This is a genomic window from Streptomyces sp. NPDC096012, assembly GCF_040426375.1.
In the GTDB taxonomy this organism is placed as follows: Bacteria; Actinomycetota; Actinomycetes; order Streptomycetales; family Streptomycetaceae; genus Streptomyces.
Window position 1 is genome coordinate 1 of record NZ_JBEOTD010000002.1, and the last position, 56,563, is coordinate 56,563.

Annotated in this window: 46 protein-coding genes and 3 pseudogenes; 28 read left to right on the forward strand and 21 right to left on the reverse strand. The window is 73.1% G+C overall.

The window, feature by feature from the left end:
• Positions 1-167 (reverse strand): annotated as a pseudogene (locus ABVB68_RS02390) (RNA polymerase sigma factor SigF); the annotation flags it as partial.
• Positions 168-724: 557 nt separating this feature from the next.
• Here ABVB68_RS02390 and ABVB68_RS02395 point away from each other — a divergent pair.
• The 6 genes from ABVB68_RS02395 to ABVB68_RS02420 all read left to right on the forward strand — a co-directional run bounded on the left by ABVB68_RS02395 (position 725) and on the right by ABVB68_RS02420 (position 5,496).
• Complete coding sequence (locus tag ABVB68_RS02395) at positions 725-928, forward strand: cold-shock protein (RefSeq protein ID WP_004986771.1); 204 nt, start codon at positions 725-727, stop codon at positions 926-928.
• Positions 929-1,159: 231 nt separating this feature from the next.
• Positions 1,160-2,653, forward strand: a complete 1,494-nt coding sequence (locus ABVB68_RS02400) for a DEAD/DEAH box helicase (RefSeq protein WP_353599157.1) — start codon at positions 1,160-1,162, stop codon at positions 2,651-2,653.
• 47 nt (positions 2,654-2,700) lie between these two features.
• Positions 2,701-3,036, forward strand: coding sequence for a CBS domain-containing protein (locus ABVB68_RS02405; RefSeq protein WP_353599158.1), 336 nt, complete (start codon positions 2,701-2,703; stop codon positions 3,034-3,036).
• A gap of 62 nt (positions 3,037-3,098) precedes the next feature.
• Positions 3,099-3,437: an SCO5918 family protein gene (locus ABVB68_RS02410; protein ID WP_353599159.1), complete on the forward strand. Its 339-nt coding sequence runs from the start codon at positions 3,099-3,101 to the stop codon at positions 3,435-3,437.
• A gap of 335 nt (positions 3,438-3,772) precedes the next feature.
• Positions 3,773-4,123 (forward strand): helix-turn-helix domain-containing protein, encoded by a 351-nt coding sequence (locus tag ABVB68_RS02415; RefSeq protein ID WP_353599160.1) that lies wholly within the window; start codon positions 3,773-3,775, stop codon positions 4,121-4,123.
• A 359-nt stretch (positions 4,124-4,482) separates the two neighbouring features.
• Positions 4,483-5,496 (forward strand): bile acid:sodium symporter family protein, encoded by a 1,014-nt coding sequence (locus tag ABVB68_RS02420; protein ID WP_353599161.1) that lies wholly within the window; start codon positions 4,483-4,485, stop codon positions 5,494-5,496.
• A 444-nt stretch (positions 5,497-5,940) separates the two neighbouring features.
• On the opposite strand, the gene ABVB68_RS02425 is transcribed toward ABVB68_RS02420, so the two are convergent.
• Together ABVB68_RS02425 and ABVB68_RS02430 are read right to left on the reverse strand one after the other, a co-directional pair.
• Positions 5,941-6,870 carry a M48 family metalloprotease gene (locus ABVB68_RS02425; protein WP_353599162.1) on the reverse strand — a complete coding sequence of 310 codons (930 nt, stop codon included), beginning with the start codon at positions 6,868-6,870 and terminating at the stop codon, positions 5,941-5,943.
• Positions 6,867-7,238 (reverse strand): BlaI/MecI/CopY family transcriptional regulator, encoded by a 372-nt coding sequence (locus tag ABVB68_RS02430; protein ID WP_353599163.1) that lies wholly within the window; start codon positions 7,236-7,238, stop codon positions 6,867-6,869. The genes ABVB68_RS02425 and ABVB68_RS02430 overlap by 4 nt, the downstream gene beginning before the upstream one ends.
• Before the next feature lie 126 nt (positions 7,239-7,364).
• Between ABVB68_RS02430 and ABVB68_RS02435 the strand changes: the two genes are divergently transcribed.
• From ABVB68_RS02435 to ABVB68_RS02455, 5 genes and pseudogenes are all read left to right on the forward strand, one after another.
• Positions 7,365-8,033, forward strand: a complete 669-nt coding sequence (locus ABVB68_RS02435) for a DedA family protein (RefSeq protein ID WP_353599164.1) — start codon at positions 7,365-7,367, stop codon at positions 8,031-8,033.
• Positions 8,030-8,635, forward strand: a complete 606-nt coding sequence (locus ABVB68_RS02440) for a phosphatase PAP2 family protein (protein ID WP_353599165.1) — start codon at positions 8,030-8,032, stop codon at positions 8,633-8,635. Before ABVB68_RS02435 ends, ABVB68_RS02440 begins: the two co-directional genes overlap by 4 nt.
• On the forward strand, positions 8,632-9,420 hold the full coding sequence (locus ABVB68_RS02445) for a phosphatase PAP2 family protein (protein ID WP_353599166.1): 789 nt from the start codon (positions 8,632-8,634) through the stop codon (positions 9,418-9,420). The genes ABVB68_RS02440 and ABVB68_RS02445 overlap by 4 nt, the downstream gene beginning before the upstream one ends.
• Positions 9,374-10,066: a response regulator transcription factor gene (locus ABVB68_RS02450; RefSeq protein ID WP_353599167.1), complete on the forward strand. Its 693-nt coding sequence runs from the start codon at positions 9,374-9,376 to the stop codon at positions 10,064-10,066. Before ABVB68_RS02445 ends, ABVB68_RS02450 begins: the two co-directional genes overlap by 47 nt.
• Before the next feature lie 179 nt (positions 10,067-10,245).
• Positions 10,246-10,440: pseudogene (locus ABVB68_RS02455) on the forward strand (sensor histidine kinase); the annotation flags it as partial.
• Between the two features lie 28 nt (positions 10,441-10,468).
• Here the strand turns inward: ABVB68_RS02455 and ABVB68_RS02460 are convergent.
• Entirely contained in the window at positions 10,469-11,260 is a 792-nt protein-coding gene (locus ABVB68_RS02460) for a COG4705 family protein (RefSeq protein WP_353599168.1), read from the reverse strand.
• A gap of 334 nt (positions 11,261-11,594) precedes the next feature.
• Positions 11,595-11,942 carry a hypothetical protein gene (locus tag ABVB68_RS02465; RefSeq protein WP_353599169.1) on the reverse strand — a complete coding sequence of 116 codons (348 nt, stop codon included), beginning with the start codon at positions 11,940-11,942 and terminating at the stop codon, positions 11,595-11,597.
• 248 nt (positions 11,943-12,190) lie between these two features.
• Between ABVB68_RS02465 and ABVB68_RS02470 the strand changes: the two genes are divergently transcribed.
• Positions 12,191-12,640, forward strand: a complete 450-nt coding sequence (locus ABVB68_RS02470; protein ID WP_353599170.1) for a DUF1931 family protein — start codon at positions 12,191-12,193, stop codon at positions 12,638-12,640.
• A 36-nt stretch (positions 12,641-12,676) separates the two neighbouring features.
• On the opposite strand, the gene ABVB68_RS02475 is transcribed toward ABVB68_RS02470, so the two are convergent.
• Both ABVB68_RS02475 and ABVB68_RS02480 read right to left on the reverse strand, forming a co-directional pair.
• Positions 12,677-13,951, reverse strand: a complete 1,275-nt coding sequence (locus ABVB68_RS02475) for a hypothetical protein (RefSeq protein ID WP_353599171.1) — start codon at positions 13,949-13,951, stop codon at positions 12,677-12,679.
• A gap of 145 nt (positions 13,952-14,096) precedes the next feature.
• Positions 14,097-14,876, reverse strand: a complete 780-nt coding sequence (locus ABVB68_RS02480; RefSeq protein WP_353599172.1) for a VOC family protein — start codon at positions 14,874-14,876, stop codon at positions 14,097-14,099.
• A gap of 291 nt (positions 14,877-15,167) precedes the next feature.
• On the opposite strand from ABVB68_RS02480, the gene ABVB68_RS02485 reads away from it, so the two are divergent.
• Positions 15,168-16,190: an SCO2400 family protein gene (locus ABVB68_RS02485; protein WP_503006005.1), complete on the forward strand. Its 1,023-nt coding sequence runs from the start codon at positions 15,168-15,170 to the stop codon at positions 16,188-16,190.
• A 740-nt stretch (positions 16,191-16,930) separates the two neighbouring features.
• Here ABVB68_RS02485 and ABVB68_RS02490 read toward each other — a convergent pair.
• The 3 genes from ABVB68_RS02490 to ABVB68_RS02500 all read right to left on the reverse strand — a co-directional run bounded on the left by ABVB68_RS02490 (position 16,931) and on the right by ABVB68_RS02500 (position 19,674).
• Complete coding sequence (locus ABVB68_RS02490; protein WP_353599174.1) at positions 16,931-17,887, reverse strand: MIP/aquaporin family protein; 957 nt, start codon at positions 17,885-17,887, stop codon at positions 16,931-16,933.
• A gap of 84 nt (positions 17,888-17,971) precedes the next feature.
• Entirely contained in the window at positions 17,972-18,637 is a 666-nt protein-coding gene (locus ABVB68_RS02495) for an SDR family NAD(P)-dependent oxidoreductase (protein ID WP_353599175.1), read from the reverse strand.
• Between the two features lie 353 nt (positions 18,638-18,990).
• The gene (locus ABVB68_RS02500) at positions 18,991-19,674 is read right to left on the reverse strand and encodes a DUF6445 family protein (protein WP_353599176.1); all 684 of its coding nucleotides are present in this window, start codon (positions 19,672-19,674) and stop codon (positions 18,991-18,993) included.
• 274 nt (positions 19,675-19,948) lie between these two features.
• On the opposite strand from ABVB68_RS02500, the gene ABVB68_RS02505 reads away from it, so the two are divergent.
• Positions 19,949-20,689 (forward strand): DUF4142 domain-containing protein, encoded by a 741-nt coding sequence (locus tag ABVB68_RS02505; protein WP_353599177.1) that lies wholly within the window; start codon positions 19,949-19,951, stop codon positions 20,687-20,689.
• 30 nt (positions 20,690-20,719) lie between these two features.
• Here ABVB68_RS02505 and ABVB68_RS02510 read toward each other — a convergent pair whose 3' ends face one another.
• Positions 20,720-22,366 (reverse strand): glycoside hydrolase family 13 protein, encoded by a 1,647-nt coding sequence (locus ABVB68_RS02510; RefSeq protein WP_353599178.1) that lies wholly within the window; start codon positions 22,364-22,366, stop codon positions 20,720-20,722.
• 105 nt (positions 22,367-22,471) lie between these two features.
• Positions 22,472-23,440 (reverse strand): nucleoside hydrolase, encoded by a 969-nt coding sequence (locus tag ABVB68_RS02515; protein ID WP_353599179.1) that lies wholly within the window; start codon positions 23,438-23,440, stop codon positions 22,472-22,474.
• 483 nt (positions 23,441-23,923) lie between these two features.
• Between ABVB68_RS02515 and ABVB68_RS02520 the strand changes: the two genes are divergently transcribed.
• On the forward strand, positions 23,924-24,706 hold the full coding sequence (locus tag ABVB68_RS02520) for a hypothetical protein (protein WP_353599180.1): 783 nt from the start codon (positions 23,924-23,926) through the stop codon (positions 24,704-24,706).
• A gap of 419 nt (positions 24,707-25,125) precedes the next feature.
• Here the strand turns inward: ABVB68_RS02520 and ABVB68_RS02525 are convergent, their stop codons facing one another.
• A complete protein-coding gene (locus ABVB68_RS02525) occupies positions 25,126-26,469 on the reverse strand; it encodes a helix-turn-helix domain-containing protein (RefSeq protein ID WP_353599455.1) in 1,344 nt (447 codons plus the stop codon).
• A 553-nt stretch (positions 26,470-27,022) separates the two neighbouring features.
• Between ABVB68_RS02525 and ABVB68_RS02530 the strand changes: the two genes are divergently transcribed.
• Positions 27,023-28,990, forward strand: coding sequence for an Ig-like domain repeat protein (locus ABVB68_RS02530; RefSeq protein ID WP_353599181.1), 1,968 nt, complete (start codon positions 27,023-27,025; stop codon positions 28,988-28,990).
• A gap of 3 nt (positions 28,991-28,993) precedes the next feature.
• On the opposite strand, the gene ABVB68_RS02535 is transcribed toward ABVB68_RS02530, so the two are convergent.
• Positions 28,994-30,184, reverse strand: a complete 1,191-nt coding sequence (locus ABVB68_RS02535; RefSeq protein WP_353599182.1) for a hypothetical protein — start codon at positions 30,182-30,184, stop codon at positions 28,994-28,996.
• A gap of 271 nt (positions 30,185-30,455) precedes the next feature.
• The gene (locus tag ABVB68_RS02540) at positions 30,456-31,610 is read right to left on the reverse strand and encodes a PP2C family protein-serine/threonine phosphatase (protein ID WP_353599456.1); all 1,155 of its coding nucleotides are present in this window, start codon (positions 31,608-31,610) and stop codon (positions 30,456-30,458) included.
• 167 nt (positions 31,611-31,777) lie between these two features.
• On the opposite strand from ABVB68_RS02540, the gene ABVB68_RS02545 reads away from it, so the two are divergent.
• Both ABVB68_RS02545 and ABVB68_RS02550 read left to right on the forward strand, forming a co-directional pair.
• Complete coding sequence (locus ABVB68_RS02545; RefSeq protein WP_353599183.1) at positions 31,778-32,260, forward strand: hypothetical protein; 483 nt, start codon at positions 31,778-31,780, stop codon at positions 32,258-32,260.
• A 447-nt stretch (positions 32,261-32,707) separates the two neighbouring features.
• Positions 32,708-33,643, forward strand: a complete 936-nt coding sequence (locus tag ABVB68_RS02550) for a hypothetical protein (RefSeq protein WP_353599184.1) — start codon at positions 32,708-32,710, stop codon at positions 33,641-33,643.
• Here ABVB68_RS02550 and ABVB68_RS02555 read toward each other — a convergent pair.
• Entirely contained in the window at positions 33,531-34,889 is a 1,359-nt protein-coding gene (locus tag ABVB68_RS02555) for an aminotransferase-like domain-containing protein (protein ID WP_353599185.1), read from the reverse strand. The two genes, ABVB68_RS02550 and ABVB68_RS02555, sit on opposite strands and share 113 nt — an antisense overlap.
• A gap of 87 nt (positions 34,890-34,976) precedes the next feature.
• Between ABVB68_RS02555 and ABVB68_RS02560 the strand changes: the two genes are divergently transcribed.
• The 6 genes from ABVB68_RS02560 (at position 34,977) to ABVB68_RS02585 (ending at position 43,587) form a co-directional block, all read left to right on the forward strand.
• Positions 34,977-35,765: an alpha/beta fold hydrolase gene (locus tag ABVB68_RS02560; RefSeq protein ID WP_353599186.1), complete on the forward strand. Its 789-nt coding sequence runs from the start codon at positions 34,977-34,979 to the stop codon at positions 35,763-35,765.
• 10 nt (positions 35,766-35,775) lie between these two features.
• On the forward strand, positions 35,776-36,732 hold the full coding sequence (locus tag ABVB68_RS02565) for an endonuclease/exonuclease/phosphatase family protein (RefSeq protein WP_353599187.1): 957 nt from the start codon (positions 35,776-35,778) through the stop codon (positions 36,730-36,732).
• A gap of 60 nt (positions 36,733-36,792) precedes the next feature.
• Entirely contained in the window at positions 36,793-38,736 is a 1,944-nt protein-coding gene (locus ABVB68_RS02570) for an FUSC family protein (protein ID WP_353599188.1), read from the forward strand.
• A 71-nt stretch (positions 38,737-38,807) separates the two neighbouring features.
• Positions 38,808-40,847 carry a VWA domain-containing protein gene (locus ABVB68_RS02575; protein ID WP_353599189.1) on the forward strand — a complete coding sequence of 680 codons (2,040 nt, stop codon included), beginning with the start codon at positions 38,808-38,810 and terminating at the stop codon, positions 40,845-40,847.
• 96 nt (positions 40,848-40,943) lie between these two features.
• Positions 40,944-42,560, forward strand: coding sequence for a methionine--tRNA ligase (gene metG / locus ABVB68_RS02580; RefSeq protein ID WP_353599190.1), 1,617 nt, complete (start codon positions 40,944-40,946; stop codon positions 42,558-42,560).
• Positions 42,561-42,891: 331 nt separating this feature from the next.
• The gene (locus ABVB68_RS02585; protein ID WP_353599191.1) at positions 42,892-43,587 is read left to right on the forward strand and encodes a nucleotidyl transferase AbiEii/AbiGii toxin family protein; all 696 of its coding nucleotides are present in this window, start codon (positions 42,892-42,894) and stop codon (positions 43,585-43,587) included.
• Positions 43,588-43,676: 89 nt separating this feature from the next.
• On the opposite strand, the gene aspS is transcribed toward ABVB68_RS02585, so the two are convergent.
• Positions 43,677-45,440 (reverse strand): aspartate--tRNA ligase, encoded by a 1,764-nt coding sequence (gene aspS, locus ABVB68_RS02590; RefSeq protein ID WP_353599192.1) that lies wholly within the window; start codon positions 45,438-45,440, stop codon positions 43,677-43,679.
• A 176-nt stretch (positions 45,441-45,616) separates the two neighbouring features.
• Here aspS and ABVB68_RS02595 point away from each other — a divergent pair, with 176 nt between their 5' ends.
• Entirely contained in the window at positions 45,617-48,067 is a 2,451-nt protein-coding gene (locus ABVB68_RS02595; protein ID WP_353599193.1) for a SpoIIE family protein phosphatase, read from the forward strand.
• On the opposite strand, the pseudogene ABVB68_RS02600 reads toward ABVB68_RS02595, so the two are convergent.
• From ABVB68_RS02600 to ABVB68_RS02610, 3 genes and pseudogenes are all read right to left on the reverse strand, one after another.
• A pseudogene (locus ABVB68_RS02600) lies at positions 48,025-49,074 on the reverse strand (AI-2E family transporter); the annotation flags it as partial. The gene ABVB68_RS02595 and the pseudogene ABVB68_RS02600 overlap by 43 nt on opposite strands.
• A gap of 127 nt (positions 49,075-49,201) precedes the next feature.
• Positions 49,202-50,179, reverse strand: coding sequence for a pirin family protein (locus tag ABVB68_RS02605; RefSeq protein ID WP_353599194.1), 978 nt, complete (start codon positions 50,177-50,179; stop codon positions 49,202-49,204).
• A 167-nt stretch (positions 50,180-50,346) separates the two neighbouring features.
• A complete protein-coding gene (locus tag ABVB68_RS02610) occupies positions 50,347-50,832 on the reverse strand; it encodes an SseB family protein (protein WP_353599195.1) in 486 nt (161 codons plus the stop codon).
• 253 nt (positions 50,833-51,085) lie between these two features.
• Between ABVB68_RS02610 and ABVB68_RS02615 the strand changes: the two genes are divergently transcribed.
• The 3 genes from ABVB68_RS02615 to ABVB68_RS02625 all read left to right on the forward strand — a co-directional run bounded on the left by ABVB68_RS02615 (position 51,086) and on the right by ABVB68_RS02625 (position 54,691).
• Entirely contained in the window at positions 51,086-52,912 is a 1,827-nt protein-coding gene (locus ABVB68_RS02615; protein WP_353599196.1) for an acyl-CoA dehydrogenase, read from the forward strand.
• A 165-nt stretch (positions 52,913-53,077) separates the two neighbouring features.
• Positions 53,078-54,376, forward strand: coding sequence for a M18 family aminopeptidase (locus ABVB68_RS02620; protein WP_353599197.1), 1,299 nt, complete (start codon positions 53,078-53,080; stop codon positions 54,374-54,376).
• Positions 54,377-54,442: 66 nt separating this feature from the next.
• A complete protein-coding gene (locus ABVB68_RS02625) occupies positions 54,443-54,691 on the forward strand; it encodes a DUF6458 family protein (protein ID WP_353599198.1) in 249 nt (82 codons plus the stop codon).
• Positions 54,692-54,703: 12 nt separating this feature from the next.
• Here ABVB68_RS02625 and ABVB68_RS02630 read toward each other — a convergent pair whose 3' ends face one another.
• Positions 54,704-56,524, reverse strand: a complete 1,821-nt coding sequence (locus ABVB68_RS02630) for a thioredoxin-like domain-containing protein (protein WP_353599199.1) — start codon at positions 56,522-56,524, stop codon at positions 54,704-54,706.
• Between the last annotated feature and the right edge of the window lie 39 nt (positions 56,525-56,563).

Genomic DNA, 56,563 nt, shown 5'->3' on the forward strand with positions numbered 1-56,563 from the left:
TTGCGCGCATAGCTGTACTCCGCCGTGCCCTCCTCCAGCACCGCCAGCTGATCGAAGAACAACCGCGACAACTCACGGGCATCCTTCGGCGCCACCCGGGAGGGATCGCACACCTCCGGCAGCTCCGCCGTGCCCCTGTCCGCCGCGACCGTGCTCGCGAGCTTCATCATGCTTCCCTCCCATGGTTGAACCGGCCGGCCCCGCCGGCCGCCGAAGCGGCTGACGCGCCTGCGACTACCCCCTCATCCTGCATGCATGCCTGCTCCGTGCACGAATCGACAGCGGTCCGACCCGGCCCTTTCCCGCCTCCCGGCCGTGCCGGACCGCCGTCGCCCTCCGCACGGGGGATGTGACCTTCATCGCGGGGTGGGGAGCCCATGAGCCTCAGCCGTGGTGCGGTCCGCCGACGGCGGTGGCAGCGGTACCTCTCCCATCCGTCGAGGCCATAGGGCTGTGGCGGAAGCGCACGGCAGGAAGACCCACGCCCGCGGAGAGCAATACCTGTGCCCGTGAAATGAGAATTAGGTGCGGTGCACGGCAAGTATTCCTCGGCCGCCGACCGGAGCGGAATTATCGACCGTGCCAGGCCGATCGCAGCGTGCTACTGTCGATCTCAGTTGCAGGTGTGGTTGCCAGAAGGTTCATTTCCGACGGGGTAATCATCACGGCGACCGGGAATCCGCACAGGGCGAATTCCCGACACCGTCTCCGAAGGAGAAATGACATGGCTACAGGCACCGTGAAGTGGTTCAACGCGGAAAAGGGCTTCGGCTTCATCGAGCAGGACGGCGGCGGCGCCGACGTCTTCGCCCACTACTCGAACATCGCCGCCCAGGGTTTCCGCGAGCTGCTCGAAGGCCAGAAGGTCTCGTTCGACATCGCGCAGGGCCAGAAGGGCCCGACGGCCGAGAACATCGTTCCGGCCTGACACCAGCGCCGACGCATACTTCGCAGCTGGGGCCCGCACCTTTGGGGTGCGGGCCCCAGCTCGCTGCGTTTCGGGGCACGAACGGAAAGCCTCCACCGCGCCACCGGCCGGTGCCGCATCACCCGTTCGGCCCGACCCGGCCCCCATCGACTTCGGCTCGTCTCGAGATTCTCTGCGCCGCTCATCTGCTGCGGGAATTCCTTGCTACGCGCCCACCAAGGAAGGTCCCGCATGAAGCGTGCCCGCACACCCCGCACATATGACCGCCTCGCAGGAGGCTCCGGAGCCGAGCGCTCCGGTGGCCCGCGCCGTTCCAAGGGTTACGGAAACCGACAGGCGGGACGGCCCGTACAGGGCGAGTTCGCGCCGCCGCGGACGATCACGCCCGCACTGCCGGCCGTCGAGTCGTTCGCCGACCTCGCCATGCCGGCGCCGTTGCTGGCCGCGCTCGGCCACGAAGGCGTCACCGTGCCGTTCCCCATCCAGGCGGCGACCCTGCCGAACTCCCTGGCCGGCCGTGACGTGCTCGGCCGGGGCCGCACCGGCTCGGGCAAGACCCTCGCCTTCGGGCTGGCGGTCCTGGCCCGCACGGCGGGCCGACGCGCCGAGCCGCGGCAGCCGCTGGCCCTGGTCCTCGTGCCCACCCGCGAACTCGCCCAGCAGGTCACCGACGCGCTCACCCCGTACGCCCGCGCGGTGCGGTTGCGCCTGACCACCGTGGTCGGCGGGATGTCGATCGGCAGGCAGGCCGGTGCGCTGCGCGCCGGGGCCGAGGTGGTCGTCGCCACGCCCGGGCGGCTCAAGGACCTCATCGACCGGGGCGACTGCCGGCTGCACGACGTCGCCGTCACCGTCCTGGACGAGGCCGACCAGATGACGGACATGGGCTTCATGCCCCAGGTCACCGCGCTGCTCGACCAGGTGCGCCCCGGCGGGCAGCGGATGCTGTTCTCGGCCACCCTGGACCGCAACGTCGACCTGCTGGTGCGCCGTTACCTGACCGACCCGGTCGTCCACTCCGTCGACCCGTCGGCGGGCGCGGTCACCACGATGGAGCACCACGTGCTCCACGTGCACGACACGGACAAGCACCGGACGACCACCGAGATCGCGGCGCGCGACGGCCGGGTGATGATGTTCCTCGACACCAAGCACGCCGTGGACCGGCTGACCAAGCACCTGCTGAGCAGCGGTGTCCGTGCGGCGGCCCTGCACGGTGGCAAGTCCCAGCCGCAGCGCACCCGGACGCTGGCGCAGTTCAAGAGCGGGCATGTGACGGTCCTGGTGGCGACCAACGTCGCGGCGCGCGGGATCCACGTCGACAACCTCGACCTGGTCGTCAATGTGGATCCGCCCAGTGACCACAAGGACTACCTGCACCGCGGCGGTCGTACGGCCCGCGCCGGCGAGTCCGGCAGCGTCGTCACCCTGGTGACGCCCGGTCAGCGTCGGGACATGACCCGGCTGATGGCTTCGGCGGGCATCACCCCCCAGGTGGCCCAGGTACGTTCGGGCGAGGCGGAGCTGAGCCGCATCACCGGTGCCCAGGCCCCGTCCGGCGTCCCGGTCGTCATCGCCGCGCCGGCCGTGGAACGTCCTCGCGGCGCGTCCTCCCCGGCCCGGGGCGGCCGCGGTCGCCGGGGCCGCGCCGGACAGGGCCGGCCCGCCGGTGAAGCGGCCCCTCGCAGGGCGCAGCGGCGGACCAGCTTCGGCTCGGCCGCCTAGAACCACGGTGATCGCAAGCCGAACCCCCCTTCTGGCAGGAGGCACTCATGACGCCGGTTCAGACGCAGCACCCCGCAGTGGATCCCTCCCCCCGAGCCGTGTCCGACGGCAGGGACGCGTCCGGACCCCGGGTCAGTGACGACATGACGGTCGAGGGGGCTCTCTCCCTCATGGCCGGTGCCCGTGTCGACCACCTCGTCCTCTGCGACGGGGACGACGAGAGTACGGGCCTGATCACCCTGGCCCGGCTCGCCGTGCTCCGCGACAGCCCGGCCTACACGGACCGGATCCGGCTGCGCGACGTACTCGCCGGACCGTTCACCGCGCCCGGCGCCCCCGGTGAGCGTGGCCCGACCGCGAACCTCCCGGCCCTCGCCCGCTGATCCACCCGGCCCGGTCGGTCCGTCCGTCAGCCGTGCTCCTTCTTCCTTCGCTGTGAGGCACCATGCGCTGTGTCATCGCCCGGTACCCCTTCGAGCTGACCAAGAGCGGGGTGATCGCCTCGATGAAGGGCGTCACGCCCGAACTCGTCACAGGTGAGTCCGTGACCATCGGCCGCCGCCGCTACCCGGTCAAGCAGGTGGGCCAGGTCATCACCCGGCAGGACCGCCGCGACTTCGCCGGCGGCGAGGTCGTCCGGGCCATGACCCGCCTCGGCTTCACCTGCCACGATCGCCTCAAGACCGCGCCGGTGGGTGTCCCCACTCCGTTCTCGGCCGCGTCGTCGGCTCTCGGAGGCACGGCTTCCCCGAAGCTCGGAGGCACGGCTTCCCCGAAGGGGTGAACACGCGCGGACAACCGCCACCAGAGACCCGGTGAGGGCCCTGCCGACGCGCGTCGGCAGGGCCCTCACCGTCGTGTCGCGGCCTCGGCGCCCGCCACCCGCCTTCCCGGCCGCCCGGCCCGGGGAGTTCCCGGTCCGGGTACCGCAAGACCGCGGAACGGATGGTGGTCCCCGGTCACGCGGCCGCGACCCCCGTGCCCCTGCCGCTGCCGGGCCGGGCAGCGGAAACGGAAGGTCGGCACAGCGCGAAGGCCGACAGATGGTGTTCAATTTCCTTCGGGGCCCTGGTGCCGTACGGCACCGGGGCCCCTCGACGCGTTGCACAACGAGGTGACATGGCAGCAGATACCCCACTCAACGATCATCTGGACGACGACGACTACCCCGCGTACACCATGGGCCGGGCCGCCGAGATGCTCGGCACCACCCCCGGCTTCCTCCGGGCCATCGGTGAGGCCCGTCTGATCACTCCGCTGCGCTCGGAGGGCGGACATCGCCGGTACTCCCGCTACCAGCTGCGGATCGCCGCGCGCGCCCGCGAACTCGTGGACAAGGGGACCCCGATCGAGGCCGCCTGCCGCATCGTCATCCTCGAGGACCAGCTGGAGGAAGCCCAGCGCATCAACGCCGAGTACCGCCGTGCCGCGAACGAGGCGACCGGCGGCTCCCGTCCCGGCCCGGACTGATCGGGCGGGCGTGGGCGGGGCGCCCCGGACATGTGCCGGAGCCGAGGAGGCCGGCCGGCTGGGGCCCGGTCAGGGTGCGTACCCGGTGGGCCCGCCGGGGTCCCCTGTGGCCCGCGGTGTTCCGGACCGTTCGAACCCGTCCGGACGTCATGGCGAACGGCCATGCCGGTGATTACCTGAACATATCCGGATCCGCGCGTGGTGATCACTCCCCGCACGCGGCCCGTCCGAGCACGATGGCCTCATGCACCACCAGGAGCCCGGCCCGCGCATATCGGCGTCCCGTCCCGCCCCAGTCCCTGTGACGGAAGAAGGCCGCCATCCACCCCCCGGCTGTTCGCCGACCCCCGCTCGAGCGCGTGACGAACTGGCTGCGCCGCCGCCTCGGCCGCGTCATCGCCCTCTCCTACGCCGCCGCCCTGCTGCTGCCGGGACCCGGTCTGTGGCTGCGCCACCCGCACCCGGTGCAGGTGGCCGGCGCGGCCCTGCTGACACCGGACACCGCCTCGCTCCTGCTGTCACTCGTGCTGTTCTCGGCCGGGCTCCAGGTGCCCGTGCGCGAACTGGGGCGCGTGCTGCGGCGCCCCGGGGCGGTGCTGGCCGGGCTCACCCTGCATGTGGCGATTCCGCTGCTGGTCGTGCCGTTCGTCGCGTTGCTGCTACGCCGCACCCCTGACACCGACGGCGGCAGCGGCCTGCTCACCGCGATGATCATCGTGGTGGCGATGCCCGTGGCCGCCGGTGCCACCGTGTGGACCTCCAAGGGCGACGGCGACCAGCCGACCATGGTCGGACTCGTCCTGGCCTCCACCCTGCTCAGCCCCCTCACCACCCCGCTGCTGCTGACGATTCTGGCGCCGCTGCTCAGCGGCGGCTACGCCCGCACGCTCACCGACACCAGCCGCTCCGCCCACAGCGGACTGACCCTCGCCACCGTCGTCCTGCCCTGCGCCGCGGGCCTGCTGTGCGCGCTCGCGCTGCCGCCGGGGCGACGCGACCGCCTCCTGCGGGCCGTGGTGCCGTCGGCCATGGCGGGCTCACTGCTCCTGACCTACGTCAACGCCAGCGGCGCCCTCGGCTCCGTCCTCGCCCGGCCGCGCCCGCTGCTGTTCGCCGCCGCGCTGGCCGTGGCCGCCCTGGTGTGCCTGCTGTCCTTCGTGCTCGGCCGGACCGCCGCCTGGCTGCTGCGGCTGGACGCCCCCGTGGCCTCGTCGCTGACCCTGGCCTGCGGCATGAACAACAGCAGCGCGGGCGCCGTGCTGCTGACGGCCTCGCTGCCCGACAAGCCCCATCTCCTGCTGCCGGTCCTGGCCTACGGGCTGCTGCAGAAGACGGCCGCGGGCCGGGTCGTCGCCGGGCTCCGGCCCGCCTGACACACGGCCGGGTCGTCGCAGGGCTACGGCCCACCCGGCACACGACCGGTTCGTCACCGGGCTCCGGCCCACCCGGCACACGACCGGGTCGTCACCGGGCTACGTCCCACCCGACACACGACCGGTTCGTCACCGGGCTCCGGCCCACCCGGCACACGACCGGTTCGTCACCGGGCTACGGCCCACCCGACACACGACCGGTTCGTCACCGGGCTACGGCCCACCCGACACACGACCGGTTCGTCACCGGGCTCCGGCCCACCCGGTACACGGCCGGTTCGTCACCGGGCTCCGGCCCACCCGACACACGACCGGGCCCGCGGTTCGCGCCGGGTGCGGTCGACCGGCGTCCCCGTGCCCTCGCTCACCGCCGCGGCCGGTCCCCTCGTACCGGACCGGCACCGGCACGGTCCCGCCGCTCGGGGTTCGCCGGGTACCGGGCGGTCAGAGGCCCTTCTCGCCCTGGGCGATCTCGACCTGGTGGTGGAAGTCGACGACGCCGGCTGTTCCGGCGGCGACGGACAGGAGCGCGCAGACCACGAGGAGGAGGGCGGTGCAGCGCGCGGCGCACGGGCGCCCCTGGGCGGGCTGGAGGAGGGCCGCGACCCGGCGCGGGACAGGGCCGGTGGTCGCCGCGGGGGCGAAGTCGGGGCGGGCGGAGGGGGAGGAGTGGCTGGCGAGGGCGGCGCGGGCGATGGCCGTGGCGATGAGGCGTCGGTCACCGAGGGCGGTGGCGGCGGCCTCGTCGGCGGCCCGCTCGGCGGCGAGCCGGATGGTGTCGTGCACCGCGCGCAGGGCGGGGTGGCAGTGGGCGGCGAGTTCGGCGGCGGCCAGGAAGTAGTGGTGGCCGGCCCGGTTGTGGGCGCGTTCGTGGGCGAAGAGGGCCTCGCGCTCACCGGCTCCCAAGGTGCGCAGCATCGCGGTGGTGACGACGATGCGGTGGGGCCGTCCCGGCAGCGCGTACGCGTCCGGGTGGGGCGATTCGACCACGCACAGGTCACCGGCGGCCGGACGGCGGTCGGCCTGTGCCCGGGCGGCGCGGAAGGCGCGGACCTGCCGCAGCGCCGAACGCGCGAGGGTCCAGAGGCTGAGGGTGAGCACTCCGGTGGCCGCCGTGGCCGCGGGCAGCACGACGTAGTCGGCGGGCGTGCGAAGGGGGTGGATGAGTTCCCCGAGGGCGGCGAGGGCCGGGAACCTGAGCAGTCCGGTCAGGACCAGGGCGCCGAGGGCGGCGACGCAGGTCCCCGCCAGCGTCAGGGCCGAGGCGGTGAGGACCCACAGTGCGGTGGCGGGTGCCAGCCGGTCGAGGGCCCGGCGGGCCAGCGCCGGCGCGAGGACGGGCAGGACGAGGGGCAGGAGCAGCAGGGCGGTCATCGCTCGTCACCGTCCAGGAGCTGGCGCAGCAGTTGCTCGTCGCCGGGGCTGAGCTGGGCGACGAAGCGGGCCAGGACGGTCTCCCGGTCGGCGTCCCGGTCGAGTTCGGTGTGCATGCGCAGGGCGGTCAGGCCGGGGGCGTCCTGCACGGGGAGGTAGGCGTAGCCGCGGCCCTGCCGCTCACGGCTGACGACACCCTTCTCGTGCAGCCGGGTCAGGATCGTCGCCACGGTCGTGCGGGCCAGGCCGGAGCCGAGTTCGGTCTGCACCTCCGCGGGCGTGAGCGGGGTCCCGGCGGCCCACAGCGCGGCCATGACGGCGGCCTCCAGTTCGCCGGCGGGCCGTCGCTCGTCCCTCGCATCCGCCATGGGAACGTTCCTCACTCCCGCATCATCTACAGTCACGTAGACTGTCTACAGAATTGTAGTCGCTTGTCGGGCGCCTCCGTTGCGGCGCGTCCGGCGGTGCGGACGCACGACGAAAGGGCCTCGACGATGACCACAGCCATGCACCTATCGTCGCAGCTCGCTGTCAACGTGCTGGATGCGCGGTCCCTGCTGGCCGCCTTCGGCGTGCTGGGCGTGGGTGTGGTGCTGTTCGCCGAGACCGGGCTGCTGATCGGTTTCTTCCTGCCGGGCGACTCTCTGCTGTTCACGGCCGGTCTGCTGTGCACCGGCACCGCGGACCGCGGCCTGAAGCTGTCGCTCGGCCCGCTGCTGGTCGCCGCGGCGGTGGGGGCGCTGGCGGGTTCGCAGTGCGGGTACCTCCTGGGCCGCAGAGCGGGCGGCGCCCTGCTCGCCCGCAGCCGCTCGGGCCGCCTGCACGAGGGGGCGAAGCGGGCCGAGGAACTGCTGGGGCGTTACGGGCACGCGAAGGCCATCGTGCTGGCCCGCTTCGTGCCCGTGGTGCGCACGGTGCTGAACCCGATGGCGGGCGCCCTGGGGGTGCCGGCCCGGACGTTCACCGTCTGGCAGGTGGCCGGTGGCCTGGTGTGGAGCCTCGGGCTCACCCTGGCGGGTTACGCACTGGGCTCCTCCGTGCCGAACGTGGACCGGTATCTGCTGCCGATGGTCGCGGTGATCGTGGCCGTGTCGTTGATTCCGGTCGCTTCCGAGGTGTACCGCTCGCGGCGCGCGGCGAAGACCAAGGCGGCCCGCGGATGATCCTCGCCTTCGACGGCTCGGCCCTCGACGGGCCGGCCTACTCCGACGTGGTGGACCTCGCCCGCCGCTCTCCCGGGTGGCTGGACGACGCGGTGTCCGCGTGGTCGACGTACGGGCTCGCCCTGTTCGCCGTTCTCATGGTCGTCGGCTGGTGGCGCGCCCGCCGGGTGAGCGCCCTCGCGTCGCTGACGGCGCTCGCCGTGCCGTTCGTCGTGGTGGTGACCTACGCAGTGGATGCGGGGCTGAAGCTGCTGGTGCGGGAGGACCGGCCCTGCCGGAGCCTGCACATGGCCACCCTGGAGGCATGTCCGGCGCCCGGCGACTGGTCCTTCCCCAGCAATCACGCGGCCATCGCCGCCGCGGCGGCGGTCGCCCTGCTGTTCGTCTCCCGCCGGCTCGGCGCGGTCGCCGCCGTGGCCGCCGTCGCGATGGCGGCCTCGCGGGTCTGGGTCGGCGCCCACTACCCCCACGACGTGGTGGCGGGAATCGTGGTCGGTGCCCTGACCGTGCCGCTCGTGATGCCGGCACTGCGCAGGCCCGCGGAGGCCCTGGCCCCGCGGCTCACGGCCACCCGCCTGCGTCCCCTGCTGGTGGCGTCGTGAAGCGCGACGACGTCGCCGAACTGGCCGGCAGCTGCGGCCTCGGCGCATGGACGGCGTTCGGCGTGCTGACCATGGTCATGGTGGGCGGCGACGGCGCCCCGCTGTTCGCCGACGGCGACCTGCTCACCTGGTCCGTCGCCCATCGGCCGGACGGTGCCGTGGCGATCGCCCGCGCCCTGACCGCCACCGGTACGGGCGTCGTCCCGTACGCCCTGGCCGTGCTGGCCGGGATCATCGCGGGCCGCACCCTCCGGCAGCGCGCGCTCGCCGCGGCGCTCTGCCTGGCCTGCCTCGCGACCGGCCAGGCCCTGCGGTACGGGGTGATGACCTTCGTCACCCGGCCACGACCGCCCCGGACGGACTGGCGCACGCATGCCTCGGGGTGGGCGTTCCCGTCCGGTCACACCACCACGGCGGCCCTCGCCGCGGGGCTGCTGATCATCGCCGTCGGGCTGCGCGGCCCGCGTGGCAGGACCCTGTTCGCCCTGGTCATCGGCGGCTGGGGCGTCCTGGTCGGGCTGTCCCGCGTCTACCTCGGGGTGCACTGGTTCACCGACGTCGTCGGCGGCTGGCTGTTCGCCCTCGGCTGGCTGGGCGTGTGCCTGTGCGCCGTGTGCAGCCGGCTGCCCGGGCGGACGGCCCCCGGCACGGCGCGGGCGGACGGAACGCCCGCGGCCGAGGGACCGGCGGGCACAGCGGAAAACCGGACGGACTCGGCACGCGAGCGGCGGGAGGACCATGCGCCGGACGATCCTGGTCGTCGAGGACGATCACGCCCTGCGTGACGTGCTGGTGCGCGGACTGCGGGAGGAGGACTTCGACCCCCTTCCCGCGCCGGACGGCGCCACCGCCCTGCGGCTGGCCACGGCGGACGTCGCCGCCGCCGTGCTCGACATCGGGCTGCCCGACGCGGACGGGCGGGACGTGTGCCAGGCGATGCGCGCGAACGGGTTCCGCTCTCCCGTCATCTTCCTCACCGCCCATCACCGGCTCGCCGACCGGCTGTCCGGGTTCTCGGCCGGAGGCGACGACTACCTGCCCAAGCCGTTCCACCTCGCCGAACTCGCGGCCCGCATCCGGGCGGCTCTCAACCGGGCCGCGCCACCGCCGGCCGCCACGGCGGGAGACCTGACCCTGGACGCCGTCCGGCACGTGGCCGACGTCCGGGGCACCCGGATCGATCTGACACCGACCGAGTTCCGTCTCCTGGCCGCGCTCATGGCGGCTTCCGGCGCCCTCGTCAGCCGCCGCGACCTGGTCCGGGCGGGCTGGCCCGAAGGCGCCCGGGTCCACCACAACACTCTCGACCAGTATCTGACCCGGCTGCGCCGCAAGCTGCGCGAGGCGGGCAGCGACCGGACGATCGGCACGGCCCGTGGGGTCGGCCACCGCCTGGCACCGGCGGAGCGCACGACCGCGCACGGCCCGTGAGCGCCCTGCTCCACCGTCCGGCCCCGCGCACACTGCGCGTGGCCGTCTCTCCCTCGTGGCCCTCGTCACGGCCACCCTGCTGGTACCGGTCCTCACCGTCGCCTTCGACGCGCCGGCCCGCAACCGTCTCGCGCACCAGGCGGACGACGAACTGCGCACCCGGCCCGCCGCCGTCGCGACCCGGCGTACCGCCCTCGTTCGCCGGATCACTCTTCGAGCCCGGTCGACGTGCGCAGCCCCACGACGGACACGACGGAGCGGGCCTGGGGCTGCCGCCGGCACGCCGCCTGGCCCGCTCCGCCGGTGGCGAGGTCACCTACGACGGCGGGCATGCGCCCGGTGCGCGCTTCGTGGTCGGCCTGCCGGCCGGATGACGGTGGCTCCGCCCGGTGGGCGGGGGCGTCACGGCCTGGCGTCGTGCCGGATGTCCTTGCGGGAGACGGCCAGGTAGCCGACGAAGCCGAGGATGGCGACCGTCCAGGAGGCCGTGACCGGTCCCAGGCCGAGGCCGAGCCCGCCCCTGTGGTGCCCGAGGGCCATCCAGTCGGCGACGGACGCGCCGAGCGGCCGGGTGATGACGTAGGCGGACCAGAACGCGACCACCGCGTTCATGGCGCCCCGGCGGTGGGCGACGGCCGGAACGGCGATCGCGGCGCCGAACGCGACGGCGGAGCCCAGGTAGCCGAGGCCGACCGTGGCGGTCAGGTCCCCCGCCGCGGTACCCAGCGCGAACGTGGCGAGGACGCACGCCCAGTAGAAGGCCTCCCGGCGCCGGGTGTGGATGCTGTGGATGGACAGGGTGCCCTCGCTGCGGTGCCAGAGGACGAAGACGGCGGCCAGAGCGGCCATGAAGAGCGGAGTCGAGAGCGTGTACGGCACCGCGAGGCCGACGTGCAGGACGTCGGCGGCCATCGTGCCGAAGACGCTGACCATGACGATCGCCGTCCAGTAGATCCAGGCCACGTAGCGCCTGACGGCGAACTGCACCGCCAGGGAGACCGCCAGGGCGACACCGCCGAGACCGACGGCGGGGATCGGTCCGAGCACATGGGCCAGGAAGTCGGACGCCGTCTCGCCCATACCGGTCGTCAGCACCTTGATGATCCAGAAGTAGACGGTCACCTCCGGAACCTTGCTCGCCGCGGATCGGACGTGGCCCGCGGGCCGGTGGTGAATGAGGTGATCGGTCGTCATGGCCCGCACGATGACACGGCACCCGGCAGGCGTCCCAGACCTCTTTGCCAGAGTTTTGGTGCTTCTGGTGCTTGAGTTGCCCAAGGGTCGTACGAGCCTGAACGCAACCTGAACGGGCCGGCCGATGTGCTGGTCAGCGACGTGCGGCCGGTGATACGGGTGCCTTCACCCACGCTCCGGAGGACCTACCCGCGGGAGCGACCACGTGCCCGCCGCTGGTCTGGGCGACGGGGGCGATGCGTGCCGGGGGCGTAGACCACCGCGGCCTCCCGGCGCGCCCGGCTCAGGTCCCGGATCGTGCGGCCTCCCGCGCGCCGCACGAACCCGCGACGCCTCACGCGAGCTCCTCCAGCATCCCGTGCACATGCGCCACGGCGCGTTCGATGTCGGTGTACTTGTACTGACCGGCGCGCGACTCCGCGGAAAGGATTCCGCAGCGGTGGACTTTCTCGAAGTCGCCGTAAGGGAACTTGTACCGGCCCTTGTTCTCCACGTCCTGTTCGTCGTCCACACCGAGGTACCACTTCTGGTATTCGCCGAGGCCGTGCTCCTCGAGAAAGTCGTTCTCCTGCTTGGCGGAGGGCCGGTGCTCGCTCCAGGCGTCCCGGTCGTCGAGGACCACCCGGCGCTCCTTGACCAGCTTCTTCGCATGATCGAAGGCCTGCCTGTTCAGCTTCACCATGACAAGGTCGACACCTCCCGCGTCGTGCCTGTACCCGGGCTCCCGGAATTCCCCTCCGGCCGTTTCCACGCTACCCAAAGGGGCGTCGCCCGCGGCTTCCAGAGTGTAAATTCCGGCGAATACCCGCGGTTTTCTCCTGGCAGGTGAAAAGCGTGCCGCCGCGTTGGTCCTGGCATGCGCAGGCAGCTCGTGGCGCCCCTCTGCGACCCTTGGCCGGGCGATCGTCCATCGATGAGGAGGCGAGGGGTATGGCCGTCATGGGGGTGTCCGCATTCGAAAGGTTCTTCCGCGCGGCCGCGAGTCTCGACGTGGACAAGAACGACCTGAAGCGTTACAGCGACTTCGTGGACGGCAAGCTCTACGATCTCCTGATCGTCGCGCAGGCCGCGGCCAAGGCGAACGACCGGGACATCGTCGAACCGTGGGACCTGCCGATCACCAAGGGGCTCCAGGAGAGCATCCACCGGTTCCGGCGGCTCGACCAGGAGGTGGACATCAAGCCCATCCTCGAGCAGCTCGCCACGCACCCCCCGCTCGACCGGGCGCCGACCGAGGAGACCGAGGCCCGCTACCCGGAGATCCTCGGCGGCTTGAGCGTGGCTCTCGCCGAGACGTTCAGGATCGTCTTCCCGGACGTCAAGAATCCTCAGACGCAGCACTGGGAGACCGTCACGAAGATCTTCGACCTCCTGCTGTAGCTCCCGCGCGCGGCGTCGGCACAGGGCGGTGCCGGGTCATGCCGCCAGGAACTCGAGGACGGCCAGCAGGAACAGCAGGCACAGGGCGGTGCCGACCACCACCCAGCCGGTGGGGTACGGCCACAGCAGGTAGGCGAGCAGGGACGCGGCCACCAGGACCCAGGTGATCCAGGTGCGGTGCCGGCGTACGTAGGGGCCGACCGGTCCGGTCCGCAGACCGGCGCGCCCGGCGGTGGCGCGGACGGCGCCGATGCCGGAGGTCCACAGCCGCCGTGCGAGACGCGCGTACCGGCCCGGGCCGGCCAGCCAGGCCGCCAGGGCGATGACGACGCCGAGGACCACGACCATGCGCACGGTGGTCTGCAGGAGACGGGTCAGCGCGTCGTAGACGGCGGCGGCCGCGCCCTGGGAGACGTCGGCGGGCAGCCGGTCGAGGTAGATCGCGCGGAACACACGCAGCGCGACGCCGAGGATCCCGGTGGCGACGGCGACGCCGAGGGAGCCCGCGACCAGGGCCCGGCGCCGCCGGACCGAGAGCAGCACGCCCGCGGCGACCAGCACGACGGACAGCACCGGCAGCCAGTTCCCGGCGAGTTGGAGCAGCCGTACGTAGGTCTTGACCTTGCCGATCTGATCGGACCTGACGAGGGTGAAGTCGGTGTGCACCGCGGGGATGTGCGCGGCGACGCCCAGGCCGGAGTCGACGAGACGCTGCTTGACCTGCTCCACGAGAGGGCCGATGTCGAGCGTGACCGCGTCGTTCTTCAGCTGGACGGCGCCGCCGCCGCTGCCGGTGAGGGCCTTGTCCAGGGAGCTGTGGACCTTGCGGTTGGCGTCGGTCCAGACGGTCTTGAAGACGTCCGACGCGGCGACCTCCCGCGCCTTGTCGTGGACGAAGCTGCGTACGGCACCCTGGAGCGCGTCGCCCAGTCTGCCGCCCAGCGCCTTCTCCAGTCGGGGCCGGTCCTGCGGGGCCACGTCCGAGAGGAGGGCGGGCAGGTCGAGGTGGCTCATCAGCGCGTCGGTGGCCCGGTCGGCGACGGCGTTCTGCACGTCGGGGTCCGAGGCGAGGGGGGCGACCGTGGCCACGTAGCGGTCGGTGTCGCCCACCTGGTCGGCCGCCCAAGCGGCGACGACGGAGAGCGGGGCGAGGACGCATCCGAGGACGATGAGCACCGCGGCGAGGAGAGACCTGACGCGATGCCGGGGCGGGCGGGCGCGTTCGCCCTCTAGCGCGGCCACCCGTGCCCGTAGTTCCCCTATCTCGGACCGCTCCGAGGGATCGTCCGGTCGTGCGCTGCCGTCCGCCACAAGTACCTCCTCGCGGGTGCGTCCCTCTGTCCGTCGGCCGACTCCTGTGTCTGCCAGCCGACTCCTGATGGGGCGCAGGCGCGAGCGGAAGTACGCCGTTCAGGCTCCCGGGCGCCCGGTGCGGGGGTGTCCGGGTGCGGTGCGCTCAGGCCGCCGCCTGGCGGGGGTCCGGCCTCAGCACGGCGAACACGGCTCCGGCCGGGTCGGCCAGCCACGCGATGCGGCCGACGTCGGGCACGTTCGCCGCGGGCATGAGCACCGTCCCGCCGTTGTCCGCGACGGCGACGGCGACGGCGTCCGCGTCCGCGACGGCGAAGTACGGCACCCAGCGCGCGTCCTCCCGGCCGCCCTGCAGCGGAGCCACACCACCGAAGGCGCCCTCCTGCTGGTCGCCCTCCCCGATGCTGAGCACCTGGTACGTCATGCCCGGCGCCCGCAGCTCCTCGGCGCGCCAGCCGAACAGCCCCCGGTAGAAACCGATCGCGGCCTGCGGGTCGCCGACGTGCAGTTCGACCCACACCAGCGTGTTGTCCTCGGAGGCCGTCTCCAGGCCCTGACGGGACTGCAGCAGGGCGAACCGCGCGCCCTGCGGGTCGGTGACCTGGGCCATGGAGACCGCGCCCATGGTCACGGGTTCGGCGCGCAGCGTGCCGCCGGCGGACACCACGTCACGCACGGCGGCGTCGACGTCGTCGGTCCGGAAGTACGTCATCCAGGCGGACGCGGCGCCCTCTTCGGACAGCGGCCCGACGGCGGCCACGGTCCTGCCCTGCCGCTGGAAGTAGCCGTAGCCGCCCGCCTCCGGACCGGCGGACACGAACCGCCAGCCGAACACCGCGCCGTAGAACGCGACGGCCGCGTCCGTGTCGGGGCTGCCGAGGTCGATCCAGTTGGGCGATCCGGTGCGGAATTCTGTGCCGAGCATGCGCTTCCTCCTGCCGGTCCGGTGCGGAGCCGCCCGTCACTATGCCGACCCGCGGTGCGGGGCACGCCGTGTCCACCCGAACGCCCCGGCGGGTTCACCCGGCCGGGGACGGGACGGGCCGGCACGAACGACGGACGCACAAGAACCCGGGAATCTGCGCAGGAGCGGCACATGGGCTGCACACAGCCTTGGGAAAGGCTCGTTAGCGTGACTATCGCTCGATCCCCTGTGCGAGCGACCAGGCCGCGGCCCCGACGGGCCGACGGCGCAGTCAACTCAGGAAGACCGCGCATGGACTACTGCTCCTCGTGCCGCCGCCACCTCAACGGCGCCCTGGTGTGTCCCGGATGCGGCGCATACGCCCCGGACATCGCCCCGTCCGGCACGGGCCGCCCCGGCGAAGCGCGCCGGACCGCGGGACCGGCGCGGACGGAACCCACGCGGACGGGACCGGTGTGGCCGGACGCGGGGTGGACGGATCCGGTGCGGACGGACTCCGTCTCCGCCGTGACCGCACCCGGAGCAGCGGACCCCGTCGACGGCACCTGGTTCAGCGGTTCGCCGACCGTCGCCTGGGATCCGGCCGTCGCCGTGGATCCGGCTGTCGCGGCGAAGCAGGATGCCGTGTCGGAGCCGGATGCCGCGTCGGACGGGGGCGGCGGGGACGCGGAGCCGGCCGCCGATGTCGTGGACGCGCCTGCCGCGCCGCGCGGGCGGGCGGCACGGCGCCGTCAGATGGCCCGCTGGAAGAAGAGCCGGCGCCGAGCGGCGGTGGCCACCGCCGTCGCGATCGTCGGAGGCGGGCTGACCGTCGCCATGACGGACCGGAGCTCCGCCGACCGGGCGCAGGCGGCGACCGCGCCGGACCACAGGAGCATGGACGTGGCCGAGGCGCCCTCGGCCGGATCCTCCAGAACTGCCCCGACGCCGCCCACCCCGCACCACCCGGCGCACCCCGGCACCCCCGCCGGACAGTCGCCCGCCGGCAGCGCGCCACGGCAGCAGCCCCTCCCGGCCGTCCGGGGCGCGGCCACACCGGCCACCCCGCACACGGCCGCACCGGCCGGCGCGCACCCGGCGTCGCCCGTCACCCGTCCGGACAGCGCCGCGCCGTCCCGGCCGATCGTGCCGAGCACCGCCCCGCAGCACACCGGCGCACCGGCCACCGCCGACACAGCCCCCACCGGCACCGGTACGGCCTCGACGCCCGCCGGCACCGACGGCGGCAATCCCTCCGGCACGCAGGCGACCTCCCCGGCCCCGGCGTCGACCTCACCCACCCAGCTCTGCCTGGTCCTGGTGTGCCTGGGCTGACGCCTCGGGCCCCTGCCGCGGCGCCCGGTGCCGCGGAGGGCGCGGCGGTGACGGGGGAACGGAGCGCGGAACACCGGCCACCCGTCCACGTCAGCCGACGCGCACCCGGAACGCCGGAGCCGAGGGCCGCCGAGCACCGACGGCCTTGCCCGCGACGGGCGTTGGCCCGCCCCGCACCGGCATTGCCCCGCCCGGTGCGGGCGTTGACCCGCTCGGTGCGGACGTTGGCCCGCTCCGTACCGGCGTTGGCCCGCTCCGTACCGGCGTTGACCCGCCTCGCACCGGCATTGCCCCGCTCGGTGCGGACGTTGCCCCGCCCCGCACCGGCGTTGACCCGCTCGGTGTGGACGTAGGCCTGCTCCGTACCGCCGTTGGCCCGCTCCGTGCGGGCCTCGGCGTGACATGGCGCGTGCCGCCCTCGTCGAGGCGGCTGTGTGTCAGGCGCCGGTCCCTGCGGACCAGTACCGCCGTCATCAGGCCGACGACGGCGAAGGCCCCCGCCAAGGGCGCGAGGAAATACACCATCGGCCGCTCTCCTCTCCCCCTTGGCGGGGTCCCCGTAGTGCTCCCCGGAGAGGATGGTGCGCCGGGAAGCCGCCTCCGCGCATTGCAGGATCCCGGCAGTTTTCACCGGGTACCGCATGCCGGACGCCTCCCCCGAAGCACACCGCGAGGGGATAGGTCCTGTCTGACAACTCGCGTCGTCACCCGAAGGGCGGTCGCGCATTGTCAGACAGGGCCTAGTACTCCTCGTCCTCGTCGACCGTCCGGACCGGCCGGGACCGGCCGGGCTCGGGCAGTTCGGCCAGTTCCCTGCGGACGACCAGCACATCGCCGATGAACAGGTCGTAGACCAGGATCCCGACGACCCCGCCGACCAGCGGTCCGACGATCGGGATCCACCAGTAGTCGCTGAACACGCCGGGCACGCTGCCCGGGAACGCCAGACTGTCCCAGCCCGCCGCGTAGGTGAACAGGCGCGGCCCGAAGTCACGTGCCGGGTTGATGGCGTAGCCCGCGTTCGCGCCGTAGGACATGCCGATCGCGGCGACGACGAGGCCCACGACCAGCGGCGCGAGGTTGGCCTTCACGGCCTGGTTGCGCAGATCGAGGATGGCGGCGATCAGCATGAGCAGGAAGGCCGTACCGGTGATCTGGTCGATGAGGGGCCCCCAGACGCTGCCGTGGAAGTAAGGGGCCGGGAAGGTCGCGAAGATGGAGAACGTGGTGTTCGTGTGGCCGTTGACCTTCGGGCCCACCACCGTCTGGTCGAAGGTGTCGATCGCGTTGTGGTAGACGAGATAGACCAGGGCCGCCCCGGTGAGGGCGCCGATGACCTGGGCGCACCAGTACGGCACGACCTTGGCCCAGGGGAATCCGCGGCGCACGGCCATCGCCAGGGTCACCGCCGGGTTGAGGTGGGCGCCGCTGACGCCGCCGGCGACGTAGACGCCGAGCATGACGGCGAACGCCCAGCCCCAGGTGATGAGCAGCCAGTCACCGGCCGCCAGGAAGATCGTGGTCGGGGTCGCGGCACGGCCCGAGCCGGGCAGCGCGGCCACCGCCATCGCGACCACACCACAGCCGAAGGAGATGAGGACGAAGGTCCCGAGGAACTCCGCCAGGCACTCGCCCAGCAACCCGCCCCGGCTTCTGAGCCGGGACGGCTTGATGAGCGTAGGGATTTCGACAGCCATTAAGGCCCCCTAGGAAGAGAGCAATGCGGCCAATGGCACCATATTGGCCCATAAAGTCACTCCACGCAGACTGACAGGACTCCGTCAGCTGTCGAGGTCGTCGGCGTAGTGCCGGAACCCGTGCCGGTTCCGGTGCATGCCCCACAGGCTCTCCGCGAGCACCGCCGGGTCCTTGCGCGGGTGGCCGGCCACGATCGCCCCGGGGATCACGAGCTGCGCGACGTGGATGCCCTCGTCCGCGAGCCGCTCGTGCAGCAGATGCGCGTACGCGCTCTCCGCGGCGAACGCGATCGAGGTACCGGCCCGCTCGGGATGGGGCACGGCGGCGGTCCCGCCGTTGACGAAGAGGATGGTCCCGTGCCCGAGCCGGCGCATTCCGGGCAGCACCTGCCGTACGGCGGCGACGGGCCCGTACACGGAGAACTCGACGGGCCCCACGAGGTCCCGGTGCCCGGTCTCCAGCACGGGCCGCATGAAGTCCCGGTGCGGGACGGGGCTGTACTGCAGCACCTCGAAGGGCCCGAGGACCCCGGCGGCCTCCTCCAGCACCCCGGCCAGCTCCTCGGGCCTGCGCACGTCGGCGGCGAAGCCGCGCGCGGTGATCCCCTCGCCCGCGAGGCCTCCGGCGAGCGCGTCCAGCCGCGTCCGGTCCCGGGCGACCAGGGCGACGTCGTAGCCCTCCCGCCCGAACCGGCGCGCGACGGCGGCCCCCAGTCCGGGCCCGGCACCCACGATGGCGATGCTGCTCATGCCCAGCATCCGTACCGCACGGGCCGGCCGTACACACATCCGGAGCACGATCCCGCCGCCCCGACGGCCCAACGCTCCGACCCGGCGCCCGACGATCCGCCGACCCGACGGCCGCCGGGCCCTCCCCACCGCCGCGACCCGACACGGCTGACGCCGCCGAGACCGCGGAATCCGCTGAGACCGCGGAAGCCGCTCGGACCGCTGTCACGCCGCCGGCATCGCTCAGGCCAGGCCGCTGTGACACCGCCGGCACCGCTCAGGCCAGGCCACTGTCACACCGCCGGCACCGCTCAGGCCAGACCGCTGTCACGTCGGCGCCGCTCAGGCCAGGCCGCTGTCACGTCGGCGCCGCGTCAGGCCATCCAGAAGAAGACCGCCGTCATGCGCTTGTCCGCCAGCGTCCGGCCGGTGTAACCGGTCGCACTGTGCACGAGGTTGGCGTTGTAGAGGAGCAGGCGGTTGTAGCGGTGCGGGACCCGGACGTCCTCCTCGAAGGCGTCCGGTGACACGAAGCGGGTGCCGAGGGCCTCGACGAGGTTGTTGTGCGGGGGCTGGACGACGTTGCCGCCGAGCCGGCCGCCGGGCAGGGACTGGCGGTAGAAACTGGTCCCGCAGTCCTTGGGCACGTCCGGGTTGAGATACAGCACGGCCGCGTACCGGCACAGCGCCCGGGAGTCGGTGTGCGGGCGGGGCTCGCTCTCGCCCTCGCCCACCACCTGGACGCAGTTGTGATTGAGCGTGCCGCCGCCGGGCGCCTGCTGCACCCACAGGTCCCGGGCACCGGTCGACTTCTTCACCAGCCGCTCGACGCGGGCGAGTTCGGCCGGCTGCAGGCCCGGCATGGCCCTCAGACCCGGCCAGGACTCGGAGGTGTAGGGATGCCCCTCGACCCAGTCGTCCTTGGCCAGGCACCGCTCGCGCACGGCGTCCGCGTCCGGCAGGACGTCGTCCAGCACCCAGTAGTCGCGCCCCTTGGTGGGCTTGCGGTAGGGCAGGACGGGGAGCGCCGCGGGCGGCCGCGGTGGCTGTGGGGGCATGCGCTGAAATCTAGGGCCGCGTCCGATCCGGCTTCTCCCCGTGGCGGGCCAACCTTTGCCCAACCGTTCGCCATGACCACCAACAGCCGGCAACGGGGCCGCCCACCGGGTTTCCGCGCCTTTTACCCGGGAGGCCGAGACGAATCGCCGTCCCGTCCGTACTGCTGTGTGTCCGAACCGCCCACGCCGTCACGGTGGGCGGATCCACGACCGGGCAGGAGGCACGGTGCGCTTTTCGCGGAACGCTACGGGAACGCTCTTCGTGGGCGGTGCGATGGCACTCACCCTCGTGGCACTCGCCTACCCGAGCATGCTCGGGATGAACACCGTCACCGCCTCACAGACACGGATCATCGCCCAGACCCAGTGGGGGCCGCTCACCGAGGGCGACCGGGACTTCGTGGTCAGGGTGCGGGCGGCGGGCCTGTGGGAGTACCCGCTGGGTCAGATCGGGCTGCAGAAGGGCACCTCCAAGGCGGTCAAGACGGCCAGCGAGCACCTCATCGACGGGCACGCGGCGCTGGACACCTCCTGCCGCAAGCTCGCCCCCATGCTGAACATCACGCTGCCCAACGTGGCGAGCCCGCAGCAGGAGGGATTCGTCACCCAGCTGAAGGCGGAGAGCGGCAAACAGTTCGACACCGACTTCGCCAACATCCTGCGGATGACGCACGGCTCGATCTTCAACTCCATCGCGAAGATCCGCTCCACCACCAAGAACTCACTGGTGCGCGCCCTCGCCGACCAGGCCAACAACACCGTGCTGGACCACATGACGGTGATGGAGAAGACCGGCCTGGTCGATTTCGACCAGACCATCTTCAACCAGACCACCCCGCCGAAGCTGCCCACGTCCGACCTGACCCCGCCGGCCCCGCCGGCCGGCCAGCCCGAGGTGGTCCTCACACCGCCGCCGACCGCCACCTCCACCCCGCTGGACCTGAACGCCGTGACCGGCGGCGGCACGGGCGGCGGCGCCGCCCCCGCCCCCGATCCGAGCCCGACCGTCGGCTAGGGCCAGTCCGGCGACTCGCGCCGGCAGGCCCTAGGCCAGCCAGACGGTGGTGTCCGGCGGCAGGGTCCGCGCGTCGGGCAGCGGTGCGCTGCTCAGCAGGACCTCGCCCGGCGGGAGCGGCACCGACTCGTCCGTGAGGTTCCCGACGCAGCGCCAGCCCTCGGTCCGCGTGAAGTCCAGGATCCCGGCCGGGGCCTGCGGGGTCCAGGTCAGGGTCTCGCCCTCCAGCAGCTTGCGACGCAGGCGCAGGGCGGTGCGGTACAGCTCCAGGGTGGAGCCCTCCGTGCCGGCCTGCGCCTCGACGGCGTACGCGGCGAACGACGACGGCTGCGGCAGCCAGGCGCCGCCGTCACCGAAGCCGTACGACGGTCCGGTCAACGTCCACGGCAGCGGCACCCGGCAGCCGTCGCGGCCCTTGCGGACATGCCCGGTCTGCTCCCAGATGGGGTCCTGGAGGACCTCGGTGGGCAGGTCCGCGACCTCGGGCAGGCCCAGTTCCTCGCCCTGGTAGAGGTAGGCCGAACCGGGCAGCGCCAGCATCAGCAGGGTCGCGGCCCTGGCCCGGCGCAGACCGGCGGCCGTGTCGACCGCGGGTGCGGTGCCGCCCGACAGCAGCCAGGCCGCCGGGTCGGTGCCGGGCGGGAGCATGAGGCGGGAGGCGTGGCGTACGACGTCGTGGTTGGAGAGCACCCAGGTCGCACAGGTGCCGGTGGCGTGGGCGGCGGCCAGTGCGCCGGTGATGACCCGGCGCAGCTCACCGGCGTCCCAGTGGGTCTCCAGATACTCGAAGTCGAAGGCCTGGCCCAGTTCGTCGGGGCGGGCGTACAGGGCGCGGCGGGCGGCGGGCACCCAGGCCTCGGCGACAGCGGTGCGCGGCGGGGTGTAGGCGTCGAAGACCTTGCGCCAGTCGCGGTAGATCTCGTGGACCTCGTCGCGGTCCCAGTACGGGTGGCTGCCCGGCGGGACGCACAGCAGCGCCTCCTCGCCGGTGGCGCCGACGTCGCCGATGTCCCGCAGCGGCTCGGTGAGGTCCTTGGCCAGGCCGTGGGCGACGTCGACGCGGAAGCCGTCGACGCCCCGGTCGGACCAGAAGCGCAGCGTCTTGCGGAAGTCGGCGCGTACCTCCTCGTTGTCCCAGTTGAGGTCCGGCTGCTCGGGCGCGAAGAGGTGCAGGTACCACGCGCCGTCGGGGGTGCGCCGCCAGGCGCTGCCGCCGAAGACGGACTGCCAGTCGGTGGGCGGGAGTTCGCCGTGGGCGCCGCGGCCGGGGCGGAAGACGTAACGGTCGCGGGCGGCGGATCCGGGGGCGGAGCGCAGGGCCTCCTGGAACCAGGGGTGCCGGTGCGAGGTGTGGTTGGGGACGAGGTCGACGACGACCTTCAGGCCGAGCCGGTGCGCCTCGGCGACCAGTGCGGCGAAGTCGTCCAGGGTGCCGAGGCGTGGGTCGACATCGCGGTGGTCGGCGACGTCGTAGCCTCCGTCGGCGAGTTCGGAGGGGTAGAAGGGGCTCAGCCACAGGGCGTCGACGCCGAGCGTGGCGAGGTGGGTCAGGCGCTGGGTGACGCCCCTGAGATCACCGAGGCCGTCACCGTCGGCATCGGCGAAACTGCGGGGATACACCTGGTAGATGACGGCCTGCCGCCACCAGTCGGGGTTCCTGGACGAGAGGTCTGCCATACGGGATCCCTTCGGGAAGGACGACGGTACTGAATCTGTCCACATTGCCGCGAAAGGGAACATTCGCACGTCACCGAAGGGATGACCCCCGTGTGGTGGGCGGGCCTACGGGCGCTCCACCGTGTCCAGGTACAGCTTCACGTAGCGGTCCACGTCCACCTGCAGGGCGACGTCGACGAGGGACTGTTCGCGGTGGCCCTCGTGGATCTCGGACTCCCCCGGGCGGGGGCGCCGGTCGACGAGGGTCTGGCCGCGGGCCGGGCCGGGGGCGAGGGACACCTCGACCGGCAGCAGGCGTGTGGTGATGCCCTGCGGGTCGGCGACAGCGCACACCGCGCCCGCGTCCCCGAGGCCGCCCGCCTCCTCCGCCTCGGGCGCGCCGCCCTGCGCGGTCGGCCGGTGGGCGAGGAGGTCGCCGGCCAGGCGGGTCCCGGGCTCGTCGCTCGCGCGCAGCCGGTGCACCTCGGGGCCGGGGACGACGACCTGCATGAAGACGTCGAGGCCGTACATCGTGATCGGCACCCCGGCCGTCAGCAGCACCGCTGCCGCCTCCGGGTCGTGCCAGACGTTGAACTCGGCGACCGGCGTGGCGTTCCCGGTGGCCACCGCGCCGCCCATGAACACGATCCGCTCGATGTTGCGGGTCACCTCGGGGTGGGTGCGCAGCAGCAGGGCGATGTTGGTCAGGGGCGCGGTCGGGATGAGGGTCACCGGGCGCGGAGAGGCGAGGATCTCGCGGCGCAGGAGGGTCACGGCGTCCTCGGCGGCCGCGGCCCGGGTCGGCGCGGGCAGGCCGAGGTCGCCCATGCCGTCGCTGCCGTGCACGTGGCGGGCCGAGCGGGCCGGCTCGATCAGCGGGCGCTCGGCACCCCGGCCGACCGGGATGTCGGGGGCGCCCGCCTGCTCCAGCACGGTCAGGGTGTTGCGCACCACGCCGTCCACGTCCGTGTTACCGGCCACGCAGGTGACCGCCCGCAGATCCAGGCCCGGGTGGCGTACGGCGAACAGCAGGGCCAGGGCGTCGTCGACGCCGGTGTCGCAGTCGATGATCACGGGGATGGGCTGACCGGTCACAGCGGGACTCCTTCCGACGTGCCGACCTTAGATCAGGCCGGCACGCGGCGACGGCTCCGGGGAACGCGGGCCCCGGTGACCGCCCGGGGACACCGACGGCCCGTGACGGCGGGGGCACCGACGGCCGGTGACCGCTCCGGGGCCGACGGCCCGATGACCACTCAGGAGCACAAACCCGCGTGACCGCTCGGAAGCACCGACGCCGGTGACCGCTCCGGGGCCCACGGCCCGATGACCACTCAGAAGCACAAACCCGCGTGACCGCCCGGAAGCACCGACGCCGGTGACCGCTCCGGAGCCCACGGCCCGATGACCACTCAAGGGCACCAAAACCGCGTGACGCGCCGTGGCGCGGACCCGCGTGCTCCGTGGCGGCTCACCCGGACGGACCGGAGCGCTGGTGGGGCGGTCGGGGCGGTGGTGCCGTGAGAGAAGGCACCCCCACCGGCCCCCCGACCGGCACGCAGCCCAGGAGGCACCTTGATGACCGCCGAGATACGCCCCCGTGGTCTCCTCCTCTCCCTGACAGCCGCCGGCCTGCTCGCCGTCGGCGGCTGCGCGGCCCTCGGCCTACGGCATCCGGCGACCGCGCCGTACCCGCTCCCGACGATCGACCGGGCGAGCCCGACGCCCGCGGCGTCCACCCGGGCCGACGGTTCCACGCTCAGCGACGAACAGGCGCAGGCCGCGCTCATCACCCAGTCCGACCTCGGCGCCCCCTGGACCTCGACGCGCGGTGCGGCGACCTGGCGGGACGGGTTGCTGAAGGCGGCCACCACGGCCGGGGAGTGCCAGCGGTTGCTGGACGCCCTCTACAGCGACGAACTCCTCGGCGCCCCGGCCCGGGTGACCGTCGGCCTGGACGACGCCGACACCGACGCCCAGCTGCGCTACCAGATCGGCGCGCGCCGCCCGGCGGACGTCGACCGCGCGCTGGCCTGGCTGAAGACGCTGCCCGCGCAGTGCGCCGAGTTCACGGCCACCACCGAGACGGGCCTCCTGGAGGACGTACGGGTCATGGAGGCCCCGCTGCCCGAGGTCGGGGACGCGCGCCAGGGGCTGCGCATCAGCCTCGGCACGACGGCGGAGGACGGGCAGCGGTACGTGCTCACCATGGACCTGGCCGCCGTCCGGGTCGGCGAGGACTCCTTCGCCCTCACCAACGGCGGCCTCGGCGACGTGCCGAACGACGCCACCCAGGCCGCCGTCCAGATCGGCGCACTGCGCCTGACCGACATCCGCAGGCAGGGCAGGGCCCAGGTCTGACGCACGGGGGCCCGGAACGCCGGGGCAGCGGGATGCCGAGGTGCCGCGGAGACGGGGTGCGGCGGAGACGGGATGCCGCGGAGACGGTGCCGCGGGGACGGGATGCCGTGGAGACGGTGCCGCGGGGACGGGATGCCGTGGAGACGGGGCGCCGCGGAGACGGGATGCCTGAATACCTCCGCACCCCGCACCCCGCACCCCCGCACCCCGCACCCCGCACCCCGCACCTGGGAGACTCCCCGGCACCTGTGAGACTCCCCGGCACCTGGGAGGCTCCCCGGCACCCCCGCACCGGGAGCCTCCCCGGCACGGGCGCCGGCGGGCCCGGACATGCGCGCCCGTACCGGCATGCGGCCCACGACGGGCTCGGCCCACAGCGGTGGCCCCCCGACACCCGCTCCCACCGCGCCGCACGCACCTCACAGCGGGGGCTGGGCCGGGGCCGGGCCCAGGGTGGTGGTGCCGGGGGTCGTGCGGTGCCCGAGGCCGGTGCGGTAGGCGTCCAGGGCCGCCTCGACGCGGCCCGTGCGGCGCAGCAGGTCGCCCAGGAGACGGCACAGGTCGGCCAGGTCGCCGGCGGCGCCCGCGCGTTCCAGGATGCTGAGCGCGCGAACGTAGTGCTCCTCCGCCGCCTCGGTGTCCCGGGTGTCCTCGGCGATGATGCCGAGGAGGCGGTGGGCCGCGGCCGCGTGGACGGCGCCGCGTTCGGAGGAGAAGTCGCCCAGGACGCCCTCCAGCAGTTCCGCGGCCTCGGCGGACTTGCCCCGCCGGTGCAGCACGTCGGCGAGTTCGACCGCCGCCTGACTGCGGTAGAGGGCGGCCCGGGTCTCCGAGAGCATGGCCAGCGCCTGCCGCAACTCGCTCTCCGCCGCCTCCAGTCCGCCGTTCTGGGCGTGCACGTAACCGCGCATCCAGTGGCAGTTGGCCAGCTCGGTGCGCAGCTGGAGCTGCCGGTACAGCTCGGCGGCCTTGGCCAGGGACGCGTCCGCCTCGGCGACCCGGCCCTCGGCGAGCAGGGTGCGGGCGACCGAGCGGTGCATCCGGGCGATCAGCGCGGGGTCGGCGGCCTGCGCGGCGAGCGCGAGGGCGAACTCGGCGGCCTGGGCGGCTCGGGCGTGGGCCCCCATGTCCATGTACGGGCCGATGGCACTGGCGTAGAGCAGCAGAAGGGCGTCGGGGTCGTGCAGGCCGCCGCGGTTCAGTTCGTCGAGGGTGGATTCCAGCAGGTAGACCGCGTAGCGGAGTTCCCCGGCGAGGTAGTGGGAGACCGCCCGGCCGCGCACCGCGGGCACCCGCACCGGCAGCGCCTCGCCGGCGAGGCGTCCTTCGGCCCGCTCGAAGCACTCCCGGGCGCGCGTCAACTCGCCCGTCTCCAGGGCGCACTCACCGAGGCCCAGCAGTGCCTTGGCCTGCTCGTGGCCCAGCCCGTGCGTCTCGGCCTCCGCGAGCAGCGCCGTGTACTGCCCGGCGGCCTCCTCGGCCCTGCCGTCGGCCAGGAGGCGCTGCGCCTCGGTGAGCCGCAGCCGCAGGTCGGTGGCGAGGTGGGCGGGCCGGCCCACGGCCAGTTCCTCGAAGGCCACGCCGAGCCGGTCCGCGATGTGCCGCAGTGCCGTGTCGGAGGCCCGCACCCGGCCCGCCTCCAGGGTGGAGATGTAGGCCGGTGTGTACGCCGGTTCCGCCAGCTGCCGCTGGGTCAGCCCGCGCTCGCCGCGCAGCTGCTGCACCCGCCTCCCGATGACCTGCGGATCGTCGCGTTCCCGCATCATGTGGTCCCCCAACTCCCTTGCTGCCTCTTGCCGTTGGCCTCTCGCAACCTCTAGGTTAAACGGCGGGTTAAACCTGCTTAATACGCCGCTGTGGTATTGCGAGGTCGCCGTGCCCGGACGTACATCCGCACCCTACGGACGCCCCACCCCCGGCCTGGCCCCGTCGCGGGTCCGGGTGAGCGGGGGCCCCTCCACCGGCCGCGCCGTCGCCGCGGCCGTGATCGCCGCGGCGTCCCTGATCATCGCGGCGAACGCCGGGCCGGCCCGCGCGGCGGACCCGGCGCCCGTCCCGGTGGCCGACTCACCCGCACAGCCTTGAGAACTCCCCGCCGCGCCACCCCGCACTTCGCACCCGATCCGTCCTCGGCCGGCCCGGGTGTCCGCACGCCGGTCTCGGGGGCGCTCACGTTTTTGTCAGTGGCATGACCTAGTCTTCCCGACCTAGTCTTCACCCATCCGCCACGCACGGCTCACCGGGGACTCACACGACAGCGAGCCGCGTGGCGCTCATGCCTTCTTTCGTTCCGGGGGGTTCGAAATCCGCGTGCGTATGCGTACTCTCACGACGGCCACCACTGTGGCGGTCCTCTTCAGCTCGGCGGCCCTGGCCGCCACTCCGGCGCTCGCCGACTCCAGCAAGCCCCTGCCCGTCCGGCAGACCGGTGACATCGTCGTCGACGGCGTCCACCGGCAGGTCTTCGTCAGCGATCCGCTGAACGGCAAGATCGTCGTCACGGACTACGCCGGCGACGTCGTCAAGCAGCTCACCACCAACCTCTCCGGCGTCAGCGGCCTGGAACTGTCCGCCGACTCCGGCACGCTCTACGCGGCCGTGCAGGACCTGGACGCCGTCGCCGTCATCGACACCGCCACCGACGCCGAGACCACCCGGTACACGGTCGGCGACAAGCCGCTCAGCGTGGCGCTGGCGGGCGGCAGGCTGTGGTTCGGCTACGGCGGCGCCGCCGCGGGCGGCATCGGCTCCGTGGACCTGACGAGCGAGCAGCACGAGGTCACGCTCGACCAGGGCGGCTCCTGGTACTCGGCACCGCTGCTGGACGCGGCTCCCGGCACGAACGTGCTGGTCGCGGGCGCGCCCGGGCAGAGCCCGGTCGAACTGGCCTCGTACGACGTCTCCTCGGGCTCCGCCACCAGGCTGGCGAGCACCCGCGAGGCCGGCAGCAACCTCGGCGACTTCCAGGTCACCCCCGACGGCAAGGACGTCGTGGTGGCCAGCGGTGCGCCGTACTACCAGCAGGTGTTCCGGACCTCCGACCTCAACGAGGACGGCAAGTACGTCACGGACGCCTACCCGAACTCCGTCGCCATCGCCCCCGACGGCACGCTCGCCGCCGGCATCGACGGCTCCTACGAACCGGACGTCTACATCTTCCGGCCGGGCATCGGCGAGGCGGTCCGCACCTACGACTTCCCCAACACCGGTCACACCAGCGGCTCCGACCTGCTGGCGGACGCCGGTCTGGCCTGGGCGCCGGACGGCTCACGGCTGTTCGCTGTGACCTCCAACAGCGAGGGTGTCCACTCCCTGCGCGTGCTGACCGCGCCCACCAAGGCGGTCACCACCGTCACGGTGGACGCCCCCGCCACCGCGGCGCGCGGCAAGAAGCTCACCGTCAAGGGCAAGGTCACCGCCAAGGCGGCGCTGCCGGCCGGCACCAGGCTGACCGTCACCCGCACCGACCTGGACTCCCCGAAGGGCAAGGCGCTCGCCTCGGCCACCACCAAGGCGGACGGCACCTTCTCCTTCACCGACACCCCGCCGGCCGGCGGCAAGGTGAAGTACACGGTGGCCTACGCCGGTGACGCCGACCGGACGGCCGGCTCCGGCTCGGACACCGTCGCCGTCTCGCGTGCGAAGCCGACGCTCACGGTCGACAACAACGGCAAGGTCTACTCGTACGGCAAGGACGTGAAGTTCACGGCCCACCTCGGGAAGACCTACAAGAACCGCACGGTGGAGATCTGGGCCGACCCGTTCGGCTCGGACAAGCCGAACAAGCTGGTGAAGTCCGGCAAGGTCAACTCCCACGGCGACCTGTCGGTCACCCTGGACCTGAAGCGGGACACCAAGGTCTCCGCGAAGTTCTCGGGCGACTCCCGCTACGCGTCCGCCACCGCCTCCGCCACGGTCGGCGCCCGGGTGAGCGTGTCCACGTCGGTCGGCAACCACTACACGTCGAAGTACACGTGGAACCACACGTACTACTTCTTCCACAAGAACAAGAACCCGCTGATCACGACCAAGATGCCGTACTACCCGGGCCGGCAGCAGAAGATGGAGCTCGAGGTCTACTACCAGGGCCGCTGGTACCCGAGTGACCCGGCCTACTTCGCGCTGGGCCGCGACGGCGTGTCCAGGGTGCAGATCACCGGGGACCACGGCGGCGACGTCGGCTGGCACTTCCGGACCCGCTCGTCGTACGTCAACAGCGCCTCCGGTGACATCGTGAACTCCACGACGCACGGCGCCTGGAAGTACTTCACCTTCACCCGCTGAGGCCTACCGGGACTGGAGCTGCCGCAGCTGCCGCTGGACGTTCTCCAGCGCGCCGTCGCGGCGCCCCGGCACCCTGAGTCTCAACTCCGCGAGCGCGGGCCCGAGTTCACGGGCCCGCGCCGCGTCCTCGATACGGCCCCACTGGTGGTGCGCGCGGTCCACGGCGGACTCCACCGCGGGCGCGTCCGGGGCCTGCCCCGCGGCCAGCCGCACCCCGGCCACCGCCATCCAGGCCCGGCAGCTGCGCGCCGCGTCCCCCGCGAACATCGCCAGGTCCGCCCGGACCTCGCTCCAGTGCAGGGCGTCCTCGGAGGCGGGCCCGTGCGCCCGTACGGCGGCCAGTTCGTACCGGGCGGCGAGCGCGTCGGCCTCGTCGTGCCGCCCGCCCCGCACGGCGGCGCTGATGGCGGCATGGGGCTCCACCGGGAGCGCGGCCGGGTGCTGCGGTGCGGGGGGAGGCGGCGCGGCCGGCGCCTGGGCGGAAGTGCCGGGGAGGGGAGGTACGTCCGGGGTTCGCGGGCGAGGCGGTGCGGGACGGTACGCGGGGCCGTGGGCGAAGCCGCCGGCACTCGCCAGCACCAGGTGCCGCCCCGTGCCGGACTCGTCGGTGCGCGCCAGCGCCCGCTCGTGGAGCTCCGGGAGCGGCGGCCGGTGCCCGCTGCGCAGCAGCGTCGCCACGGCCTTCATGTACGACGGCTCGGCCGTGCCGCGCCGGCCCGGCGCCGCGGGGGCGACGCGACCGTAGACGGCGGTGGTGGGGCCGCAGTCGAGCCCGCGCTCGGCGACGTGCATCCAGGCCTCCGGATCCGCGTGCAGGTCGACGACGAGCGCGGTCTGCGCCGCGGTGCGCAGCCGCAGCTCCTCGCGGATCCAGTGCCAGGGCAGCGCGGTGTAGCGGACGGTGGCCGCGGTGGTGCGCGCCAGCGCCAGGTGCGGCAGCCGCTGCCGGCGGTCCAGGTGGAGCTGGCCGGTGAGATACACGGTGAGCGGCCCCGGGGCGGCCGCGGCGGCACGCAGCCGGGTGAGGACGGCCTGCGGCTCCAGCGGGTCGGCGAGCTCCACCACGTTGGCCGTGTCGGCGCCGGACAGCACGGCGGGGGCGACGGCGGCCAGCACCGGCAGCACACCGGCCGCGTCCACCAGGCGCCCCCGGCCCAGCGGCGAGGCCGCGATCAGCAGCACGGTTCCGGGCATCGGTCCTCCCCCTGTACACCTGACGGATCCGCAGGTCCGGACGGATCCGCGGACCGGCGCCGGATGCCTGGCCCCGGCGGGTCCACGACGTCCGGCGGGCCCATGGATCCTGCCGGACACGCAGTCCCGGCGGATCCATGACCCCCGACGGGTCCTCAGATCCTCCCGGACGCGCGGTCCCCGACGGATCCCCTGACTTCCGGCGGGTCCGTGGACCCTGTGATCCGCTCTTCAGCCAGCACCGTAACCGGTGCTGCCGCGAAGTCACGCGTCAGGTCCGCAAACGTCCCCTTTCGTGCGCTTCGTCCGCCGTCCTCGCCGTCCGCCGCACCGCGAACGCCGTGGTGTCGTCGTCCAACCGGCCCCCGCTGTGCCGCAGGACGTCGTCGCGGACCCGGCGGACCAGGCGCCGGGGTTCGGCGCGGCCCGGGTCGGCGACGACGGCGCGGTCGATCTCGCGGGCCAGCGGGTAGAAGCAGCCGGGCCCGTCGCGGGCCTCGGTCACCCCGTCGGTGACCAGCAGCAGCGTCTCGTCGGGGGCGAGCGGCACGCGGTGCACGGGAGGCAGGCCGTCCGCCAGCTCGGCGAGGCCGAGCGGGACCCCGTCGCCGCTGGGCAGTTCGCGCACCCCGTGCGGGCCGACCGCGAGCGGCGGCTCGTGACCGAAGTTGACGACCTCGATGACGTCCCCGGCGTCCTCGGGGAAGCCGATCAGGACGGCGGTGGCGAAGCGGTCACCGTCGTCCTTGCCGAGCGAGGTGGTGTGCTGACGGTGCCGGCGCATCCGCGTCTCCAGGCGTTCGGCGACGGTCACGAGGTCCGCCTCGTGGTACCCGGCCTCGCGAAAGGTGCCCAGCAGCGCGGCGGCGGCCTCCACCGCGCCGAGGCCCTTGCCCTGCACGTCGCCGACGAGCACGCGGACGCCGTGCGGACTGGGCTGGATGTCGTAGAAGTCGCCGCCGACCCGGGCGTCGACGTCGGCGGCGAGGTACACCCCCGCGTGCTCCAGCCCGGCCCAGCGCGGCGGCAGCGGGCGAAGCACGGTACGGCGGGTGGTCTCGGCGATGTCCTGGATGTGCAGGGCCTGCCGTTCCCGCCGCACCCGCACGGCGGCGGCCAGGGTGGCCAGCAGGCCGCCGACGGCCACCAGGATGAAGTCGGCCAGGCCGGCCCGGTACTGGTCGGGCCAGGCGCCGTCGACGGCGACGTACGTCACCACGGACAGCAGGCTGAGGGCGGCCGTCGTCCACACTCCGCAGATCGCGGCGGCGATGCCGGGGACCAGGACGATCCAGGAGACGATCCGGAACTGCTCGCCCGTGTTGAAGTCGGCCAGCACGATCCCGGCGAGCAGCAGCAGGGGCACCAGCCGGACGACGCTCCGCCCGCGTGCCCGCATCCCCTGGCGCCGCCGCCCGTACTCCATCTCGGTCACGGCGGGCAGCCCTTCATGTCCCTCAGACAAACACGGCGGGCATCGGGGCGCATCCGGGCACGCGTCACCGCACGCGTCACCCACCCGGTCGACTTGCCAGGCCGTACCGCCCGGGTGTGCCCTGGAGACCGGGGGCTAGGAGCGGAAGGAGTGCTCTCATGGCTCAAGCGGCACCCGCACCCGGCGGAATGTCCCGGCCCGGCCGTACGCCCGAGGCGGAGGGCCGGACGACCGAGGTGCGCGCCCGCCCGCCCGACGTCTTCGACGCCCGTACGCACAAGATGGCCCGGATCGGCGTGCCGGTGGTGCTGGGCCTCGTCTACGGCTACTGGGTCGCGGCCAACGGACGCGACGGCGCTCCCGTCACCGGCTGGAACCTGCTGCTCGGGTTCGTCAGCGCGGCGGTGTTCGCGGGCGTGTGCATGGCGCTGCTGGTCCTGGCCCCGCGGATGCCGCGGGAGGTGCACGCGCTGCTGTGGACGGCCTTCGTCGGCTGCGCCTTCGGCTTCCTCTACAGCCAGACCGGCGCGACGGTCCTCAGGTCGGTGCTGATGTCACTGCTGGTGTCGGCGGCCACGTTCGTCGCGTTCTTCTACCGCTACTACACCCGCGAGGACGCCTTCGGCCACCGGACCCGCTGAGCGGGACGGTATGCGCTCGGCGGGCGGACGCGTCGGCGGGACGGACGCGGGTCGGTGTGCGGACGCGTTGGCGGGACGGACGCGGGTGAGTTGAGTGTGCGGACGCGCGTTGGCGAGACGCACGCGCGTAAGTGGGCGTTGGCGGGACGGACGCGGGTCAGTGGGCGTTGGCGGGACGGACGCGCATGAGTGTGCGGACGCGTGAGCGGGACGGCGCGCGCGTGGGCCCCGGCCGCTGTGGCCGGGGCCCACGCACTCCCCTGTCCACCCCGCCCCACCAGCCTCCCCAGCACCAGGAAACACCCGTTCGGGTGAAGCCTCCACCGGAGAGCGGAATACATGGTTCCGCTCGGGGAGCGCCGTCGGCGGCCGCCGTCCGGTCGGTATGACCGCCCGAACGCAGTACCCCGGCTCGCGCACCGGCCTCCGGCGCCGTTGCCTTGAAGCGTGCCCCCACGCCTCAGGAGCGCCCTGTCGGCCGTACTGATCACCCTGTCCTGCCTCCTCGTGCCCTTCGGCGCGCTGGCGGCCTGGGCGGCGTACGGGCTCGCCGACACGGACCGCTACGTCACCGCGATGGCCCCGCTGGCCACCGACCCGGACGTACGCGAGGCGGTCGCGGACACCGTCGGCGACGGCATCCTGCGCGCGGTGGACCAACACCTGGACGTGCACCCGGTACGCGGCCCCGTCGGCCCCTTCGTGCACGACGCGGTGCGTTCCTTCACGCAGACCCGGGCGTTCCGGCTGGCCTGGGACGCCGGGAACCGGGTGACGCACGACGCCGTCCTGCGCGCCCTGCGCGCGGAGGACGAGCGCGCCGTCACCGTCGACTTCGCCCCCGTCACCGCACAGGTCAAGCGCCAGCTCACCCTCGACCACGTGCCGCTCGCCCAGCGCATACCGGTGGAGCACACCTCGGTCGCCGTGCTGCCCGCGGGCGAGCTGGTCGCCCTCCGGAAGGGTTTCCACGTGATGGAGATCGCCGGGTTCTGGCTGCCGGTGGCGGCCGTCGCCTTCGCCGCCGCCGGGATCGCGCTGGCCGTGCGCCGGCGCCGGGCCGTCGCCGCGACCGCGCTGGGCACGGCCCTCGGCGGCGCCCTGCTCGTCCTGGCGCTGGCCGTCGGCCGCAGCCTGACCCTCGCCGACCTGCCCGCGGACGTACCCCACCCGGCCGTGGGCGCCGTCTACGACGCGCTCACCGGCACCCTGCGCACGGCGGGATGGGTGCTGCTCGGCCTCGGTCTCGCCGTGGCCCTCACCTCCTGGCTCACCCGGTACCTGCGGCCGCGCCGGCCCCTGGCCCGCCTCGTGCGACGTCTGCGAGGGTCCGCAGCGCCCGCCTCAGCTCCGGCCCGGGCACGGACGCGAGCCCGAGTCTGACCGCGTCCGGCGTCCTGCCGGGGCCGACCGAGAAGGCCGTACCCGGCGTGACCGCGATCCCGTGGGCCCGCGCGGCGGCGGTGAAGGTGTCGGCCCGCCACGGCGCGGGCAGCTCCCACCAGGCGAAGTAGGCCGCCGGATCGGACCGTACGGCGAACCCGGCCAGTTCCTCGGCCACCAGCCGCTGCCGGCGCCGGGCGTCCGCGCGCTTGGCGGCCACCAGCCGGTCCACGGTGCCGTCCCCGATCCACCGCACGGCCGCCTCCAGCGCGAACCCGCCCGCGCTCCACCCGCCGGAGCGGACGGCCCGCGCCACCGCCGCGACACGCTCCTGCGGTACGACGGCGAAACCGACCGTCAGGCCCGGCGCGACCCGCTTGGACAGCCCGTCGACGAGGTGCACGAGCCCCGGGGCGAGCGCGGCCAGCGGGGGCGTGCCGCCCGGGTGCAGGAAGGACCAGATCCGGTCCTCCACCACCGGTGTCCCCAGGCTGTGGACGACGTCGGCCAGTTGTTCCAGCCTGCCCGCGCTCACCGTGCGCGCGGTCGGGTTGTGCAGGGTCGGCTGGAGGTACAGGGCGGACAGGGGAGCGGCGCGGTGGGCGGCGGCCACGGCCCCCGGCACCGGCCCGTCCGCGTCCGTCGCGAGCGGGACGAGGGTGATGCCCAGCCGGCCCGCGATCTCCTTGACCAGCGGGTACGTCAGCGGCTCCACGCCCACCCGGCCGCCGGGCCGCACCAGCGAGGCGAGGGTCGCGGCGATCGCCTGACGGGCGTTGCCGGTGAACAGGATGCGCGCCGCGGCGGAGCGCAGACCGCCCTGGGCCAGCAGCGAGGCCACCGCCTCCCGGGCCGCGGGGGTGCCCGCGGCGGCGGCCGGCCGCAGCGCCTGCTCCAGCGCGTCCGGCCGCAGCAGCGGGGCGAGGGCCGCGGCCAGCAGCTCCGACTGGCCCTCGGCGACCGGGTAGTTGAGCTCCAGGTTCACCGGCGCGGCTCCCGCCGCCTCGGCCAGCGCGTGCCCCGGCTGCCCGTCCGGCTCGGTGGCCCGCACGAACGTGCCGCGCCCGACCTCGCCCACCACCAGCCCCCGGCGGACCAGTTCGCCGTACACCCGGCCGGCCGTCGACGGCGCGATCCCGTGCCGCCGGGCGAACGCCCGCTGCGGTGGCAGCCGTTGGCCCGGTCTGAGCCGTCCGCCGTCGATGTCGTTCGCGATCCGGTCGGCGATGCGCCGGTAGTCGTCCACCCGTCCCCCTGCCCGTGCCGTGCCCTCGATTGCACCGAGAGCAAAGATCTTATTGCACCGAGCAGTTGAGGCACCTAGGGTCGACCAATGCCTCCCTTCCTCGCGTACGAGGACAAAGACCCCGGAACCACCGGCCGGGTTCCGCTCGTCCTCGTCCACGGCCATCCCTTCGACCGCACGATGTGGCAGCCGCAACTGGCCGAGTTCTCCGCACACCGCCGGGTGATCGCCCCCGACCTGCGCGGTTACGGCGCCTCCCCCGTCACCCCCGGCACGGTCCCGCTCTCCCGGCACGCCGAGGACATCGCCGCACTCCTGGACCTGCTGGAGGTGGACGCCTTCGTCCTGGCGGGCCTGTCCATGGGCGGCCAGATCGCCATGGAGTGCCACGACCGCTTCGGCGACCGCGTCCGCGGCCTCGTCCTCGCCGACACCTTTCCGGCCGCGGAGACCCCCGAGGGCAGGAGGAGCCGCGAGGCGATGGCCGGCCGGCTGCTCGCCGAGGGCATGCGGGGCTACGCCGACGAGGTGCTGGAGCGGATGGTCGCCCCCTACGCCGACCCCGACGTCAAGGCCCACGTCCACCGCATGATGACGGCCACCTCCCCGCAGGGCGCCGCGGCGGCCCTGCGCGGCCGGGCCGAACGCCCCGACTACCGCGCCCTGCTGACCCGGGTGCGGGTGCCCGCCCTCGTGGTCGTCGGCGCCGACGACACCTACACTCCCGTCCGCGACGCCGAGGAGATGCACGCGGCCCTGCCCGACTCCCGGCTGCACGTCGTCCAGGGCGCCGCCCATCTGCCCAACCTGGAGCGGCCCGAGGAGTTCAACCGGGCGCTGGGCGATTTCCTGGCGCGGGTGGACGGGCGATCGTAGGCTCGCCGCCGTGACCCCACACCGCGGACGCGGACTCGGCGCCTGGGCCGCCGGACTGCCGCTGGCCGCCGTGAGCGTGGTCGCCGGCTGCCGGGCGGCCGGCACCGACGGCATCACACCCGTCCCCCAGCTCCTCGCCTTCCTGCCCTGGCTGCTCGTGCCGACCGGCTTCGCCCTGCTCTGCGCCCTGCTCGCCCGCTGGTGGGCCGGCCTGGTGTGGGGCGTCGCCGTCCTCGGCCTGCTCGCCTGGTACCTGGAGCCGTACGGCACGGCCGGCGAGCCCGGCGGTCCGCCGCTCGCCGCGTTCCGCGTGCTCACCTCCAACGTCGAGTTCGGGCGCGGCACCCCCGCCCTGGTGCCGGTCATCCGCCGGCGAAATCCGGACGTGGTCTTCGTCGAGGAGTGCGAGCGGACCTGCCGGGCCGTCCTGGAGGGCGAGTTCGCGCACACCCACCCCTACCGGCGGGCGGTGCGCGCGGCCGGCTCCCACGGCTCCCTCATCCTCAGCCGGTTCCCGCTCGAGCCGGCGGCGGGCGTCCCCGGCACCATGGGCATGCCCGGCGCCCTCGCCGACGTGCGCGGCCACGCCGTACGCCTCCAGCTCGCCCATCCCATGCCCCCGCTGCCGGGCCAGGTCGGCCTGTGGCGCCGCGAACTCGGCAGGCTGCGTGCCTTCGCGGCCACCGGCGAGGACACCCCCACCGTCCTGGCCGGCGACTTCAACGCCTCCCAGGACCACGCGGCCTTCCGCCGCATCCTGGACACCGGGCTGGCCGACGCGGCCCGCCTCGCCGGCCACGACCGCACCGCCAGCTGGCCCGCGCGCACCGCCTCGGTCATCGGCACCCAGATCGACCACGTGCTGCTCTCCCGGGACTTCACCGCGAACGGCGCCCACTTCCTGCGCGTGGCCGGCAGCGACCATCGCGCCCTCGTCGTCGATCTCATGCTCCACCCGCGCGAATGAGCGACGCCGGGCCGCACCCCGCCTCCGGGTGGACCGGCACGGAACGGCCATAATGGGCGCATGTCCCGAGAGTTCCCCATCGGCCTCACCCCTCCCGACTGGCTGGTCCGGAACCTCCAAGCGCAGCAGGCACCCGTCAACCGGGCCGCCGTCGCCCGCGCCGCCGTCGCCATGAGCCTCCCGCTCGCGCTCGGTTTCGCCGCGGGCCGCCCGGCCTACGGGGCGCTCGCCTCCATGGGCGCCCTGTCCGGCGTCATCGGCGACACCGCCGACGCCTACCGCATGCGCATCCTCAACATCGCCGTCCCGCAGCTCTTCGGTGCGGTCGGCGTGGCGCTGGGCGCGCTGGTGTACGGGCAGGGCTGGTTCACGGTCGTCGCGGTCACCGGGGTGGCGCTGGTGTCCGGCATGATCTCGACCATCGGTGCGGTCGCCTCGGTCTGCGGCCTGCTCCTGCTGCTGAACTGCGTGGTCGGCGCCGGCCTTCCGATGCCGCACCCCTGGTGGCTGGCCCCGCTCCTGATGACCGGCGGCGGCCTGCTGGTACTGCTGCTCGCGCTGCTCGCCTGGCCGTTGCGCTCGGGCCTCCCCGAACGCGCCGCGGTCGCCGCCACCTACCGCACGGCCGCCACCCTCCTCGACGTCGCCGGCACCGACCGCACCGGGGAGTACGACGAGGCCCGCCACGCCGTCACCCGGTCCCTGAACCAGTCCTACGACCTGATCCTGGGTCGGCGCGCCCGCCAGCAAGGCCGCAGCGCCGACATCACCCGGCTGCTGGCCCAGCTGAACGCGATCACCCCGGTGGTCGAGGCGGCTCCCGCGGCCCACCTGGCGGCCCACCCGCTGCCCCCGGAGATCCCCCGGGCGCTGCACCACCTCGCCGACGCCGTCGGGACGGGCTACACGGGCCCCATCACCCTGGCGCTCCCCCTGCCCACCACGGAGACGGCCCGGGCGGTGGACCACGCGCTGCGCCACGCGGCCGAGGTGGTCACGGCGCCCGACGTGGACCCCCGGGGCATCGACGACCGCCTGGGCCGCCCGGCCGCCCTCGGCATCCGCACGGCCCGCGCGGCCCGCACCGTCGTCCTCTCGGCGAACTCCTGGCGCTACGGCCTGCGTCTCGCGCTCTGCATCGGCATCGCCCAGGCCCTCGTCTCCCTGGTCCCGATAGAGCGTTCCTACTGGGTCGCCCTGACCATCACCTTCGTCATGAAGCCGGACTTCGGCTCGGTCTTCTCGCGCGTCCTGCTGCGCGCCCTCGGCACGGTGGCCGGGCTGGTGATCGCGGCGGTGATCCTGGCGGAGGTGCCGATGGGGCGCTGGGACGTCCTGGTCATGCTGGTGCTGGCCCCGCTGGTCCCGGCGCTGACTCCCCGGGGCTACGGCTTCCAGACGGCGGCCATCACCCCGGTGATCCTCCTTCTGTCCGACATCCTCACCCACCAGGGCACGGCCCTGCTGCTGCCCCGGCTGGCCGACTCGCTCCTCGGCTGTGCGATCGCCCTGACCGCCGGCTACCTCCTGTGGCCGGAGAGCTGGCACACCCGGGTCGGGGACCGCCTCGCCGACGCGGTCGCGGACACGGCGGCCTACGTCGAGGCGGCGTTCGGCACGGACGGCGACCCGAGTGCCCGGGCCCACATGCGGCGGCGCCTCTACCGGGACCTCGCCGGCCTCCCCCCCGATTCCCCGGGCGCGCCGCCCCCCCCCCCGCCGCCCGGGCGGCGCGCCGCCGCCTGGTGGCCGCTGGTCGTCGCCGTGGAGCGGATCGTCGACGCCACGACGGCGGCCCGGGTCCGCGTCCGGCACGGGGCCCCGCCCCCGTCCGCGGCCGAGATCGCCCAGGTCAACCTGCAACTGCGGGAACTGTCGGAGGGGGTGCGGAGCGCGGAGACCCTGATCGCCGTCCGCACCGATCTCACGGGGCCGGCCGGCAGCGTTCTGGAGCCACTTCGCCAGGAAGTGGCGGCGGCCCGGTCGATCGCTTCCCCGCACTGAGCGCTTCGCTAACCTTACGTGTCCGTCCTGGCCAGGGATTGACGGGCATCAACTCACGAAGGGTTGCGCACATGGGCATTCTCACTCTCCTGCGGAACGCATTCGGCCGCTCACGCAAGGCACGAGCCACCGAGGCGGAGGGTGCGGACCGAGTCCCGACGCAGCCCCCGGCCTCGGAGCCCGCGGCCCCGGAACCGGCCGTCACCACCCTCCGGATCACGGATCCGGCGGCCGCCGACCTCCCCGCCACCGAGCCCCGGACCACGGAGCCCGCGTCCACCGACACCCGGGCGACCGCCTCGTCGACGGCCCAGCGGCCGACGCCCGCGACGCCGGCGGAGACGCCGGCGGCCACCGCCCCGACCGCGCGGCGCACGGCCTCCGCCGAGCCCGGCACCACGGCTCCCAGGACGCCGGAGCCCCGCACCGCCGACATCCCCGAGCCCCGCCAGGCATCCCTCGGGGAACACGACCTGGTGGCAGCGGCCTTCAACAACGTGAAGGTCCCCCGCCCCGCAGAAGCGAGGGAACCCGAGCCGGGGACGACACCGGAACGGAAGGCCGCCCCGGACGCACAGCCCGAGAACCCCGAGGCGGTGACACCCACCGAGGCCGCGCCGCACGCTGAGGCCCCGACGCACGCCGAGGCCGCGACGCACGCTGAGGCCGCGGAAGAGGCGGAGGCGCAGACCGAGGCGCACACCGAACCGGAGACCCAGGCCGAGACGGAGACTCAGGTCGAGGCACAGGCCGAGACGGAGACGCCCGTCGAGACTCAGGCCGAACCGGAGACCGGGGGAGCGGCCGAGCCGCAGACGGCTGCCAAGCCGGAGGCTGCGACCGAGCCCGAGGCAGCAGCCGAGCCCGAGGCAGCGACCGAACCGGAGACGGCTACCGAACCGGAGGCTGCGACCGAGCCCGAGGCAGCGACCGAACCGGAGACGGCTACCGAACCGGAGGCAGCAGCCGAGCCCGAGGCAGCGTCCGAGCCGGAGACGGCAACTGAACCCGAGGCAGCAACCGAACCGGACACGGCAACCGAGCCGAAGGCAGCAGCCGAACCGGAGACGGCCACCGAGCCCGAACCCGAACCCGCGGCCGAGCCGCTGGTGGCCGGTGAGTCGGCCGCGGAAGCTGCCACAGAGGCAGAAGAGGCTGCCGCGGCGGCGGAGGAGACGACGGACCCGCAAGCCGCCGACGGCGAGGACGCCCAGCAGGGGCCACCCGCAGCCGACGACGAGACCCGCACGGGCGGTGCGGGTGGGAACGCAGACGCCGAGGGCGAAGCCGAGGCGGACACACGCCCCGAGCCCCCGCAGGCACCGCAGGCAACCGGTGGGAACGCAGACGCCGAAGGCGAAGCCGAGGCGGACACACGCCCCGAACCCCCGCAGACAACCGCCGAAAAGGCCAAGCCCGCCAAGCCCGCCAAGCCCGCCACCACCCTCGCCGGCGTCAAGTCCCGCACCCCCGCCCTGACCACCGCCTACAAGGCCGCCGCCACCACGCTCGAGAACACCGACCTCACCGGCACCCGAGCGAAGCTCTACCTCGTGCTCGACCGCTCCGCGAGCATGCGCCCGTACTACAAGGACGGCTCCGCCCAGGCCCTCGCCGACCAGACCCTCGCCCTCGCCGCCCACCTGGACCCCGAGGCCACGGTCCACGTCGTCCTCTTCTCCACCGAGGTGGACGGCACCACCGACCTGACCCTCACCCCGGACCACGAGACGAAGATCGACGACACCCACGCCGCCCTCGGCCGCATGGGCCGCACCAGCTACCACGCCGCCGTCGAGGCCGTGGTCACCCACTACGAGAAGTACTGCGCCGACCAGGCGGCCCCCGGCGCCCCCGCCCTCGTGGTGTTCCAGACCGACGGCGCCCCGGACGCGAAGACCCCCGCGACCCAGGCACTCACCGCGGCCGCGGCGGCCCACCCCGGCCTCTTCTTCTCCTTCGTCGCCTTCGGTGAGCACGACAACAAGGCCTTCGACTACCTCCGCAAACTGAAGACCGGCAACGCAGCCTTCTTCCACGCGGGCCCCACCCCCCGCGAGCTCACCGACACGGAGCTTTACGAGGGCCTCCTGGCCACTTGGCGACCGTAAACGCCCGTATGCGCCCGGCAAGGGGGGTGGACGCCCGGGTCCACCCCCCGAAACGCGTGTGAGTCGATCTCCACAAGCCCAGTAGGATTTCGACTCATGGTGGCCACTGGATCCGAGAAGCAGGGTGGAAAGGCGTTCTACGTCACCACCCCCATCTATTACGTCAACGACGCTCCTCACCTGGGCCACGCCTATACGACCGTCGCAGGCGACGTGCTCACCCGCTGGCACCGTCAGCGCGGCGAGAAGGTGTGGTACCTCACCGGCACGGACGAGCACGGTCAGAAGATCATGCGCACCGCGGAGGCGAACGGCGTCAGCCCGCAGGAGTGGGCGGACAAGCTCGTCACCGAAGCCTGGAAGCCCCTCTGGGAGCATCTGGAGATCGCGAACGACGACTTCATCCGCACGACGCAGAAGCGGCACACCGACCGCGTCCAGGAGTTCGTGCAGGACCTGTACGACAAGGACGAGATCTACAAGGGCGGCTACGAAGGCCCGTACTGCGTCGGCTGCGAGGAGTACAAGCTCCCGGGCGAGCTGCTCGACGGCGAAGGCGAATTCGCAGGCCAGAAGCTCTGCCCGATCCACAAGAAGCCGGTGGAGATCCTCAGCGAGGAGAACTACTTCTTCAAGCTGAGCGAGTACGGCGACAAGCTGCTCGCCCACTACGAGGCGAACCCCGACTTCATCCAGCCCGAGTCCGCGCGCAACGAGGTCGTGAACTTCGTCCGCCAGGGCCTGCAGGACCTCTCCATCTCCCGCTCGACCTTCGACTGGGGCATCCCGATCCCCTGGGACACCAAACACGTCATCTACGTGTGGGTCGACGCGCTGCTGAACTACGCCACGGCGGTCGGCTACAACGAGAACCAGGAGAAGTTCGACTCCACCTTCCCGGCCGACGTCCACCTGGTCGGCAAGGACATCCTCCGCTTCCACGCGGTGATCTGGCCGGCCATGCTGATGGCCCAGGGCCTCCCGCTGCCCGGCAAGGTCGCCGCGAACGGCTGGCTGATGGTCGGCGGCGAGAAGATGTCGAAGTCGAACCTGACCGGCATCAAGCCGCAGGACCTCACGTCACACTTCGGCGTGGACGCGTACCGCTGGTACTTCCTGCGCGCGATCGCCTTCGGCCAGGACGGCTCGTTCTCCTGGGAGGACTTCTCCGCCCGCTACACCTCCGAGCTGGCCAACGACTACGGCAACCTCGCCTCCCGCGTCGCGGCCATGGTCGGCAAGTACTTCGGCGGCACGCTGCCCGAGGCCACGGCCGTCGGCGAGGCGGAGAAGGCGATCCACGAGGGCCTGGCCAAGGCCGTCGCCGAGGCCGACCGCCGGATCGGCGACGATCTGGACTTCCAGGGCGGCATCCTGGCCGTCTTCGACTTCGTCAAGCAGGTCAACGGCTACCTCACCGAGCAGGAGCCGTGGAAGGTCGCCAAGGACGACTCGCCGGAGGGCAAGGCCCGACTGGCCACGATCCTCTACACCGCCGCGGAGTCCCTCCGTGCGCTGGCCGTCCTTCTCAACCCGGTCATGCCGGACACCTCCCAGAAGCTCTGGGACTCCCTCGGCGCGGAGACGTCTCTCGGCGCCCTGGCCGCCCAGCGGGTCCAGGAGGCCGGCGAGTGGGGCAAGCTGCCCGCGGGCTCCACGGTCACCAAGGGCGCGGTGCTCTTCCCGCGCCTGGAGGAGAAGCCGACGGCGTAGGGCGTACGACCCTGCGCACCGAGGCCCGGACACGACGTGTGTCCGGGCCTCTTCCCTACGGCTCCGAGCAGTCCTGGCAGATCCGTCCGAGGACCCACCTTCCCCCACCCTGACCGCTCGGCCGGCGAAGAGGACTCCGCCGGCCGCCGAACCCCGCGGCCCCGGCCACACCGAGCCCGTCCGGAGCACCCGGGCATCAAGCGCGACGGTAAGAGCGGCGACGACGTGGTTGGTGGTCACCAGGGGTGCTCCTCGGACGATCGGCCGGATGAACGCCCTTCCCGCACGCGTCGTGGCGTGTGCGAGACCTGAAGCCGGAAAAGATCTTCCCGTGAACCTTCCCGAACCTCACCGGCGGCTCCTCGCGGACGTCGTCACGGCGGGCGGCCCGTACGGGCTGGTCCTCGCCGGTGGATACGCCCTTCAGGCGCACGGCCTGCTGGAGCGGCCGCACGCCGACCTCGACTTCGCCACGGAGAGCTCCGAGGCGATGGACCGGATCGCCGGCGCCGTCGGTGCCGCCCTGGAGGCCCGGGGCCGGCACGTGCACGTCGGGCCGGTCAGCGTCCGCACCGCGCAGCTGACCGTCACGGATCCGCCGAGCGGCGAGCCCTGTGCCCTCACGCTGCACCGGGAAGCCTTCTGGCAGCCGCCGGACCTCACCGGGTACGGCCCGGCCCTCTCCCTCGAGGACGCCGTCGGCACGAAGATCCGCGCCCTGTACGACCGGGGCGCCGCCGTCGACCTCATCGACGCGCGGGCCGCCGCCACCCGCTTCTCCCTGCCCGACCTGGAGGAACTGGGCCGCCGGCACGCCTATGACCCGTTCGACCTGCCCACCCTCCAGTCGCGGCTGACCGGCACCGACTTCTACGCCGACCTGGAGTTCGTGCGGTACGGGCTGGACGCGCCACGCATCTCCGCACTGCGCGCCTGGGCCCAGCACTGGTCCGACGACATCGCCGAACGCTTGCTGGAGGACGGCACCCCGCCGGACGAGGAGACCGATCCCGGCGCCGGGGAGTGAAGGCCCCTCGGACGCGCCCTGGCAAGCGGAAGGGCCCGGAACCGACATCGGTTCCGGGCCCTTCTTCCGTCCGTCCGGGCGGCCGCCGCCTACTTCGGCTGCGGCTTGCGGATGCTCAGGTGCAGCTCGCGCAGGCGGGACTCGTCCAGCTCGGTCGGGGCGCCCATCATCAGGTCCTGGGCGTTGCCGTTGAGCGGGAAGGCGATCGTCTCGCGGATGTTGGGCTCGTCCGCGAGAAGCATCACGATGCGGTCCACGCCCGGGGCGATGCCGCCGTGCGGCGGGGCGCCGAAGCGGAACGCGCGCAGCATGCCCGCGAACTTCTCCTCGACGGTCTCACGGTCGTAGCCCGCGATCTCGAAGGCCTTGAGCATGATCTCCGGCTCGTGGTTCCGGATGGCGCCGGAGGACAGCTCCACGCCGTTGCAGACGATGTCGTACTGCCAGCCCAGGATGTCCAGCGGGTCCTGCGTCTCCAGGGCCTCCAGGCCGCCCTGCGGCATCGAGAAGGGGTTGTGCGAGAAGTCGATCGCGCCGGTGTCCTCGTCCTTCTCGTACATCGGGAAGTCGACGATCCAGCAGAAGCGGAAGACGCCGTCCTCGAACTGGCCGGCCCGCTTGGCGGCCTCCACCCGGACCGCGCCCATGATCTTCGAGACCTCGTCGTACTCGCCCGCGCCGAAGAAGACGGCGTGGCCGGGGGCGAGGGACAGGCGCTTGGTCAGCTCGGCGACGTTCGCCTCGGTGAGGAACTTCGCGATCGGGCCGGTCAGCGAGCCGTCCTCGGCCACGCGCACCCAGGCCAGGCCCTTGGCGCCCTGCTCGACGGCGTACTCACCGAGCTGGTCGAAGAACCTGCGGGGCTGCCCGGAGACGTCCGGCACCGGCAGCGCGCGCACGTGCTTGCCCGCGAACGCCTTGAACTCCGAGCCCTCGAAGACATCGCTGATGTCCACCAGCTCCAGCTTGGCGCGCAGGTCGGGCTTGTCGGAGCCGTACTTCGCCATCGCCTCGCGGAACGGGATGCGCGGGAACGGGGAGGTGACGTGACGGCCGCCGCCGAATTCCTCGAACAGCTCGGTCATGAGCTTCTCGATCGGCTGGAAGACGTCCTCCTGCTCGACGAAGGACATCTCCACGTCGAGCTGGTAGAACTCGCCGGGCGAGCGGTCCGCGCGGGCGTCCTCGTCGCGGAAGCAGGGCGCGATCTGGAAGTAGCGGTCGAAGCCGGAGATCATCAGCAGCTGCTTGAACTGCTGCGGGGCCTGCGGCAGCGCGTAGAACTTGCCCGGGTGCACCCGGGAGGGGACCACGTAGTCGCGGGCGCCCTCGGGGGAGGTGGCGGACAGGATCGGCGTGGCCATCTCGTTGAAGCCCATCGCCGCCATCTTCTGCCGCATCGCGGAGATGACGGCCGTACGCAGCATGATGTTGCGGTGCATGCGCTCGCGGCGCAGGTCCAGGAAGCGGTACTCCAGGCGCCGCTCCTCGTTGACCCCGTCCTCGGCGTTGATCGTGAAGGGCAGCGGAGCGGCCGCGCCGAGCAGCTCGACCTCGGCGACCTCGACCTCGATCTCACCGGTGGGCAGGTCCGGGTTCACGTTCTCGGTTCCACGTGAAACAACGCGGCCGTCGACGCGGACCGTGGACTCCTTGGAGATCTTGTCCAGGGCCTCGTACGCGGGGGTGCCGGGGCGGGCGACGAGCTGGGTGATGCCGTAGTGGTCGCGCAGATCGATGAAGAGGATGCCGCCCAGGTCGCGCCGATTGTGCAGCCAGCCACTCAGCCGGACGTCGGCACCGACGTCAGAGGCGCGGAGCTGGCCGCAGGTGTGGGACCTGTACCGATGCATCGTCGTTCATCGTCCTTCGTGGTGGGGTTCTCTCCTGCCGGCTTCGCGGACCGGCCGGAACGGGCACAGAGCCCGGACCCATCAAGGGTACCGGGCACCCCGTGATCGGCTCCCCACCATTACCGCCCGCCCCTCCACGGTGGCGGGTATCGATCAGATCTTCTTAAAGTGGGGCAATGCGCACAGGTGAGCCCCTGCCATCCGTCGGTGACGTCCTCGGCGCCCTCGCGACCGGGCTGTGGCACTGGGACACCGCCACCGGGCTGGTCACCGTGGACGCGGAGGCGGCGCGGCTGCTCGGACTGCCCGCGGAGCGGACCACCCTCACGGAGACCCAGACCCGCGCCCGTCTCCACCCGGAGGACTGGAACGAGATCACCGGGGTCGTGCCGCTGGCGATCGACGAGGGCACGCTCGCCGAGGTGCGGATCCGGATCATGGACGAGCAGGGCAGGGTGATCCGGGTCGTCCGCAGCCGGTCGAAGCCCTCCTTCGACCCGGACCGCAGGGCCTACGAGCTGATCGGCACCCTCCAGGAGGTCACCGAGCCGGCCCCGGGCACCGCGGCCGCGCGCAACGCGGTCACCGGGGACTGGCGCCGCTCCCGCGAGGCGTTCCTGCTGGATGCCGGCCGGGCCCTGGCGGAGGCCCGGTCCACGGCCGAGGTGCTGCGGGTGGCGGGCGGCCTGTCGATGCCCGGCTTCTCCCCCGACGGCCTGGTGGTGTTCGGGGTGGAGGGCGACTGGCTGACGATCATCGGTCACCACGGGCACCAGCCCGGCGACATCCGGCCCTTCTCCGACATGCCGCTGGCCGCCGACTATCCGGCGGCCGAGGTGATACGCACCGGACGCGCGGTGTACCTGTCCTCGCCGGAGCAGTACGAGAGCCGCTACCCGGCGACCTGGCCGCTCGTCCGGCCCTTCAGCCGGCACTCCTGGGCCTTCCTGCCGCTGACCGCGGCCGGGCGGACGATGGGTGCCTGGATGGCGGCCTTCACCTACCCCGTGGCGTTCACCCCGGACGAGCGGGCGGTCCTGACGACGGTGGCCCGGATGCTCGCCCAGGCTCTGTCCCGGGCCGGCGCCGAGGAGACCGAACGGGAGCTGACCGAGGGCCTGCAGCGGTCCATGCTGCCGTCGCTGGGCCCGGAGATCCCGGGGATGCAGGTGGCCGCCCGCTACATCCCGACCGGCGGCGGCCTGCAGGTGGGCGGCGACTGGTACGACATGATCCCGCTGCCCAGCGGCCGCTTCGCGCTGGTCATCGGCGACGTCCAGGGCCACGACGTCCGCGCGGCCGGCCTCATGGGGCAGCTGCGCATCGCGCTGCGCGCCTACGCCTCCGAGGGACACCGGCCGGACGCCGTCCTCTCCCGCGCCTCCCGGTTCCTGCACGGCATCACGCACGCGGACGACCAGCTCTCCGACCTCCGGTTCGCGACCTGCGTGTACGTGGAGGCCGACCCGGCGACCGGGATGCTGGAAGTCGCCCGCGCCGGGCACCCGAACCCGGCGATCCGGATGGCCGACGGCACGGTGATGAAGCGGCCGACGGCGGGCGGGCTGCCGCTGGGCATCGACCCGGACGCGGACTATCCGACGACCCGGTTCGCCCTCGAACCCGGCGAGACGATGATGCTCTGCACCGACGGCCTGATCGAGACCGGCGGGCACGACATGGCGACCGGCTGGCAACGGCTGCGTGCGGTCCTGGAGGAACACCAGGGGGACGTGGAGACGCTGGCCGACGCCCTGGTGCAGGCGGTGCACGGACCCTCCTCGCACCACACCACCGGCCCCCTGGCCGACCGCCGCGAGGACGACATCGCGCTGCTGCTGGTGTGCCGGCCGGGTGAGGGCTGCGGCTGCGGCGCCACCGCGTCCGCGCCGCCCAGCGTGCGGCGGACGCTGCTGTCGGTGGCGCAGGACGAGCCGGAGCGGATCGCCGAGGCCCGCCAGCACCTGCGCGAGCTGCTGCACGACTGGCTCTGCGCCGACCAGATCGACTCCGCGGTGCTCCTGGTCTCGGAGGTGGTCACCAACGTCCTCGTCCACACCGACGCGGACGCGCTGCTGCTCGCCGAGGTGGGCGACGGCCCCGACGGGCGCCGGCTGCGGGTGGAGGTCACCGACGCGGGCGACGACCTCCCCCACAAGCGCCGGCCCGGCGAACTGGCCTCCTCCGGCCGCGGCCTGATGCTGATGGAACTCCTGGCGGACACCTGGGGCGTGGAGCCCCGGGGCCGCGGCAAGAGCATCTGGTTCGAACTCTACGAGCCCGACGGATCGCAGGAAGCGCCCGACGGGCCGGGAGGAGTGTCCGGTGGCCGGCCGGGAGGAGCGTCGGCGCCGGACGGCGGGCCGAACGGCGGCCCCGTGACACCGGGGCGGGTGCCCGACGGGCCCGGCGGACCGGATGGCGGGCCGGGTGGCGGCCCGGACGGCGGGTCCGCGGGGCCGGGGCGGGTGTCCGACGCCGGCCGGCTGGACGGCGTGCCAGGTGGTGGGCCGGACGGCGGGTCCGTGACACCGGGGCGGGTGCCCGACGGGCCCGGCGGACTGGACGGCGTGCCGGGGGGCGGGCCGGACGGCGGGTCCGCGGGGCCGGATCCCCGGTCCGGGTAGCGGCCCCTCAACTCCTGTGCGACGGCGAAGGCGGCCGCGGTCAGCGGCACCGAGAGCAGCATGCCCAGGATGCCCGCGACGGAGGCGCCGGCGGTGATGGCAAGCAGCACCACGGCCGGGTGCATCTGCACGGTCCGGCTCTGGATCACCGGCTGCAGCACATGCCCCTCCAGCACCTGCACCGCCAGCACCACGCCGAGCGCCCACAGCGCGATGACGAAGCCCCGGTCGGCGAGGGCGACCAGCACCGACACCGCGCCGGAGAGGAAGGCGCCGAGGTAGGGGATGTAGGCGCCGACGAAGACGAGCGCGCCGAGCCCGATCGCGCCGGGGACCCGGAGGATCAGCAGGCCCAGCGTGATGCAGACGGCGTCGATGAGGGCGATGATCGTGGTCCCGCGCATGAACCCCTCGACCGCCTGGAAGGCCCGTCGGGCGATGGCCTCCAGGGTGCCGCCGGGAGCCACGGAGCGCAGCGCCTCGACGGCCCGGTGGGAGTCGCGCAGGAAGAAGAAGACCAGCAGCAGCGCCAGCACGGCCATGGCGATGCTCTCGCCGACGACGCTCACACCGCTGATGACGTTGGACGCGGCCGTGGCGCCGAACTTGCCGAGCAGTTGCCGGGCGTTGGCGGCGAGGTCGTCGAGACTGGTGCCGGCGGACCCGAAGTGCCGGGTGACGGCCTTGGCGGCCTCCCGGAGCGAGGCGATGATCTGGCCGCCCGTGTCGACGAGCGCGGCGACGAGGATGTACACGGCCCCGCCGACGACGGCCGCGACGGCGACGCAGGTGAGCCCGGCCGCCACCGACGCCTGCACCCCGGCCCGCACCAGCCGCCGGTACAACGGCCCGAGCAGCGCGGTGCCCAGCAGCGCGAGCAGCACCGGGACGACGGCCGTGCGCAACTCGCCGCACAGCCGCACCCCGACCCACCCCACGCCGGCGACGAGCAGCAGCACGGCACACCAGGCGGCGAGCCGGCGGACGGGGTCGGGCAGCAGCGACACGCTCCCAGCCGATCACGACCACCGGCGGCTGTCCTGCCCTGCGCGGCCGAGCAGGTGAGCCGCCCGACCGCCGGTACGGCCCCGAGTCCCCGCGGGCCGGGTCGGGCCTGCGGGTCCGCGGGGAGGGTCAGGCCTGCGGGCCGGTCGCCGTCATCCCGTGCACGGCCGGGATCCTGCCCAGGCGGCCCTTCTGGAAGTCCTCGAAGGCCTGCATCAGTTCTTCCTTGCTGTTCATGACGAACGGGCCGTAGTGGGCCATCGGCTCACGGATGGGCTGTCCGCCGAGGAGGACGACCTCCAGGTCCGGGGTGTGCGAGTCCTGCTTCTCGTCCGCGCGGACGGTCAGCGAGGAACCGGCGCCGAAGACCGCGGTCTGGCCCAGACGGATCGGACGGCGCTCGGCACCGACCGAGCCCTTGCCCGCCAGCACGTACGCCAGCCCGTTGAAGTCCTCCCGCCACGGCAGCGTCACCTCCGCACCCGGTGCCACCGTCGCGTGGATCATCGTGATCGGCGTGTGGGTGATGCCGGGGCCGGCGTGGCCGTCCAGCTCACCGGCGATCACGCGCAGCAGCGCGCCGCCGTCGGGTGTGGTCAGCAGCTGGACGTTGCCACCGCGGATGTCCTGGTAGCGCGGCGCCATCATCTTGTCCTTGGCGGGGAGGTTCACCCACAGCTGCAGGCCGTGGAAGAGACCGCCGGACACCACGAGGGACTCCGGCGGGGCCTCGATGTGCAGCAGGCCCGAACCGGCGGTCATCCACTGGGTGTCGCCGTTGGTGATGGTGCCGCCGCCGCCCTGGCTGTCCTGGTGGTCGACGACGCCGTCGATGATGTAGGTGACGGTCTCGAAGCCGCGGTGCGGGTGCCAGGGGGTGCCCTTGGGCTCGCCCGGCGCGTACTCCACCTCGCCCATCTGGTCCATCATGATGAACGGGTCGAGGTGGCGGTAGTTCACCCCCGCGAACGCCCTACGCACCGGGAAGCCCTCGCCCTCGAAGCCGCTCGGGGCGGTCGTGACGGTGAGGACGGGGCGTGCCACGGCGTCGGCGGGCGCGGTCACACGGGGCAGCGTCAACGGGTTCTCGACGGTCACTGCAGGCATGGTCGGTACCTCCTTGGTACGCCCACATTAGTTGAGCGTTGAACTTCTTGCCAGCCCCAACAGAGGAAACCCGGAGGGAATTCCCTCCGGGTCCACCGGTCGGTTTCGAGAGAACAGGGGGCGCCGGGTCCACGGCGTCCGTGCCGGGACCCGCCCACAACGGTCGTTCAGCCCCCGTACATCCGCCGCATCGCGAATTCCACCATCTGCTCGACCGCCTTCGCGTCGAACACCATCCGGTGCTCGCCCTCCATGTCCACCACGAAGCCGTAGCCGGTGGGCAGCAGGTCGATCACCTCGGCGCCGGTGATGACGAAGTACTTGGACTCCTTGCCCGCGTACCGGCGCAGCTCCTTGAGCGAGGTGAACATCGGGATCACCGGCTGCTGGGTGTTGTGCAGGGCGAGGAAGCCAGGGGTGTCGCCGCGCGGGCAGTACACCTTCGACGTGGCGAAGATCTGCTGGAAGTCCTCGGCGGACATCTGGCCCGTCGTGAAGGCGCGCACGGCGTCCGCGAGCGAGGGCGGCGACGGCTCCGGGTACAGCGGCGGCTGCTGGCCGTACCCGCCGGCGCCGCCGGGCATCTGCTGCTGCGGCGGGGCGTACTGCTGCTGGGCGGCGCCACCGTCCATGGGCTGGCCGTATCCGTACATGGGCGCAAGCGTACCGAGGGGCCGGACCGCGGGAAGCGGATGGCAGGGATACAGGGCGGTCGCCCGGCTCCGGCCGGCGTCCCGGAGGTGCGCGGCCCTGCTCACCGGCAGGCCGGACTAGACCCTTCTCACACTTGGACGGGCAGGGGTTGCTTCTTATTACCGACGGGTAGCATCATCGTAGCTACTTGTTGGTACGTGAACTAGGTGCGAGGAGCCAGTGCCTCGCCGATCTCTCTACGGAGCCGTCGCCATGGGGCACTACAAGCCGAATCTCCGCGACATCGAGTTCAACCTCTTCGAAGTACTGGGGCGCGACAAGGTGTACGGCACCGGCCCCTTCGAGGAGATGGACGTCGAGACCGCCAAGAGCGTCCTGGAGGAGCTGACCCGCCTCTCCGAGAACGAGCTGGCCGAGTCCTTCGCCGACGCCGACCGCAACCCGCCCGTCTTCGACCCGGAGACCAACACCGCGCCGGTCCCCGCGTCCTTCAAGAAGAGCTACCAGGCCTTCATGGACTCGGAGTACTGGCGGCTCGGCCTGCCCGAGGAGATCGGCGGCACCACCTCGCCCCGCTCCCTGATCTGGGCCTACGCCGAGCTGATCCTGGGCGCCAACCCGGCCGTGTGGATGTACTCCTCGGGCCCGGCGTTCGCCGGCATCCTCTTCGAGGAGGGCAACGAGGTCCAGAAGCACATCGCCTCGGTCGCCGTGGAGAAGCAGTGGGGCTCCACCATGGTCCTCACCGAGCCGGACGCCGGCTCGGACGTGGGCGCCGGCCGCACCAAGGCGGTCCAGCAGGCGGACGGCTCCTGGCACATCGAGGGCGTGAAGCGCTTCATCACCTCCGGTGAGCACGACATGTCGGAGAACATCCTCCACTACGTGCTCGCGCGTCCCGAGGGCGCCGGACCGGGCACCAAGGGCCTGTCCCTCTTCCTCGTGCCGAAGTACCTCTTCGACTTCGAGACCGGCGAGCTGGGCGAGCGCAACGGCGTCTACGCCACGAACGTCGAGCACAAGATGGGCCTGAAGGCCTCCAACACGTGCGAGATGACCTTCGGCGACCGCCACCCCGCCAAGGGCTGGCTGATCGGCGACAAGCACGAGGGCATCCGCCAGATGTTCCGCATCATCGAGTTCGCCCGCATGATGGTCGGCACGAAGGCGATCTCCACGCTCTCCACCGGCTACCTGAACGCGCTGGAGTACGCCAAGGAGCGCGTCCAAGGTCCCGACCTGGCGAACTTCATGGACAAGACCGCGCCGAAGGTCACCGTCACCCACCACCCCGACGTGCGCCGCTCGCTCATGACGCAGAAGGCGTACGCGGAGGGCATGCGTGCGCTGGTGATGTACACCGCCTCCGTCCAGGACGCGATCCAGGTCAAGGAGGCGAACGGCGAGGACGCCTCCGCCGAGCACGCCCTGAACGACCTGCTCCTGCCGGTCGTCAAGGGCTACGGCTCGGAGAAGGCCTACGAGCAGCTCGCCCAGTCGCTGCAGACCTTCGGCGGCTCCGGCTTCCTGCAGGAGTACCCGATCGAGCAGTACATCCGGGACGCCAAGATCGACACCCTGTACGAGGGCACCACGGCGATCCAGGGCCAGGACTTCTTCTTCCGGAAGATCGTCCGCAACCAGGGTGCCGCGCTGAACTCGCTCGCCGAGGACATCAAGAAGTTCCTGGCCCTCGGCACCGGCGGCGAGGAGCTGTCCGGCGCCCGCGAGCAGCTGGCCAAGGCCGCCGTGGAGCTGGAGGCGATCGTCGGCCTGATGCTGACCGACCTCGCGGCCACCGAGCACGACACCAAGAACATCTACAAGGTGGGCCTGAACACCACCCGCCTGCTGCTGGCCTCCGGTGACGTGATCGTCGGCTACCTGCTGCTCAAGGGCGCCGCGGTCGCCGCCGAGAAGCTGCCCACGGCCTCGGCGAAGGACAAGGCGTTCTACACCGGCAAGATCGCCGCGGCGAAGTTCTTCGCGGCGAACGTCCTGCCGGGCGTCACGCTCGCCCGCAAGGTCGCCGCGACCGTCGAGCTGGACCTGATGGAGCTGGACGAGGCCGCGTTCTAGAACGGGCCGGGGCCCCGCCCCGCACCCGGCCTCGCCCGGCCGGGGCCGCGTTCCGGCACCGGGCGAGGCCGCGTTCCAGACGTTCCGGACGTCCCCGCCGATTCCCTGCACGGGCCCGCTCCCTTTCCCGGGAGTGGGCCCGTGCACGTCGTTAAGGTGAACACCATGAGCGCAGCAACCCGCTTCGACCGCGGCCACACCGACGACCTGATGACCTTCCTCGCGGCGAGCCCGTCGCCGTACCACGCCGTGGCGAACACCGCCGAGCGGCTGGAGAAGGCCGGCTTCAGGCAGGTCGCCGAGACGGACGTCTGGGACGGGACGAGCGGCGGCAAGTACGTGCTGCGCGGCGGCGCGATCGTGGCGTGGTACGTCCCGGAGGGCGCCGCACCGCACACGCCGTTCCACATCATCGGCGCGCACACCGACTCCCCGAGCCTGCGGGTCAAGCCGCGCCCGGACACCGGTGCGCACGGCTGGCGCCAGGTCGCCGTGGAGATCTACGGCGGCCCCCTGATGAACTCCTGGCTGGACCGGGACCTGGGGCTGGCCGGCCGGCTCACCCTGCGCGACGGCTCCACCGTGCTCGTGAACGTGGACCGGCCGCTGCTGCGCGTGCCCCAGCTCGCCATCCACCTGGACCGCTCGGTCGCCACCGAGGGCCTCAAGCTCGACAAGCAGCGGCATCTGCAGCCGGTGTGGGGCCTCGGCGACGACACCCGGGAGGGCGACCTCATCGCCTTCCTGGAGGAGGAGGCGGGACTCACCGCGGGCTCGGTGGCCGGCTGGGACCTGACGCTGCACCCGGTGGAGCCGCCGGCGTACCTGGGCCGGGACCGCGAGCTGGTCGCCGGTCCGCGCATGGACAACCTGCTGTCGGTGCACGCGGGCGCGGCCGCCCTCACCGCGGCCGCGGCCTCCGGCGCCGCCCTCACCCGCATCCCCGTACTCGCCGCCTTCGACCACGAGGAGAACGGCTCGCAGTCGGACACCGGCGCGGACGGCCCGCTGCTGGGCACGGTCATGGAGCGCTCGGTGTTCGCGCGCGGCGGGTCGTACGAGGACCGGGCGCGCGCCTTCGCCGGCACGGTCTGCCTGTCCTCCGACACGGGCCACGCCGTCCACCCCAACTACGCCGAGCGGCACGACCCGACGCACCACCCCCGGGTCAACGGCGGCCCGATCCTCAAGGTCAACGTCAACAACCGCTACGCCACGGACGGTTCGGGCCGGGCGGTGTTCGCCGCCGCCTGCGAGAGGGCGGACGTGCCCTTCCAGACCTTCGTCTCCAACAACTCCATGCCGTGCGGCACCACCATCGGCCCGATCACCGCGGCCCGGCACGGCATCCTCACCGTGGACATCGGCGTCGCGATCCTGTCGATGCACAGCGTCCGTGAACTCTGCGGGGCGGACGACCCGTTCCTGCTGGCGAATGCCCTGACGGCTTTCCTGCAGGGCTAGTTCGCACCCCGCGGGGTACCCGCACGGCACCGGAGATTCCGGAACCGGAAGGGGAGGCGAAGCCTCATGGGGCTCGGCGGATGCATCATCCTCATAGCCGTGGGGGCCATCCTCACGTTCGCGACCGACTGGCACATGCACGGCGTCAACGTCACGGTGGTCGGCCTGATCCTGATGGCCGCCGGCCTGATCGGTGTCGCCACGTTCAGCGGAATCGCCCGCCGCCGCAGGGTGGTGGTCCCCCCGACGACACCGGTCGTCGAGGGCGAACGCCACCACCACGGCGAGGGCTACACGGACGGCTACGGCGTCTGACGTGACGCTGGACTACTGCTCGTCCATCCCGGCCAGGACGAGCGGCAGCCGGTTCGGCGCGCCCTCGGCGAGGCGGACCGGGACGCCCCAGTCCTGCTGGTGGACGTGGCAGGCGGGGTACTCGTTCGACTCGTCGTCGTCGCACGAGGCCGCCATCGCCGAGACGTGCAGGACGCCCTCGGTGACGGCCGGGTCCAGCACCAGCTCGCGCGTCAGGTCGGTGCCCGCTCCCTCGCCCTGGAGCAGCAGCTCGGGCGGGGTCGAGGAGACCAGCAGACGGGTCGAGGGGCCGTAGCGCGCGTCGAGCTTCTGGCCCGCCGGGGCCTGGAAGATCACGTCCAGGCGGAGGGTGCCCGGCGCGACCTCGGTCGCGGCACGCCGGGTGCGGTGCGCGACCGATTCCACGCGCACCGCCTCCTCGGGCAGGCGGAGCCGGGTCAGACGGTGCCGGGCCGACTCGACCACCACGATGTCCGCTCCGGCCAGGACGGCGTCGCTGGGCTCACGCAGGTCGGTGGCGAGCGTGGTGACCTCGCCGGTGGCGGGGTCGTAGCGGCGCAGGGCGTGGTTGTAGGTGTCGGCGACGGCGACCGAGCCGTCCGGCAGGGCGGTGACGCCCAGCGGGTGCTGCAGGAGCGCCTGGTCCGCCGTGCCGTCCCGGTGGCCGAAGTCGAACAGTCCCGTGCCGACGGCGGTGTGCACCCGGCCGTCCGGATCCACCCAACGCAGCGCCGAGGTCTCGGAGTCGGCGAGCCACAGCCGGTCGGCGGTGGCGGCGAGACCGGAGGGCTGGGCGAACCAGGCCTCCTCGCCGGGCCCGTCGACCAGGCCCTCGTTGGTGGTGCCGGCCGCCACGGCGACGGTGTCGGTGCCGGGGTCGTACGTCCACAGCTGGTGGACGCCCGCCATGGCGATCCACACCCGGCCGGCGAAGACCGCGACGTCCCAGGGTGAGGACAGGTCGATCTCACGGGCCGGACCGGACGTCGGCGAACCCTGCCACCACTGCCTGCCGGTGCCGGCCAGGGTGGTCACGGCACCCGTGGCGAGGTCGACACGGCGCAGGGCGTGGTTGACGGTGTCGGCGACGGCGACCGAGCCGTGGTCGAGAAGCGCGAGACCCTGCGGCTCGTTGAAGGAGGCGTCGGCCGGGCCGCCGTCGGCCAACCCGCGCGTGCCCGAGCCGATGTGGCGCACGACGGTCTCGGCGTCCTCGGCCAGCTCCACCAGCCGGTGCCGGGTGGAGTCGCTGACCAGGAAGTTCCCCGACGGCAGGAGCAGCGCCTTGCCCGGGAAGCGCAGGGTCGTCGGCTCCGGCTCCGGCGGCACGTACGGCCCCTCGCCGCGGCGCAGGGTGCCCTTGGCCGCGTGCTCGGCCTCCAGCTCCGTCACCAGGCGCTCGATCGCGTGCACATGGCCTTCGCCCGCGTGCTGGGCGACCACGTACCCCTCGGGGTCGATCACGACGAGCGTCGGCCAGGCGCGCACCGCGTACTGCTTCCAGGTGGCCAGCTCCGGGTCGTCGAGCACGGGGTGCTCCACGCCGTAGCGCTCGACCGCGTCCACGACGGCCCGGTGCTCGGCCTCGTGCACGAACTTCGGGGAGTGCACGCCGATGACCACCACCGTGTCCCGGTGCTTCTCCTCCAACTCGCGCAGCTCGTCCAGGACGTGCAGGCAGTTGATGCAGCAGAACGTCCAGAAATCCAGGACGACGATGCGTCCGCGCAGGTCGGCGAGGGTGTACTGGGTGTCGCCCGTGTTCAGCCAGCCGCCCTTGCCGATCAGCTCGGGCGCGCGGACACGGACGCGACGGGGTGCGGAGTCGGTCATGGCTCCAAGAGTGCCACCCGGCTCCGACAACCGTTGCGG

What these genes read in the sequence shown, in the direction of transcription:
- ABVB68_RS02625 (WP_353599198.1), top strand. Translation starts at nt 54,443, where the DNA reads ATGGGGCTCGGCGGATGCATCATCCTCATAGCCGTGGGGGCCATCCTC.
- ABVB68_RS02610 (WP_353599195.1), bottom strand. Translation starts at nt 50,832, where the DNA reads ATGTACGGATACGGCCAGCCCATGGACGGTGGCGCCGCCCAGCAGCAG.
- aspS (WP_353599192.1), bottom strand. Translation starts at nt 45,440, where the DNA reads ATGCATCGGTACAGGTCCCACACCTGCGGCCAGCTCCGCGCCTCTGAC.
- ABVB68_RS02450 (WP_353599167.1), top strand. Translation starts at nt 9,374, where the DNA reads ATGCGCCGGACGATCCTGGTCGTCGAGGACGATCACGCCCTGCGTGAC.
- ABVB68_RS02430 (WP_353599163.1), bottom strand. Translation starts at nt 7,238, where the DNA reads ATGGCGGATGCGAGGGACGAGCGACGGCCCGCCGGCGAACTGGAGGCC.
- ABVB68_RS02470 (WP_353599170.1), top strand. Translation starts at nt 12,191, where the DNA reads ATGGCCGTCATGGGGGTGTCCGCATTCGAAAGGTTCTTCCGCGCGGCC.
- ABVB68_RS02415 (WP_353599160.1), top strand. Translation starts at nt 3,773, where the DNA reads ATGGCAGCAGATACCCCACTCAACGATCATCTGGACGACGACGACTAC.
- ABVB68_RS02630 (WP_353599199.1), bottom strand. Translation starts at nt 56,524, where the DNA reads ATGACCGACTCCGCACCCCGTCGCGTCCGTGTCCGCGCGCCCGAGCTG.
- ABVB68_RS02400 (WP_353599157.1), top strand. Translation starts at nt 1,160, where the DNA reads ATGAAGCGTGCCCGCACACCCCGCACATATGACCGCCTCGCAGGAGGC.
- ABVB68_RS02500 (WP_353599176.1), bottom strand. Translation starts at nt 19,674, where the DNA reads ATGCCCCCACAGCCACCGCGGCCGCCCGCGGCGCTCCCCGTCCTGCCC.
- ABVB68_RS02575 (WP_353599189.1), top strand. Translation starts at nt 38,808, where the DNA reads ATGGGCATTCTCACTCTCCTGCGGAACGCATTCGGCCGCTCACGCAAG.
- ABVB68_RS02485 (WP_503006005.1), top strand. Translation starts at nt 15,168, where the DNA reads ATGGACTACTGCTCCTCGTGCCGCCGCCACCTCAACGGCGCCCTGGTG.
- ABVB68_RS02510 (WP_353599178.1), bottom strand. Translation starts at nt 22,366, where the DNA reads ATGGCAGACCTCTCGTCCAGGAACCCCGACTGGTGGCGGCAGGCCGTC.
- ABVB68_RS02505 (WP_353599177.1), top strand. Translation starts at nt 19,949, where the DNA reads ATGGCACTCACCCTCGTGGCACTCGCCTACCCGAGCATGCTCGGGATG.
- ABVB68_RS02405 (WP_353599158.1), top strand. Translation starts at nt 2,701, where the DNA reads ATGACGCCGGTTCAGACGCAGCACCCCGCAGTGGATCCCTCCCCCCGA.
- ABVB68_RS02465 (WP_353599169.1), bottom strand. Translation starts at nt 11,942, where the DNA reads ATGGTGAAGCTGAACAGGCAGGCCTTCGATCATGCGAAGAAGCTGGTC.
- ABVB68_RS02535 (WP_353599182.1), bottom strand. Translation starts at nt 30,184, where the DNA reads ATGCCCGGAACCGTGCTGCTGATCGCGGCCTCGCCGCTGGGCCGGGGG.
- ABVB68_RS02520 (WP_353599180.1), top strand. Translation starts at nt 23,924, where the DNA reads ATGACCGCCGAGATACGCCCCCGTGGTCTCCTCCTCTCCCTGACAGCC.
- ABVB68_RS02605 (WP_353599194.1), bottom strand. Translation starts at nt 50,179, where the DNA reads ATGCCTGCAGTGACCGTCGAGAACCCGTTGACGCTGCCCCGTGTGACC.
- ABVB68_RS02530 (WP_353599181.1), top strand. Translation starts at nt 27,023, where the DNA reads ATGCGTACTCTCACGACGGCCACCACTGTGGCGGTCCTCTTCAGCTCG.
- ABVB68_RS02435 (WP_353599164.1), top strand. Translation starts at nt 7,365, where the DNA reads ATGACCACAGCCATGCACCTATCGTCGCAGCTCGCTGTCAACGTGCTG.
- ABVB68_RS02395 (WP_004986771.1), top strand. Translation starts at nt 725, where the DNA reads ATGGCTACAGGCACCGTGAAGTGGTTCAACGCGGAAAAGGGCTTCGGC.
- ABVB68_RS02570 (WP_353599188.1), top strand. Translation starts at nt 36,793, where the DNA reads ATGTCCCGAGAGTTCCCCATCGGCCTCACCCCTCCCGACTGGCTGGTC.
- ABVB68_RS02410 (WP_353599159.1), top strand. Translation starts at nt 3,099, where the DNA reads ATGCGCTGTGTCATCGCCCGGTACCCCTTCGAGCTGACCAAGAGCGGG.
- metG (WP_353599190.1), top strand. Translation starts at nt 40,944, where the DNA reads ATGGTGGCCACTGGATCCGAGAAGCAGGGTGGAAAGGCGTTCTACGTC.
- ABVB68_RS02595 (WP_353599193.1), top strand. Translation starts at nt 45,617, where the DNA reads ATGCGCACAGGTGAGCCCCTGCCATCCGTCGGTGACGTCCTCGGCGCC.
- ABVB68_RS02460 (WP_353599168.1), bottom strand. Translation starts at nt 11,260, where the DNA reads ATGACGACCGATCACCTCATTCACCACCGGCCCGCGGGCCACGTCCGA.
- ABVB68_RS02440 (WP_353599165.1), top strand. Translation starts at nt 8,030, where the DNA reads ATGATCCTCGCCTTCGACGGCTCGGCCCTCGACGGGCCGGCCTACTCC.
- ABVB68_RS02540 (WP_353599456.1), bottom strand. Translation starts at nt 31,610, where the DNA reads ATGGAGTACGGGCGGCGGCGCCAGGGGATGCGGGCACGCGGGCGGAGC.
- ABVB68_RS02545 (WP_353599183.1), top strand. Translation starts at nt 31,778, where the DNA reads ATGGCTCAAGCGGCACCCGCACCCGGCGGAATGTCCCGGCCCGGCCGT.
- ABVB68_RS02480 (WP_353599172.1), bottom strand. Translation starts at nt 14,876, where the DNA reads ATGCTCGGCACAGAATTCCGCACCGGATCGCCCAACTGGATCGACCTC.
- ABVB68_RS02615 (WP_353599196.1), top strand. Translation starts at nt 51,086, where the DNA reads ATGGGGCACTACAAGCCGAATCTCCGCGACATCGAGTTCAACCTCTTC.
- ABVB68_RS02560 (WP_353599186.1), top strand. Translation starts at nt 34,977, where the DNA reads ATGCCTCCCTTCCTCGCGTACGAGGACAAAGACCCCGGAACCACCGGC.
- ABVB68_RS02495 (WP_353599175.1), bottom strand. Translation starts at nt 18,637, where the DNA reads ATGAGCAGCATCGCCATCGTGGGTGCCGGGCCCGGACTGGGGGCCGCC.
- ABVB68_RS02425 (WP_353599162.1), bottom strand. Translation starts at nt 6,870, where the DNA reads ATGACCGCCCTGCTGCTCCTGCCCCTCGTCCTGCCCGTCCTCGCGCCG.
- ABVB68_RS02490 (WP_353599174.1), bottom strand. Translation starts at nt 17,887, where the DNA reads ATGGCTGTCGAAATCCCTACGCTCATCAAGCCGTCCCGGCTCAGAAGC.
- ABVB68_RS02525 (WP_353599455.1), bottom strand. Translation starts at nt 26,469, where the DNA reads ATGCGGGAACGCGACGATCCGCAGGTCATCGGGAGGCGGGTGCAGCAG.
- ABVB68_RS02620 (WP_353599197.1), top strand. Translation starts at nt 53,078, where the DNA reads ATGAGCGCAGCAACCCGCTTCGACCGCGGCCACACCGACGACCTGATG.